We start from the raw sequence: 57671 nt of genomic DNA, 5'->3' as shown, positions 1-57671 counted from the left end.
ATCTCTTTCAATCCTACCTCCCATAGCCAGCTCCAGTGCAGCACTGGTAATCTCCCAATCCGAATAAGGCAAAGCAAAATCCATAGGTCTCATCGCAAGACTCGAATCTTCCAGACGTATAGTGAATCCGTATATATCTTCTAATGATTGTAATATTTCTTTGAAAGGCACATTCTTAAATACCAGTAAGCCTTCTACCCATTTTGCCTGATTTATATAGCGCTGATCTGTAGTTTTAACAACCTCTCTATTCTCTACATCGAAATAGGCAGATTCCCCTTCTACTAATAAGACACGGTTATTGGATTGGTGATTATTTTGAACATTGACGGAACCTGATTTTAAATAAACTTGACTCTCATTCCCTCTGCTATTGACATTGAATGTAGTTCCTAATACAGTAATTGTTACATCGGACAATCTAATATGAAAAGGACGGCTTTCATCGTGAAAAACCTCGCAATAGGCTTCACCTTCCAACATAACATCTCTACTATTCGACGTCTCATCTTCCAACCATATCAATTTGGAATTGGCGTTGAGAGTGATTTCACTATGATCAGGCAAAACCACTTTCTTGGTCTCCCCGTGTGCAGTCTGATAGATGATTTGATCAGGGGGAGACGACTGAAAATAATATAGGGTCAACCCTAGGAGTACTATACTTGCAGCAACCATTGACCACCGCTTAAAATTAAATCGACGAACCTTCTTCTCCGCGTTGAGGAAAGTCGACATTCTCTGTTTCATTATTTTATCTAGATAACCATCATAGGAGGGGTCTTGAACTAGAGCCATAAATTCTTTCAGCTCCTTTTCCGATATTGAATTATCTTCAAGTTTACTTACTAATTTCTCTATTCTAACTTTATTGTTAACGCCCACATTATAATTTTAATTGCTATTGTCTGATGTATTACATAGAGAAAGACAAAACAAAACGGATAGTAGGTCTAGGTCAATTCTTTTTTTTTTTCACATTTTTATTACTTAAATTTAAGTTTATCTTTTGTTAGCATTAACATAATACTAACTCACTAGCTAAAGGCCAAATAATTCCTACATTCAGAGGCGGAAATAAAAGGACGATAAAAAAACTTGAAATGCTTATGCAACGTAAAGAAATGCCTATCGACGCCATTGTGGAAAAATACGAAACCAGTATTACTGCTTACATTGTCAGTTATGTAAAAGATTGGGAAAAAGCCAAAGATCTATGTCAAGATTTATTTCTCCAACTAACCATAAAATTCAATCAGGGATATAAAATAGAAAATGCTGAGCACTACTTGTTTAGAGCTGCTAAAAATACTGTTATCAACTATTGGAAAAAAACAGCCTCTCAGCAAGCATTAATAGATGACTACTACAATCATATCCAACAACAAGCGCGCTATAATGAAACCATCTTAGAGCATGATAAACAACTTATTTTCAGTATTTTAGAAAAACAAATGTCAGATCAGCAGAGCAAAGTATTTAGACTTCATCGAATCGATGGACTAACTTATTCAGAAATTGCTGATTCCCTCAATATTTCAAGATCCACTGTAAAAAACCATATGATCATCGCCCTACAAAAGATAAGGTATTATATGAGTCTACACGCCGATGAATTGATCTCTATACTGTTGATTTTATCTTATTTCAAGAACCATTAATACTAGTCTCGGTATGATCATTAACTTGAAGAGCAGAATTATTGAGGCCCAAACATAAATAAATTCTAATCTTATTCATGTTCGATAGTTGTGTTATGGGACCATCGACAAGTGAATGAAAATTTAATAATTTGGAACATTACATTTTTCACAAACACTTGAATACCTAACCACTACCTCATAAGAAAGATTTGTTCGTCTAACATAAAAAATCCCAAGACTCTCTTCGAGTCTTGGGATTTTACTTTAGATGAAAAGACTGTTAAAACAGCTGTCTATTCTTTTTCATCCTTTTCTTTCTCTTTCTTCTTGCGTCTCTCTTTCACCTTCTCCCTAGCTTCACTGCGTTGGTCTTCTCTCATTTCATTCCACTTGGCCAACTGTTCTTCTGAAAGAATATCATTCATCTTAGCCCTTCTATCTTCTTGAAGGTCGCGCATTTGCGAACGCATGGCCTCTCGATCTTCTCTACTGCTTTCTCTGAGCTCTCTAAATTTGGCTTTTGATTCTTCATCCAAAGCTTTAAGGTCAGCGACTTGTTGTTCGGAAAGAGATAAATCTTCTGCCAACTTTACATAATCTATTTCTGCTCTTTGTTGTCCACGCTGTTGAGCCATAGCAGGCAATGCGACCCCAACAAAAAGTATTGCTAAAAGGAAATTTAAAATTTGTTTTTTCATGATAATTTATTTTCTATTTAGATGTTTCCAATAGCTATAAGTTTAAAAACGTTTGATCATTTTTTTTATTTTAACTTATTGAAAACACATATATAGCTTGATCCTAAAGGGTTTTTTCCACTTCTTCGAGCGTACTGTGCCCCCTCGTTCCATCGCCGCTAAACCACTGCCATGATTCATAAAGCTTAATTCTTCCATTGGGCATAATCTCTGGCTTAGACTCACAATATCCCGCTTGCAACTGACCATCGATCAATATATGGTGATAATAAAACTGCAACTGACCATTGGCCAAGACCTTGCCCAACAATTCACCTTTAGCTATATTCCCCCCTTCATAACTACCTCGTAATAATTGACCTTCTTGGTAATATTGAAACAAGGTTTTATCGGACACTTCTCCATTATCCGAATTTTCAGAGGCCTTAAACATTTTATTGTGATAATCTATCTTCACGGATAACCGATTTGACTTGAGATTAATCTACAATTGCTTAATCATCATGTTTTTGAACTCCACAGGATCACCGTGATCTTGAATACAGATATGACCTTTCTTATAAGTACCAAAACCCGGCCATTGACTAAACTTACTATCGGCTATCATTTGATTCCATTCGTCGTTAAACATTTGGGTTTCTACTATTTGAGTCCCATTGAGATAAAAAGTCAAATGACCATCCTTAATCATAATCTCTGCGGTATTCCATTCTCCCGCTGGCTTTACTGTTTCAGGCGTACCTGTAATCAAATCGTAGAGATCCCCTGCTCTATGGGTAATGATTTTGGCATCTTTGTGACATGTGTTATCCAAAACTTGCATTTCTGGACCGGAATGATAAGGCTTTTCTTTACCTTCCACTACATTAAACATAATACCTGAATTTCCACAAGGCGATATTTTCCAATCGATCTTTAAGTGAAAATTTTCATATTCTTCATCGGTAACAATATCACCTCCGGTACCTTCTCCTTTAGTAGGATTAAAAACCAATTTGCCGTCCATTGCAGTCCAATCAGACCCGATATCATCACGATTAAATCCATGCCAGCCATTGGTAGTCTTACCGTCAAACAACAATTTCCAGCCATCTGCTTTTTGTTCTGCAGTCAATGTATTATCGGTTGACATGCCAGCAGAAATTTCTGTTTTTTCTGTTGATTCATTTTCTTTTGCAGCATTACTGTCTGCAGACCCACAGGATTGGAGTGACAATACTACACATAATCCTAAAATTAATCCACCTATTTGTTTCATAATGATCTATGATTTATTTTTTATTAATATATTACTAGGGTACAAAATACAGTTAATTCGACGTTTTTTATAACTGAAATCCTTGAAATTCTTTAGCCAACAACAATTTAATATTGGCCAATACAATCTCACCCATCGTTTCGCATTGATCAAAGATCTTAGATTTGTGATGATAAGCCAATTCTTCTTTCAACTGGTTTACTTTATCGGGAAAGGATATTTGATCTCGTATCATGGTCTTTAACAACAAGTTGAGTTGGTGAGCCGACGACTTTGCCCGCACGGCTATCAAACTTCTCTCCTCTATCTGATACTGATGTACCGCTTCTGGAGCCATATTCTCTATACCCATAAATATGATGGGGTTATTTTCTTTAAAATATTGAGGTAAATAAAAACTTTTGCGACCCTCATAACTCTGTTGATCAAAATCAATGGCCCTTATGCGATATTGATTGCCCTCGATATCTGGGGTGATATCTACCACAAAATTATAAGACCTCATATCGCCCAATAATCGAATAAAACAGCGTTCATTGAATTTGACAAATTCCTTGGCTATCCTCGTTTTGTCAAACAAAGACACTTCCATATGATACTTTATAAAATCGTCACCGGGAATACCGGCAATGTGCTCCTCAATCAAAGTGTTGTCATCAAACAAATAAGTAATGCGATTGGGCGACAATATATGTTCCAATTCCAGACCGTACAATCGCGATGCATCGGCCTTTTTAATATAAAAGTGGTCGTAATTATCGTTGAGCTTGTTAATAATCCGTACCCTAAATGGTTTGGTGTTCCCAAAGGTGCAAAAATCAATTCTAGCAACCGATAAGTGTTCCATAACTGAAAAATCACCATCGGTTTTGAGTATGGCGTAAATCTTGGTCAATGCAGTATGTAAATATTCGGTATCGGATTCTGTAAAAAAAACTGTTTCCCAATAAGTATCCCTCTCGTGTCGATCGATAAGGGGAATGGCTGAAATAAAACGATGTAACTCTTCATATTGAATAGGTAATGGATGTTGACGGTTGAATTTTTTTAAATAGGACAGAAAGCCCTTGCTTATTTCAAAGGGTATTTTCTTTTTAGATGGAATATCGCCAATCATATCATTACATTTTATTCACCACACAGTGTCAGCCCTTTTAAAAGATATGTATGGTTCAATACTTTTATTGGGGTAAAGACAACTTATTACCAAAATCATACCATATTGTGATCAATGTTAAAAACTCTTACCATTCAATAAAATATTGCAGAATATAGACGGTTATATAGTACAAATCCAGCCACAAATATAGATTACCTGTCCTGCAAAATTTATGTAGTTTTGCGAAATAATTCTCAGATTAAAATATGAAAAATCCTCCAAATAGTTTTCTTCCTATCGCCAGATTTATCTGGCAACAGCGCAGACCTCTTTTTATTACCCTAGCACTTTCGGGAATATGTGGTGTTATTATTTCATTATTACTGCCGGTTTACTATCAATCTAGTGCCACATTATATCCGGCGGAGATCAACTATGTTGAATCCACCGACCTGCTGTATAGAAAGGGCAATCTCAATGATTTTGGAGACATTAGAGAAGCGGAACAACTCTTAGAACTACTTGAATCACAAGATTTTAAAATGAAGATCATTGATTCATTTAACTTGTACGACCACTATGATATTTCCCCTGAGGTCGCCAATCCGGTTTATCAAATTCTCGGAAAATACAATGATCTTATCCATGCAGAGCGGAGCAAGTTTAATGCCATCAACTTAACGGTCAAAGACAAAGATCCCGTTATGGCAGCTAATATGGTCAACGGAATTATTGAGGAATTAAATCGATTCATGAACGTAGTAATCTCTACCAGAATTGAGAGTCATTACAATAAATCTCAACATACCAGGGATAGCCTCAACCAATATTTCAACCTTCTTCAAGACAGCATGCAGATACTCCAATCCAAGGGTTTGGTAGGAGAATACGAAAGGGCAGCTCTATACGAGGCATCAGGTAATATTAAAGGTGATAATCCCACCGTAAAATCAATGATGGAACAAAATAAACAGTTCGGAAATCAATTCGATATATTGCAAAATGAACTTTATTTTGTCCAATCTCAAATCCATACTTTGGATAAAATACTTTTGCAATTAGGAACCAATATCTCCCAAAACACGGCACAATTATTTGTTTTCGACAAAGGTCATATACCCGATCACAAACACAGTCCCAAACGACTCATCGTCGTTATATTGACGATGTTTTTTGCTACCATGGCTATGTTGACCTATATTTTATTTAAAAAATACTGGCCGAGCATTCGAGAACAAATTAATTCATAATTAGGCTAGCATTTTTGGACATGGAAAACAAGATAAATATATCCAATACAGAGATTCTGTCCATCCTTGGATTATCTGGTTTATCTGTTTTTCTGGCCTTGTATATAGAAGCTGCTTATGTATTAAGCGTGGTATTTATACCGATCTTCATATACGCGATTTTTTTCAAAACAGAAACCTTGTGGTGGCTGACTATTTTCATGACTCCACTGTCCATTAATTTGGAATCATTTATGGATTCAGAGCTGGGAATATCTCTGCCTACTGAAATAATATTAGCCATATTTTTGATTCTGACCCCTATTCATTTCATCTTAAATCCACCTAAAAAGCAGTTTTTATTACATCCGATTTCTCTGCTTACTGCGGCCTATATTATATGGACTTTTATCACTGCCCTAACCTCAGTACAAATCGTGGTTAGTTTGAAAAACACCATTGCCCAATTGTGGTTTATTGTCCCTATTTACTATTTAGGTCATCAATGGTTGCAGCCCGTCCACAAAAGGAGACAATTTTTACATCTTTTTTCCCTCTCCTTTGCTCTGGTAGTAGCTTATACTTTTGTGAATCTATATATCAATGATTTTCCGGAAAAAGCTTCACAGTGGCTGATGAATCCTTTCTTTAAAGACCATACTATCCTAGGAGCAGCATTGGGCATTACCACTCCCTACATAACCTTAATGGCTTTTGAAAAAAATACTTCAAGGTTAAAACTAGTGACTAGATATATCCTTGTCGTCTTGTTCATTACCGTTCTCATATTTACCTATTCTAGGGCAGCCATTCTTTCACTTTTTGCCGCCTTTGTGGTCTACCTTTTTATTCGACTTAAAATATCTATTCAATCTATCATAAAAATGGCCTTGCTCGCTTGTATAATGATTGGTTTAAATTGGTCAACAGTCATCGATAAATTATCACAAAATCAAGCCGAATCAAGTGGAGAGGTTTTGGAAAATATAGAATCCATCAGCAATATTTCAACCGATGCTTCCAATGTGGAACGCATCAACCGTTGGAATTCTGCACTAAAAATGTGGCAAGCCAAACCCATTTTTGGTTGGGGACCAGGTACCTACCAATTTCAATATGCCCCTTTTCAAAATTCCAAGGACATGACCATTATCAGCACCAATGTCGGTGATGTGGGCAATGCCCATAGTGAATTTTTGGGCATGTTGGCAGAAAGTGGACTTCCCGGTGCTGTGATCAAACTCTGCTGGGTATTGGCTGTATTTTACTATGGTTATATTCATGCATTGCGTCTTCAGGGAGAACCAAAATTAATCTTACTTTCTGGCCTACTGGGGTTCGTCGCATATTTTACCCACGGCATCCTCAACAATTTTATGATATACGACAAGGCCGCTGTACCACTTTGGGCCATTGCGGCCATCATCGTCAGTTTTGATCTCCAGTCTACGCCAAAACAAAAAGAAATATAGAATCATATGTAGTCTGAATGAATTCATTATTAACGGCTATATTCAATTTTCTTAAAGTTATATTCCGCTTATAAAAGCAATTATTCAACCTAGAATTATGTAGTCTCCTCATGTGGAAAGGGTGAAAATTGCCGATTTTTATTGATGACTCGGAATCTTAACCATGGCTATAAAATTCATGTAAGTTGACTAACAACATCATTGCTTTAATATGCCAATAGAGAATGGTACATTTGCAACATAATATTAACATATACTAGACTATGAAAATTAAAAATCTCAGATTTTTACACCTTTTGGCAATCTTAATTTTACTGGCCTTACATACCAATACTTATGCACAAAGCCAAAGTCAACCAGGTATACCATATTTTACTTTTGGAAAAGGTTTGGGGATTACCTCTCCAGATAGTCTGTTTAAACTCAATATTAGATTTAGGATTCAAAATAGACTGGCTATGGAGACTGCCTCAACATCAGATCTCAATATAGATGAAATAGAAGCTCGTGTGCGTAGATTGCGATTGAGATACGATGGATTTTTTTACGATCCGAGATTGACCTATGTCATCCAATTATCGTTCTCGTCTGGAGATATAGGTGGTGTGGAACCTGGCAGAGCCCCCAATATTTTGAGAGATGCCATGATCTATTATCGATGGAATAAGTACCTAACGATTGGCTTGGGTCAAACCAAATTGCCAGGCAATAGGCAAAGGGTCAACTCTTCAGGAGACTTACAACTCGTTGATCGTTCTTTACTCAATGCGACCTTTAACATCGATAGAGATTTTGGCATTCAAGCGATATATCGAATCAATCCCAATAGTTCTAACCCTTGGATACTGAAGGGAGCTATTAGCTCAGGGGAAGGTAGAAACTGGGTGTCAACTTCCAATAATGGACTGTCTTACACCAGTCGTCTTGAATTTTTTCCATTGGGTGGGTTTACATCAGGGGGTGCATACTTCGAAGGAGATATATTATGGGAAGATGATCCTAAAATCATGTTGGGATTGGTAGGCAATTACAATTCCAAAATTCAACGTGCCGGTGGCCAACTAGGGAATGACTTATATGAGGAGAGAAGTTTGGGCCATGTCATGGCCGATTTAATGTTCAAATACATGGGATGGGCGGTACAGATGGAATACATTCACCGATACAGCAACGACCCGATTACTCTATCAGCAGATGGCAGTGATATAAGATATATATACGCTGGAGAGGGTATAAATCTCCAGACCAGTAAATATTTTCCTTCTACCTGGGAAGTCGTCGGTAGATTTACCATGGTTAATCCACAAGATATCATCCGACCGTATGAAGCTCTACAAAGACAGTATACCATAGGTTTAAATAAATACTTGAGAGGTCACCGATTAAAGCTACAATCCGACTTTTCTCTGTTGGACAGTGAATTGCAAGGTGGTGAATCGAATCGCAATTTTGCCCTTCGGTTCCAGATAGAATTGGGAATATAAATAGAGCATTTACTGTTTAATTAAAATCCTGCTTTGACAACAAAAGTGCTGGTGGTTACACCGAGTAACTATGGTATTATACGAATGGCTGTGAAAAAAGGGTAGAAAAGGCCAGAAAAATTATGGACAATTTTCTATGTAAACGAAAGTGATACAAATAACAAAGCCCTGTTTCTAAAAATTAGAAACAGGGCTTTGTTATTTGTAGGAATGTTTTTCCTCCCTAAATTCTTTATTTAATAATATAAGAAGATGACTGAATATAGCTTCTTCCCATAAAGTCAACCGCTTTAACATCAACCTTGTGTTCACCTACAGGCAATTTATTGGTAATTCTAGCCCTCCATATGTGAGTAGAAGGTACTGGAAAAGAAGGTCGCCTTCCCGATGGTAAGGTATAAGAATAGTCCCAATCAAAATGTGTTTTTGAAAGCGCAGGATCGCTCATCAATTTGTATTGCATCGGCTCCCACTCTCCACCATCAACTCGGAAAAATAATGAATCCTTAGAAGTTCCTTGGAAAAAATTAACCACTATATCTCCGCGATAAGATACATTATGTGGAACGATCTTAGGCAAATGAATATACATTTTATGATCCCAATCTTTACCCACAACTTTGTAGTCAAAGCTATATTGATTGCCTTTAATTTCTAATTCAGCATATCCCTTTGGTGTACCATCCCTCATCATAGCATTGGGGATACCTTCTTCATCCAATGTACCTGAATACCAGTCACCTGATGTAGTCCCAACATTGTAATGATGATGAATACCTTTGCCTTTCCAACCATCTTCCTCACCATAAAATTCATGACTTTGGAGATGACTATGAGCAGACATAGACAGGGTATTTGAAAAAGACTTCAACATATCGAACAAAGCAATTCGATCCTCATCCCTGAAATAATCCCCTCCATCGGGTTCTATTAACGGAATATGGAAATTAACGACAACCAAGTAATCCTTAGGTACATGCTTCAAATCATTTTTCATAAATTCTATCTGATCAGGTCTAAAACCTCCCCAATAGCCTTTTCCATCTCTTGGATCGGGATACAATACATCATCCATAATGAGATAGTGAACTTTACCATAGTTAAATGAATAATTCGCTGGGCCAAATACCGATTCAAATGTCTCATCAGCCAAATGATCTTCTTCAACATCGTAATTCATATCGTGATTGCCATATACGTGATACCAAGGTAATCCCACTTGAGCAATGGAATACAGATAAGGATAAAACAATCCCAATCGATCACCCACTAAATCCCCTAAACTAATTCCAAATTCATAATCTTTAGTTCCTGCCAATTCAGCCACTACTCCTCGTCTGAAATAATCAACCTGAGTTAAAGTATAAGGTTGGGGGTCACCAAACACCAAAATTTTATAATTATCTTTCTCCTCATGAGACATCATAGCAAAATCCAATGACTCAGGCATTTCAGGCGTGGGCTTCACTCCAGTATAAAACGTCTTTGGCGAACCCTTTGGTTTGTGGATATAATAACTTTGTGGCTGCTGATATTCATTGACCGGAAATGTATATCCAGTTGGTTTAATAACAAATATAATGTTGTCATCAGAGATCGGCAAACTATACTTACCTTTACTGTCGGTAAGAACTACGTCTACACCATTCGACACCGCAACCTTCGCTATACCTTTTTCATTGGCGTCTTTTATTGAATTTTGATTGAGGTCTTCATATACATAACCTTGAGCTGTCTGTCCACTTAGACTAATCGTCAATATGGAAAATAAAACGGTAAAAATAAAAACACCGTTTTTTGTATTTCTGTAAAAATTTTCTGGCATTAGAATTAAATTTTATATTAGTAAAATTCAAAAATAAGACTTGACTCCGTATTTCAAAGTTTTCAAATGATAAATAAAGATTAAATTATTTAATCATATTACACTATTAGCCTAGCTCTTAATCATTTTCAAATTAGGGATTTATCCTAAAACATTACAATATTTCGCAATTTTATTACGAGGACAATAGAGAATCAATTTTAAGTTGCATATTTGGGCAAAATTCAATTATAAATGGCTTTAAGATCTATCTTGTTTAATCGGAAAAAAGATATTCTGATTCTATGCGGCTTGTTATTTTTCGCATTGTTTATTCAAATGGTTACCTTAGATCCAGAACGCCCCATCCTAACCTACACAGCGGCCATTGGGATATTAATGGCTTTTTGGTGGGTAACCGAAGCCTTACCCATGGGGGTAACCGCTCTTTTGCCCTTGGTTCTTTTTCCCCTATTCGGCGTCATGAGCAGTGGGGAGACAGCTACCGCCTATATCAACAATATTATCTTCCTATATATCGGTGGTTTTATTATGGCCTTGGCCATGCAAAAATGGAATTTACACAAACGGATTGCCTTACTTATTATGATCAATATCGGGCAGAAACCAGTGAGCATTTTAATGGGTTTTATGTTGGGTGCATATTTCCTGTCCATGTGGATGAGTAATACCGCCACCGCCATGTTGATGGTCCCCATCAGTATTTCATTAATCAGCAATCTACGCGAATACTACGACAAAAATACCATTCAACAATATGCTAAAGCCATATTTATAGGTCTAGCCTATGCCTGTTCTATTGGTGGAATATCCACCCTTATCGGCACCCCACCGAATCTATCCTTTGCGCGAATATTTCATTTGACCTATCCAGAAGCACCGGAAATAAGTTTTGCACAATGGTTTATTTTTGCCTTTCCCCTAGGCCTCGTTATTCTCTTCACAGCTTTGGCTATTCTGTATATTTTATATGTACCGAAAAAGAATATGAAGAAAATTCCAAAACAAGTACTTCGTGAAAATTATAAACAATTGGGCAAAGTTTCACAGGAAGAAAGATGGGTATTTCTACTTTTCACATCCATGGCTCTACTTTGGATATTCAGATCACCCATCGTCATAGGTGAATTTGTCATTCCTGGTTGGTCTCAGATTTTTATCCAACCCCAGTTTTTACATGACGGCACCGTGGCCGTTACCATGGCAGTAATTTTATTTTTAATTCCGTCTAAATCGGGAGAACGCCTAATGGATTGGAAAACAGCAGTCAAACTCCCATGGGACATTGTCTTGCTTTTTGGGGGTGGATTTGCTCTAGCCCAAGCCGTTAAAACCTCAGGACTTGGATTGTGGTTGGGTCAAGCTGTCACTGAAAATAGCAATGCTAGCCCATTGGAATTGGTTGCTATACTCACAGCTGGAATGTCCCTCCTCACTGAATTTACATCCAATGCCGCCACCACCGAAATGGTTCTACCCATTATCGCCGGTATCGCTTCCTCGGCCGAAATCCATCCACTTTATTTAATGGTTCCGGTTACTCTCGCAGCATCATTGGCTTTTATGTTGCCCATTGCCACTCCTCCCAATGCCATAGTATTCGGTAGCAGTCCACTTAAAATAATAGATATGGTCAAAGCCGGTATATTTTTAGACACCATTGCAGTAATTCTCATAATTGCCTCCCTATATTTTTGGGGTCAAACCATCTTTGACATCGATCTCAGTCATTTTCCGGACTGGGCACGACATAAATAAACATGGTTTTTAATCAATGATAACAATGGCCTGAATTTTGAATAATTGATATAAGTATTTAACTTAGAACAATGAAGGACAAAACAAACTTTAAATCCCAGCGTAGACTTTTATGCCAATCTCTACCCATATTGGGGACCATGTCTGTTTTGCCTTTTTCTCTAATCCCGAACAACATGACACAGGAAATAACCCAAGCCATCAATTCCGATAAAAGCATCATAGGACAATATGGACCACAGCTAAATGCCTTGCGAGCCGACCAACAAGGAAAATGGTCATATCTCAATCATAAATCCAAAGATGTAGAACAGTGGAAAAACAAAGTTTTACCCATGGTCAAGGAATTACTATGTATGCCAGAAACCGACTTCCAACCCAAAGTGAGGATACTGCGAAAATTTACCTTTGACTGTCTCGATATGGAAGAGTTAGAATGGGAAATGGCTTATGGTCGCAAAACCAAAGCCATATTTATGAAACCCCAAAACGCAACTGGCCAACTTCCCGCCATCCTAGGTTTACACGATCACGGCGGCAATAAATATTTTGGTCATCGCAAGATTATTAAAACTTCAAATGAGGACCACCCTCTTATCGAACCACACCAAAACGAATACTACGAGGGAATAGCTTGGGCCAATGCCATTGCCAAAAGGGGTTATGCGGTATTGGTTCACGATGTATTCACCTTCGGAAGTCGAAGAGTAATGTATCAAGACATTTCAGATATCTCTTGGGGGGATTGTAAAATTACAAACCATACAGACGATCAGCCCGAAAATCCTGAACAAATAAAAATCTACAATCAATGGGCTGGTGAACACGAACATATAATGGCAAAATCATTGTTTAGTGGAGGCTATACTTGGCCTGGTGTCACTTTATATGAAGACCAATTGGCTCTGAGTATTTTGGCGGCCCGATCAGAAGTAGATGCAGAGCGATTGGGCTGTGCTGGACTTTCTGGCGGGGGGTTGCGCACCACTTATCTGGGTGGGATGGACGATCGAATCAAATGCGCTGTCTGTGTAGGCTTTATGTCTACTTGGCGGGATTTTATGGAAAATAAATCATATACCCACACTTGGATGACCTATACTCCCGGCCTCCCCAATAAATTAGAATTTCCCGAAATCCTCTCCCTGCGAATGCCTTTGCCTACCATGGTTTTGAACAGCGACCAAGATCAACTATTTACCCTAGAGGAAATGAAAAAAGCTATAGACTTATTACAATCCAATTTTGACAAGGCCGGATTTGGTGATCGATTTCAAGGCCATCATTTCCCTGGTTTACACAAATTCGATAAAGAAATGCAAGCTGTAGCATTCGATTGGATGGACAAATGGCTTCAATAGCTACTGGGCAGATTCAATGTTTTGGGAAGCCTTCCAATGCGAAATACTTTTATAATAACCGATAATTATTTATTTAAATCCTCCACTGCTCCAACAAAAGGACTAAATCCCACGTCTTAAATACCAATTACGTTTTATGATGTCGATTACAAACGTATTTACTATTATCACAATAAAACCAATCGCATGAGGAATATACTATTATTAGCAGCTATTATTTTTGCCATCGTTTCTTGTTCTAAAGATGATGACTCATTATCACAATTCGAGGACACCATCATTAAAACAGGTACCGTATGTGGTTGGTGTGGAGGTAACGACTCTCTCACCCTAACCATAGAAAATCAATTTTATAAACGAGTTAGTCCATGTGACGATAGCAGTTTTACTAAAGAAGAGACGATGGTGGAAAAAGATTTTGAATCTTTGTTAGAAAAACTCGACATCTCTGACTTTAAAGCAATAGATCTAAATACTTGCAATTCCTGTGCTGATGGCTGTGACACATGGATTTCCATACAATCAAAAGATGACAAACACTATATCCGGTATGGAAGTCAAGACTCCATGATTATAGAAACCATCCAACCCTTTCTCGATGCTGTGAACGATTGGCGATTATCTCTTAGGAATTAGGGAGACAAGACAATTCACGACATTGAAGTGTCTATAGATTAACCATTGATCAATCCATTAATATTGTCTACCTTTGTGGTATCATGAACAACAACGACATCTTACGACGCATTCGATTTACCTTTGATTACGGTGACGATAAAATGATTCAAATATTTGACCTTGCCGGAGTAACCGTTACCAGAGCAGAGGTTTGCGATTGGCTCAAACGCGAAGACGACGAAGCCCAAGTGTCTTTACACGACAAAAAACTGGCTGCTTTCCTTAATGGCTTCATTGTAGAACACAGAGGCCCAAAGAAGGATGCTGTTATGGTTCATGAAAAAACCTTAACCAACAATATTATTCTGAGAAAACTTAAGATTGCCCTCAATCTTAAAGACGATGATATATTAGGTCTGTTGATGATGGCCGATTTTACCATTAGCAAGCACGAATTAAGTGCATTCTTTAGGAAACCTGAACAACGACAATATCGATTGTGTAGAGATCAGGTCCTCAGAAATTTCCTAATGGGCATGCAGTTAAAATACCGGAAAAACCATCCTAAACCGACCTTGTCTGATAAAAAAAATACATAATACCACAGTGATAGAAATAGGAAAATATCAAACATTAAAAATCTTAAGAGACACCAGTATTGGTATTTATCTAGGTGATGAAGATGGGGAAGAAGTTCTCCTGCCCAACAAATATTGTCCCGAGGAATCGAATATAGGTGACGAGCTTCATGTGTTCGTATACCTCGATTATGCTGAACGCAAAATAGCGACCAATCTAGAGCCCAGGATCTTGCTTCACGAATTTGCCTATCTACAAGTTGCGGCAACATCTGATGTGGGAGCTTTTTTGGATTGGGGTCTCGAAAAAGATCTCTTTGTACCCTTTAGGGAACAGCAACAACGGATGGTAGAAAGAGAGTGGTATGTGGTGTATTTGGACCTCGACCAGACCAGCCAACGACTCTATGCCAGCAGTAAGATCGATAAATTTTTAAAAAATGTCGATCTCCCTTACAAAGAAGGCGAGGAGGTATCACTCCTTATTGCCAAAAAATCTGAACTTGGATATACGGTTATCATCAACCAACAGCATCAGGGTATTGTATATGACAATGAAGTGTTTAGCAATATCAATATTGGGGATGAAACTCATGGTTACATCAAAACCATAAGACCAGATCAAAAGATTGATGTATCCCTGTCTCCCATCGGTTATCGCCAATTCAATGACGTCAATAGTCAATTGATCTATGAATATTTAATCGAAAACAACGGATTTTTACCCTTAACCGATAAAAGTTCCCCTGTGGAAATCTATGCTATTTTTGGCATCAGTAAAAAAGCTTTTAAAAAAGCCGTAGGTTCATTGTACAAGGAACGCAAAATCACCATTGAGACCGATGGTATAAAAAAGACTTAGATCAGGGATTGTCCATATATGAGTAGAAACCAATAAAATTCAAATAAATTACATAATATTGGATTGGTCAACTTATCTTTATCCAAATTGAGTACATCGCATAACTAATAACAGTTAGCTGTTATACCAATTGCATTTGGTATTGAGTACTGAAGGACGGCATTGTGACTCGTGAAAAAAGTGATAAAGTCGACAGAGTTAAAATATTGATTTAACAACTAAAATATAGAATTTGTTGCCTGGACTATCTGAAATACTTTTTATCATTGTCGTCATCATTGTTTTTTTAACTGCCGTTCGATTATTTGGTAAAAAGCGACAACAATAATCTTTTACCCATCAAAAATCCAACTTGTGACCAGAAAAAAATATATGACAAATGAGGAATTGCTGAGAAGAAAGGTTGAGCGGAGAATTAAAAATCAAAGTGGATTTCTAAAGCATGGATCCATCTACGCCGTATTGTTTATATTTTACTTCTTTATCAGCATTATGACTCGATCCAACGATTTTAGGATGGGATTTGGAATCGTCTTTCTCCTTTGGGGTATTGGATTGACCATTCATTTTCTATCCGCTTTTGTATTTAATAGAATAAATTCTTGGAAGGAAACCAAATTTCAGCGAGAACTGAACAAACTTCAATTAAACAACCCTAGCCTCATTCCCGATCTACCCGAGGAAGATATGGATGACTGGGATGAAGAATTGGAATTAAGAGATTTTCAAACCATAAAACAAAAGGATACTGGTAAATCATACAGCGAGGGAGATTTTGTCTGAAAAATTCCAACACAGGTAATTTATTATACTATGGTATAACTTCTCAATTTATGCAATAAGGATTTTTTCACCGTTGGCCATTCTTGATCGATAATAGAATATACAACGGTATCTCTGAGGCATCCATCTCGATCTATGCGGTGGTTGCGCAACACCCCATCTTGTTTGGCCCCCAATCGCTCAATGGCCCGTCGCGAATCCCGATTATGCCAATGGGTTCTAAATTCAACCGCGATACAATCCAAATACTCAAACGCATATTGCAGGAGCAAAAATTTGCATTCGGTATTGACGATTGTTCTTTGAAACTGCTCTGCATACCAAGTATATCCGATCTCTAACCTTCGGTGACTCTGCTCGGCATTGCAAAATCGAGTACAACCAATTATTTCATCGCTGGATTTTTCGACCACAACCATTGGATAAGCTCTATTCATAGATTTTTGACGAAGTGCCTCTTCAATATAGGCCTCCATTTTATCCGGTGAAGGAACAGAGGTGTACCATAAATTCCACAACAAACCATCTGAAGCTGCATTGATCAATTCCTCTGAATGAGCCAACTCTAAAGGGATGAGTTGAACATGCTTACCAGATAATTCAAAATTTTTAAACCAAGTATCCATACGTATGAAGTTTTAAATATGGGTATGCATTTAATGAAATTAAGATAGATATAAAATTTGAATTTAAACCTATGGTTAATCCATTATAAGTAGGGGTTGTTCAAATATTCATTCAAGCAGAATAGTGGGTTATCTCAACCTTTGACCATGATAATATATGGACAAAAAATACCCTAATCATTATTATGATTTAAATTCATGCAAGAAACGAATCATGTAAATACGCAATAATTTGAAACGAGAAAGTCATAGAATTTATATTCTATGTTTGCCTACAATGATTATTCAGGGTAAACCAGTATTGGAAGTAGAAAAAACTAAGGTTATCGAAGCTTTCAGAACAATTTCATATAAATATCATTCAACAATCTCATCAATCCAACACATATAAAATACTCATATATATTAATTTGCAATACATCTATTAAACAATGACATTACGCAAAAAATATCCAATATTAGAAAATGACAATTCGCAATTGATCTCCCAAGATTAAGGTATAACACCTATTCACAGATAGTAAAATAAACTTTAACCTCAATCAGGCATTTTCACAAAGTCTATAACTTATTAAGAAATTAGAAAAATCACCAATAAGTGGATAAATAGTGGAACCATTTTGCCTATAAAAATTCTTTTATCCTATCTCTGATATTGAATTCCTATATAAACACCAACACTTAAATATGAACTAATTCATGAATCATTCATATTTAAATTACTCATATATAAAGATTAAAGATATGTTTATTCAACAATAACTTTACGCAAATATTCTATGGATTATTGACAAGAGTAGTAAATCATAACTGGCTTTCATCTAATTTACACTGACGGATACAAGTCTAACGACTTCAATGTATTCCAAATCTGAATTGAATCCCGTAATTAATATTCGATAAATCGGTATTAGATATATAGGTAAGGTCTTTCGCCTTGACCCAGCGATGTCCGAGATTGACACCAATGGTCAAAAATGAAGAAACATTATACGCCAGATTGATACCTGGATCAATGGTAATTATATTTGATTTTTCTAATCTATCACCTGTTTCTCCATCTTTTATGGACAGAGATCCAATTCCCAGATAAAGGGGTAATGAAAAATGGAGTTTTGACATAGGTCGATGTAGGTATTCTACAAATAATCCACCGAAGCCCATACTCAATGTTCTATCGCTCTCATCGACTGAAGAAATGACTAATTCCCCCGCCATTCCATTTCCAAAACCACCGACAGCCATTTGATGATGACTTTCTGTATTTCCCCAATTTAAAATCAAGCCCCCTTGACCCCCGATCAATATTCTGGTTTGACCATCAATAGAATTGGTTTTTATAAATGGTCCACCAAAGCTTTTAATAGTAGAGGTATTTCGATATTCAATTCCTTGGCCTATTGCCAATTGACCTACGATCATAATAGCGAGGACAAGCAGTAAATCTTTCATTCTATAGTTTTTCAGGAGTTATACAAATAACATTTATAATTTTATAGGTCATTCAACTCCTGCAAAATAATACAATCCCAAAATACCGTTACTAAATTTAAGACCAACCGTCTCTATTTAATGATAAATTAATGATAGAATGAGGATTTAATATCTCCTTATGATAATTCATCATCCCTATTTATTGAGATAAGGCAAAAAAGGAAATTGACATACCCTGGTAACGAGTAGTAGATTTTCTCTAAGCCTATTTCTTTGAATTTTTTTCAGACGCCATCCAAATGGGCTGAGTCGTCGACTGATGTTGTTTCCCAATTATGTCGCCATACAACTCTGGCCGTCTGGCATTGATATATCTATAACCACCAGCCAAAGTCAATTTATCCCTCGTCAGATTGGCCACGGCAATATGATTGTCGAAAGATCGTATTTCAGTTAAAACTTCTCCATAGGGATCTAAAATCATGGACTGTCCATTTTTTAAATGAATACCATCATAGCCAATGGGATTGGTAAAGGCGTAGTAAACTCCATTGTCGTAAGCACGAGCGGGCAACCACCTCATGATCCATTCTCTACCTTTGGGTCCATCAAATTGCTGTCGCAATGAAACTGGATCTGTTTCTCTATTTTCCCAGAAATGATGGTCGACGTAGCCTCTGCCTGGCATAGCGGACGGTGTACATCCCGTAACATGGGGTGCAAAAATCAATTCCGCTCCCAGCAAAGTGGTTGCTCTTACATTTTCTATAATATTGTTGTCATAACAGATCAATATACCACATTTCCATCCCAGCAAATCGAAGACTACATAGTCTGATCCGGCAGACAAGTAGGGATTAATAAAAGGGTGTAATTTCCTGTATTTAGCCAACAATCCAGATTTATCCACACATATGTATGTATTGTAGATTTGGTCATCTTCCCTTTCTACAAGACCAGCCAAAATAACGATGTTGTATTTTCTTGCCAATGCAATCAATGTCTGGCTACTCTTCCCTTCGGGGACAACTTCTGCCAAATTCCTTATTTCATCTATACTTAAGTCTTTGGTATAAGTATAAGCCGTTATACACATTTCGTGAAAACTGATTACTTGAGCATCTGCTTCTGCACCTTGTCGAATCAATGATTCCATCATGGAAAGATTGTACTCTTTATCTCCATCCACAGGCTGAAATTGGGCAACGGCTAGTCTCATTAGAATTGGTAATTATTATCCCACAAAAAACATTCCATAACAATATAATCATTTAACGGAAAAAAATTAAACCTCATTTGAATTGTCAGATAGAATTTCAATTTTTTTCCAACTTCTATTAACATCGTAATGCAACCACCTCATTGTCATAAATATAAACATGCATAAACACTTGATAAATAATTAATTGTTTCATCATATAGATTAAAAATAAAATTTTAGTTAGGTATTCATAAATCCTGGTAAATTAGATTGCGGAATCTATTTCTATTAATTTACCTTAAATTTCAATATTATGGAAGCGAGAGTCTCTATCATCGGTCTGGGCGTCAAAGACTTAAGATCGGCCAATAAATTTTACGAGGAATGTTTTGGATGGGAAAAATTGCCATCGAGCAACGACAACATTTCTTTCTTTCAATTAAATGGATGTTTACTATCCCTATATCCTGTGGACAAACTAGCTGAAGATGCAGGAATATCTGCCCAAGGCAGTGGTTTCAAAGGCTTTAGTTTAGCCTTCAACACAAGGAGTAAAGCCGAAGTCGATGACATCATCGAAGATTTGAACAGCAAAGGCGTAGAAATTGTCAAATGGCCAGAAGAAGTATTTTGGGGTGGTTACAGCAGTTATATCGCCGACATGGATGGTCATCTCTGGGAAATAGCCTACAATCCATTTATGAAAATTGATGCCAACGGCAATGTGTCTACTGATGTGTGATCAAAATCCATACCCAAGACCAATATTGATGAGGGTCTCTATACTAGATGGAGTCTCTCTATTGGTACCGAAATAATAGGCGGGACCGGCAAATAAATCAATGGCAAATTTCTCTTTAAAAGTATACTGAAATCCTGCTGTGGCTCCAAGTTGAATGGCTGAATACTTATAAGTAATATTGCCTACACCTCCTTGGGTGTTTTCATAACCGATAACTGGACGAACAAAAAACCCAATAGGAGCTGGCTTCCACTGTGGCAAAAGATAGCGTCTATATGCAGCTTGAATATTGACATCGACAAAAACCGCATTGGAAAAAGGTGAACTCCCAAAGCCCAATCGCAATGCAGCGTCCACACTATTGGACTCATTGATTACATATTCATAATATACATCGGGATCTCCAGATTCAATAAAACTGTATACATTGAGCTTGATGATGGAACGCTGTGCATTACTCAAGGTCAAAAACCCAACAAAGAGCATACAAGTAATGGCAATCTTTTTCATTATATCATGGTTTTGAACTATTCATACAAATCAACTTAGAAGCGCACAAAATAACACAATGATATTAATTAATCTCGGATTATCAACCAATACTTATTTATAGTAATTCAATGAGTCTATTTTCTCAATGAACGTCCAATTATCAATTTTTGAATTTCTGAAGTTCCTTCATATATTTGAGTGATTTTGGCATCTCGCATCATTCGTTCCACGTGATATTCTCTCACATAACCATATCCACCGTGAATTTGCACAGCTTCTGTGGTCACCTTCATAGCCGTTTCAGCCGCAAATAGTTTGGCCATAGACCCGCTAATATCGTAAGGTTTGCCCTTATCTTTATCCATAGCAGCTCGATAAACCATAAGTTTAGCCGCCTCTAAATTCGTAGACATATCGGCCAATTTAAAAGATACATCCTGATGTTGGTATAAAAATTTATTAAATGCTTTTCTCTCCTGAGCATAGGCCAAACTCCTTTCATATGCTCCCAAACCAATACCCAATGCTTGAGCCGCAATACCTATCCTTCCGCCGGCTAAGGTCTGCATAGCAAAGGAAAAACCAAATCCGTCCTCTCCAATCCTGTTCTCTTTGGGTACTTTGACATCGGAAAATGAAATACTACAAGTATCACTAGATCGAATACCCATTTTATCTTCCTTTGGACCTCTGGTAATTCCTGGACTAGAACCATCGACGATAAAAACATTAATGCCGCGATGACGTCGCTCCGGATGACTCTGCGCTATGACGAGTAGTACATCGGCGTATTTTCCATTGGTAATCCAGTTTTTAGTCCCATTGATTAGGTAATGATTCCCTTTATCTTCGGCTACCGTCCGCTGTTGACTGGCATCAGACCCCGCTTCAGGTTCAGACAAACAGAAAGCCCCCAAACTTTTCCCTGTAGCCAATGCTGGCAAATATTTTTGCTTTTGTTCTTCTGTTCCAAAATGCTCTAATCCCCAGCATACCAAGGAATTGTTTACCGACAAAATTACTGCAGCCGATGCATCAATTTTAGCGATTTCTTGAATCACCAAAACATAAGAAAGGCTATCCATGCCACCACCACGATATTTTGGATCGACCATCATGCCCATAAAACCCATTTCAGCCATTTGTTCTACTTCGGTTTTTGGGTATATTGCATTCTTGTCTCTTTCTATAACACTGGGCAAAAGAACATTGTGTGCAAAATCTCTTGCCGCATCACGGACTAGTTTATGATCCTCGTTTAAAACCATACCATTATTATTGAATTTTATAATGAAATTTTATAATCTTTGTGATTACTTAAGACAGATTTAATCATTAAATATAAATTCATGATTAGGATTTTACTTTTCTGTGCTCTAGTGTGGTCGATTAGCGATTTTGCCTATGGTCAGAGCGATACTTTAATATATTTACCCAATATACAAATTGGGGATCAACGCATATCGATACCATTTTCCAAAGCCAGTCGCACCATAACTCTATTGACAAAAGAGGAAATTACAAAAATATCTTCACAAAGTCTCAATGAAACCTTGGGTTATATTTCCGGTGTGGATATAAAAAATCAGGGAGTCAAGGGTGGACAAGCCGATCTATCAATTCGAGGTTCTACCTTTGAACAAGTCCTCGTCATGATTAACGGGATCAAAATGAGTGACCCCCAAACTGGTCATCATTCTCTGAATATTCCCGTGCCATTGGAAAGCATAGAACGCATTGAAGTATTAAAAGGACCAGGTGCTCGGAGATTTGGTCAAAATGCATTTGCAGGAGCTGTGAATATCATCACTAAAATACCAGAGCAAGACCTTGTCAATCTAGGGTTGGAAGTGGGCTCTTACGGCAATGTCAGTGGTCAGCTAGGCGGTTCATTTCACCATGGCGACTTTCATCAAAATGCTCAAATAAGCTATATAAGAAGCGATGGTTATCGACACAACACCGATTTCGACATCGCCAATATATTTTATCAAAACGAATGGAAACAAGGCAAGGGAACTTGGTCATCTATGGCGGGATTTTCTAAAAGAAAATTTGGAGCCAATGGATTTTATGGAAGCCCGAACTTTACCGATCAATACGAAGAGGTGGAGACCAGCATAGCTAGCCTTTCCTATAAATATATTGGAAATAAATTTCATATAAAACCCAATTTACAATGGCGTCGAAACCAAGATGAATACATCCTCTTTAAAGATCAGCCGGAAATATATCGAAATCTTCACTTTGGCAACAGCATTGGATTTGATGTACAATCGGGAATCTATTCCGATCTAGGTCTTACCGGCCTCGGTGCCGAATGGAGGAAAATTTATCTTAAGAGTAACAACCTAGGTAAGCACCAACGAGATGAATTATCGATTTATCTAGAACATCGGTTTGAACTATTTGATGCCAAGCTCACCTTGACTCCAGGCATTAGCTACAACTATTTTACCAACTTTGGAGATTTCTTTTACCCAGGCATCGATCTCGGTTACCAGTTCAATAAAACGTGGACGGCCTATGGCAATATCGGCGACACTTATCGCATACCTACCTATACCGACTTGTATTACGTCGGCCCAACCAATATTGGCAATGCGGATCTAATCCCCGAAAAGGCTACATCATTCGAAGTGGGAGTCAAATATATAAACAATCTTTGGTTTTGGAACATCGCCTTGTTTAGACGGAGTAGCAATGATCTTATCGACTGGGTAAAATATGAAGAAGATCAGCCATGGATGCCTCAAAATTATTACCAAGCTTTTTTCAATGGAATTGAAATCGATCAAAAATGGTCATTGCCCACTAATAATATCGGATTGGAAGATATTAACCTGACTTATAATTACATTTCAGCCAAAGTAGAAAATCAAGACGAAACCATAATATCGAGATATGCCCTAGATCATTTGAGGCATCAAGTTATATTGAGAACCTCGGGACAGTTTTTTAAAAAGTGGAGCTATTCTATCGGATTGCGATATTTAGACAGAGTCAATCTTGACGACTACTTTTTGGGAGATATAAAGATTAATTTTGAAGCATTAAGTGGTATTTGGTATGCTCAGGTAAACAACGTATTCAATACAGAGTATACGGAGACCAGTCTTATTCCCATGCCGGGAAGAACCTTTAACCTCGGATTTAAAAGAAACTTTTATTTAAATTAATAACTTTGCCACTGTCCCAATAAAATAGGAATGGCTTTAATATTACATAACCATCACAAAGATAGGATTGTAGCTGGATTGGATGAAGCGGGTAGAGGATGCCTAGCTGGGCCAGTCACTGCAGCTGCGGTAATCTTACCACCAAATTTTCAAAACAGCATCCTCGATGACTCCAAGAAGGTATCTGGTAAAAACCGTGAAATACTTAGAAAAATCATCGAAAAACAGGCCATAGCCTACGGTGTTGGATTTGTAAGCCCAAAGCGCATTGACGAAATAAATATCCTCAATGCCAGCTTTGAAGCTATGCACCTGGCTATTGAACAACTAACCATAAAACCGCAACTATTAATCATTGATGGTAATCGATTCAATCAATATAAAAACATTGATCACCAATGTATAGTCAAGGGTGACAGCATCTATTATTCTATTGCTGCCGCCTCAATTCTGGCGAAGACATACAGAGATGAATATATGACGAAGGAAGCTGAGAAATATCCAAATTACGACTGGAAACAAAACAAAGGCTACCCCACAAAGCGTCATAAATCCGCTATTGCCATCCATGGATCATCTCCTTTGCATCGATTGTCTTTTAAATGGTAGTCAATTACTCCAAAAGAGCTTCTAAATTATAATTATCCATTTTATCTGCCATAGGCCGAAAACTACCACATTTTACAATATGCAACCACTCCTTAAGTTGCTTCTTATCCTTCGTCTTTTGAGCGAGGGATAATCCCTGACCAAAATTGGCAAAATAAGGATGCTGAGATACCTTTTTTCTAATGAAATCACATAGATTGCTATCTATGTATTTTGGAGAATAATCGATCCATCGATCCTTGCCCAACTTATCTTTAAAATCAGCAAACCATTTTTCCAAATTTTCATACGGAGTACTCTTTACCAAATTGTAATGAAGGTTGTCTTCCTCATAGAGCAAATAACTATCATCAGATTTTTTGTAGAGTTCGAGGTCATTGTCTACTAAATTGTAGATCATCATTAATACATCCATGCTATAAATTCTAAGAGGTGAGTAATCAAAGGTTTATCTCTAAAATTAATAAAAAAAATTATTATTCAACAATTTCATAGCAATTAATCAGAGATTTAACAATATAAAATCTATATCAATTAACCATTCTTATTTTAAAATTGACATAGGCGCTTAACTACTTATAAATGAAATAATTAAACGCAAAATCACATGCCAGAATTGTCAGGATAGACGATAAATTTCCATCACATCCGCTAAGAGTTTTGGAAAATCAATTCCCAAATCAATCAACTTACCTGAATGTATGTCGAACACCCAACCGTAGACTTGAATATTGCGATCTAGATATGCTTTTTGGACTACTGCTGTTTTAATCACGTTAACACATTGTTCCTGAACATTGAGTTCTACCAATCGCTTATACTTAAGATCCTGATCTTTTATTTCATTGAGTTCATTCTTGTGAATTCTATATACATCTCTGATATTTCGCAACCAGGGATTGAGCAAGCCCAAATCGGAGGATTCCATGGCTGCTTTCACCCCACCACAATAATAGTGGCCACATACCACGATACGATCAACTTTCAAATGAGCTACCGCATACTCAATCACAGACATGGCATTTAGATCGGTATTGGGAACAAGATTGGCTATATTTCTGTGGACAAATATTTCTCCCGGAGCGGCTCCCATTAGCTCTTCTGCCGTAACTCTACTATCAGAACATCCGATATACAATATTTTGGGATTTTGCCCCTTGGATAAGTCCACAAAGTAATCGGGATTTAGATTGAGTTTTTCACGAACCCAATCTTCATTGTTTTTGAATATTAAATCAAGATCCATATCTATATAATTTTTTGATATTGCCAATATAATTTTATCCTTATTAAGCCACCCTAGACTACACTTGTGATTCTAAATAGATTAAAGTGATCAACAATCTCAAATTATTACTTTCTTCAAAATATTACAAATATAGCTACTCTAACACTACCAATTTTTACGGCAAAAAAATTCAAAAGCTCAAAACTGCATATTACCAAGAAAATTTAAAATTAAGCTTCACTTATATTTTTTTATGGCCATTGAAAATCACAAAAGACTACAAAAACCGTCAAAAATATACTTTCAATATAGTACATTATTGTAATAAAAAACCAATATAAAAACAAAATGTCAATATAAATATCCTGACTTGTAACATTAATCATACAAGATTGTAGTAAATTATAAATACAATTTAGTAATTGTTATAACAAAGACTGATGTCAACTCCAAAATCACCCATATATATAAATTTTATAATTTTACAATTATCCATACTTTATACCGCAAACATAGCATATGCCATCTTTTATTCTTCTTTATAAGTAATGTCTTATATTATATTGCTTGTAAAATATCTTTATAACATTAACAATACGACTTGATTAAAAATAATTATGTTAAATTTTTAACTATTAGCCGCGTTTGATGTTAACTTACCGTTATATATTCGTTAATAAATCTGATTATTATGCATTAAATTAACAAAAACACCTCAATTCTTAAAAATAGTTATTCACCATTTAAACTTAATACTATGTTTAAAAACTACTGTTATATTTTTATTCTGATGTTCATTTCATTTTCATCATATGGGCAGACGAAAATTACGGGAATAGTTGTCGACAACAATGACATCCCCCTAATTGGTGCCAACCTTTCCCTAACCACAAACTTAGGAGCTGGTACCATTACCGACTTTGATGGAAAATTTGAATTGGAAGTAGATGACTTACAACAATCCATCATTATTAGCTATACTGGATACCAAACCAAGACCATAGCCTTAGAAGGAAAGACAGAATGGCGCATTGTACTAGAAGAAGGCGTAGAACTCAACGAGATTGTAGTTACTGCCCTAGGTATATCTAGAAACAAAAAAGCCCTTACATATTCTGCTCAAAATTTCGATACCGATGAAATGACACAGGCCAGATCACTAAATATTACCGAATCACTTTCCGGTAAGATAGCAGGTATAGCCGTTACTTCTTCAGGGGAGGGAGTAGGTGGAGCTACCAAGGTTCTACTTAGAGGGAACCGATCTATATCCGGAAGTAGTCAACCACTATACGTGGTAGATGGAATCATCCTAAACGGAGATATCCGAAATCTAAGTCCAGATGACATCGAGGAAATGACCGTCCTTAAGGGAGCCAATGCAGCAGCGTTATACGGAAGTAGAGCCAATAACGGCGCTATAATCATAACCACAAAATCGGGTAAGGGCGGAGACAATGGAGTAACCTCCTCAGTCAATGTTTCTTTCCAAGCCAATGACCCCTTATTATTGACCAAATATCAAAATGAGTACGGCCAAGGTTCCGCTGGAATATATGCGCCAGCTGCACTAACATCTTGGGGCCCCAAATTAGATGGCAGTCAAGTAGAGCACTGGTCTAACGACCCATCATATATCGCAAATCAATTGGGAGGCAGCAACACCTATAGCTTTTCAGCCCAACCAGACAACGTGTCAGACATGTTGCGTACAGGCTACAGTCTATCGACCAACTTGTCCACCAGCATCAACCAAGATAAATCATCAACATTTCTCTCATACACCTATACCGATGCCAAAGGGGTAATCGAAGGCAATGATCTAGGTAGCCACAATCTCAATGCGAGAATATCTGCCGATTTATTCGAAGGAGTAGAAGTGGATGCAAAAGTAAATTACATACGCCAAAACTTTGCCAACGTACTAAGTCAAGGGGAAAACTATGACAACCCCTATCGATACCTCTATATTTTACCTAGAAATATCAGAACCGAAGATATCGCCTACTACCAATTTACCAATGATATTGGAGAGAACACTCAACATTATTGGAGTCCAGGCATCAACGGTGGTGGTAATCCATATTGGGTAATGAACAATGTCACTCAACCGAGCTTGAGAGAAAGAGTCATCGGTATGGTTTCATTAAAATACCAAATAACCGACAACCTATCCATTCTAGGTCGGTCTTCATTGGATAGAAACAATGACTTTAGTGAATTTTTGCGATACAACGATACTTACACCAGAGCCAATAACGGAAGTTATTCTAAGACCTTCAACAATGGTTATGACTGGAATTCCGATTTCTTAATTAATTACAAAGTAGATCTGGACTTACCCATCACTATCGACATCAGTGCTGGGGGAAACTTGCGTAAAAACAAGTTTGATCAAATCTTGGGATCAGGGGCTAATTTCAATATTGCCAATTTATTCTCATTGGCCAATACATTGGATCCTAGACCTACGGAAAGCTTCTATGAAAAAGAGGTACAATCCGTATACGCCTTTGGTCAATTTGGATTTTTTAACGGCATATATTTAGATATTACCGCTAGAAATGATTGGAGTTCAACTCTACCTGCAGACAATAGATCTTATTTTTATCCATCATTTGGACTTACCGCCGTCTTAAGTGATTTAATGAATTTACCTTCATATTTCACTTTCCTAAAATTGAGAGGATCATGGGCTGCTGTGGGTAATGATACCGATCCATACCAAATCGCTAGAGCGGCTATCGTACGCCGAGGAACCGTTCTCCTTGACCCTACCTTGCCAGCTACCAATCTAAAACCAGAACGAACCAATTCTTTTGAGTTGGGATTAGATGCTCGATTCTTAGACAATGCCCTGCGATTGGATCTTACTTATTATAATAGTTCTACTTATGACCAACTATTTGAAACACCAATACCTCCGGCATCAGGTGCGGGTTCGGTTTTCCAAAATGGAGCGGACGTCCTCAATAAAGGGATAGAATTTACATTGGGTGCAACTCCGGTAACAACAAATGATTTCTCATGGGATGTCAATTTTAACTTTGCCAAAAACACCAGTGAAATTTTAGAAATCGCTGAAGGCTTCGATGTATTAAACTTGGGATCTGATTTTATTCGCAGTTATCAACTGAAAGTTGGCGAACCATTTGGTAACGTAGTCACCAGGGGTTTCTTAAGAGACGATGCAGGTAGAGTTATCGTCAATAGTAGTGGATTGCCGGAAATTACACCAGGCCTCGACGTTGTAGTGGCCAACTACAATCCCGATTGGTTAGGAGGTTTCTCAAATTCATTTACTTATAAAGATTTCAATTTTAGTTTCCTTATCGATATTAGACAAGGTGGAACCATCGTCAGTTTCTCAGAGGCTATTCAAGCTGGTTTCGGTGTATTGGATTACACTGTTCCTGGTAGAGATGGAGATCTTGTATTTGGTGAAAATGTTTTCGCCGATGAAGTAGCTGTTAACGCTGATGGCAGTCCCAACACTATTCAGATTAGCTCAGAAGATCTATGGAACAATCTCGGTGGACGGAACACTCCAGTAGGAGAAGCTTTTGTACGGGATGCTTCCAATATCAGAATGCGAGAAATGATATTGGGATATACTTTCCCATCCAAGAAAGTAAGAGTTTCATTGGTGGGACGTAATTTATTCTTCATCACCAACAAAGCAGAAAATGTAGATCCTGAAATCGTTGCCGGAACGGGTAATAGTAGCGAAGGTAGAGAAGCTTTTGCCCCCCCTACAAACCGGACCTTTGGATTTTCTGTAAATATTCAACTATAAATCACCTGAAAATGGATCAAAAAATAAAAAATATGCAAATGAATATTCGATATATACTGCTTGGATCAATACTTTCACTGTCATTGCTGTCGTGCACCGATCACTTTGATGAGTTGAATACCGACCCCAAAAATTTGACCGTCGACAAATTGGATCAAACATCTTACCCACTTATAGTGGCCAATGCTATGTATGCTCCTATACATTTGGGTAGTGAAGCCAATGGACCTTTCCAATTAGCTCACTCTCTTTTTGCCGACGTCTATGCCAATTACTTTGCCAGTACCCACCCCAATTTCCCCTCAGATCAATTTACCTTAGTGGGAAGATGGTTGAATGGTGCCTATACTTGGTTTTATGAAAATGCCGCACCTCAAATAAAGTACGCCGAAGATTTTGCCATAGAAAATGGCTACGATGTAGAAAACGCCATTATGAAAACATGGAGAGTATATGCCTACCATCGCATCACAGATTTTTGGGGACCGATTCCCTACAAAAATTTTGGAAACGGAGAAAAATCTGTGCCCTACAACTCTCAAGAGGAAATATATGATGACTTCTTTACTACTTTGGATGCGGCCGTAGCTATTCTCAAATCCAATGCCGGCGAGACCTCATTCCTTGGAAGCAAGGATATAATCTATGGTGGCAATGTCGATCAATGGCTAAAACTCGCCAATTCATTGAGACTTCGCCTCGCTATGAGAATTAAATATGCAGATCCTGCAAGATCAAAAACAGAAGCTGAGAAAGCCTACCAAGATGGGGTAATTGAACACAATATTGACAATGCCTTTGCCACCACTAGCACAGATTGGGGCAACTCTTACAACGTCATCTCTCAATGGGGTGAATATAGAATGAGTGCCGATATGGAAAGTATACTCAAAGGATACAAAGATCCTAGAGCTCAGAAGTATTTTTCAGAAGCTTCTTCACCTGATCCTTCAGATGATCCTGCTGGATTGACCTTTAATTATGAAGGAATGAGAAATGGTCAAAGCAAATCCGATCGTCAAGCCATAGCCTTCAACTCTCTTGCCTCCGATATGGCAGGTCCTTATATTGAAGCAGGAGGTGCAGGTCCTGACTGGCCAATCATGAGAGCCGCGGAAACCTATTTCCTTCGAGCAGAAGGAGCTCTTGAAGGTTGGAACATGGGGGGAAGCGCTGCAGAACTCTACGAAGGTGGAATAGCCGCTTCTATGGACGAAAATGGATATACCGATCAAAATCTTCTCAATGAGGACTATTTATCTGCGACTTCTATTCCAGTGAGCATTGATGCCGACAATCCTCCTGTATCTACTGTACCTACCATGTGGGAATCCAGTGCAGATCCAGAGAGACAATTGGAACAGATAATTACTCAGAAGTGGATTGCTCTGTACCCAGATAGCTGGGAAGCATGGGCCGAAAGAAGAAGGACCAGCTACCCGGTATTATACCCTCGATTAACAACAGAAAACGAGTTAATTGATGTCAATAGCATTCCCAGAAGAGTACCTTATGTAAGTACAGAATACGATACCAACAGAGATGCCGTCGACGATGCCATTCAAAATATGTTGGGCGGAGCAGACAACGGAACCACTAAACTATGGTGGGATAAAAAATAAAGCAAGATAACCTGTAGTATTAAAACACAAAATTTGCTTTATATTTAGTGCAATTGAAAATTATATGTTGAAAGTTAAATATTCTGGCTGGTTAGTTTTACTAATATTGTTGACGAGTTGTCAAAAACGCGAAACCCTATTTGTAAAACTTCCCGCCAGAACTACAGGAATTAATTTTCAAAACACCCTCAAAGAATCTCCAGATTTCAATGTATTGAAATACACCTACTTCTACAATGGCGGAGGGGTATCTGCTGGAGATGTAAATAACGATGGCCTCATCGATCTTTATTTTATCGGCAATTTAGTAGCTAGTCAATTATACATCAATCAGGGAGATCTACACTTTGAAGAAGTGGCCCAAAGTGCTGGCGTCAGAGCCGAAGGTTGGTGGAATACTGGAACGACTATGGCCGATGTCAATGGAGATGGCTGGCTCGATATCTATGTTTGTCGATCCGCAGCAGAAAATCCAGACGGCAGAAAAAATCTTCTATTTATCAACAATGGATTAGATGAGAGTGGAAATGTGTCCTTTACCGAAGAAGCAGCCACATATGGTATTGACGATGAAGCTTACTCAACCCAAGCTAGTTTTTTTGACTACGATAGAGACGGGGATTTAGATCTCTATCTCCTCAATCATTCCACACCGAAATATGCCAATTTCAACAATAATCTACAATCTCTTAAGAATAAAAACCACCCCCATTACGGAGACAAACTATATCAAAACATAGACAATCACTTCGTCGATGTTACCGATTCCGCTGGCATTAAAACCAATGTTTTGGGTTTTGGTTTGGGCCTATCTATCACGGACTTTGACAACGATGGCTGGCTTGACATTTACGTCAGCAATGACTTCAATGAAGAAGACTACCTGTATATCAATCAAGGCAATGGTCGTTTTGTAGAAAGCCTCGCTCAACAAATGGACTACACCTCATTGTTTTCAATGGGATCAGATGCCGGTGATATCAACAATGACGGACTGATGGATTTGATCACTTTAGATATGTTGCCCAGTGATGCCTATAGAAATAAAATAACTTCTGGTCCTGACAACTACAACAAATACCAACAATTACTGCAACAAAATTTTTACCAACAGCATATGCGCAATATGCTTCATGTGAACCAAGGCAATGGTCGATTCAAAGAAGTAGGACAACTAAAAGGAATATCAAATACCGATTGGTCGTGGGCAGCCCTATTGGCCGATTTTGATTTAGACGGTTATCAAGACCTATTTATAAGTAATGGCTACCTCAGAGACTATACCAATATGGATTTTCTATCCTATGCAGTAGATTACAAAATAGAACATCCCGGAATTAAAGAACAAGATATTCCATTGGAAGACATGGTTAGCCATATGCCAACCATAGATGTGGTCAATCCAATTTATAAAAACAACAATGGCCAGGATTTCTCTTTGAAATCCGATGAATGGGGATTCCTCGAAACAGAAATGTCAAATGGAGCTACCTATGCCGATCTCGACAACGATGGAGACTTAGAACTAATCATAAACAATGTCAATGCCAAGGCCAGCATTTACAAAAACATGGCTATTGAAATGCAAAAAGGCCATTTTCTAAAAGTAAAATTGGTGGAAGAAGGGAACAACAATCACCAAAGCATAGGGTCAAGAGCAACATTATATATGGGGGATGAAATTCTCAGCAGAGAAATAATATCGAGCAGAGGTTATCAATCTTCGGTACCAACTGAAGTCCATTTCGGACTAGGAGAAAATACAAAAGTGGATTCACTTCAAGTAATCTGGTCCAATGGCTCAATCGAAACTTTCAATGTTTCTGTTATAGACCAACTCATTACCGTAACCAAAGGTCAAGGCAAAAGAAAAAATTTACTCAATAATAAGAATACATTATTCCAACCCCTATCAAATCCTTTATTCAGTCACAGGGAGAATGCTTTTAACGACTTCGATATTCAACCATTACTTCCACGGATGTATTCTAGACAGGGTCCAGCTATGGCTCAAGGGCATTTGAACGATGACATCTACCCAGACCTCGTCGTCACTGGGGCTTCTGGTGATTCCACGAAAATATGGATGGGAAATGCTGATGGAGATTTTAAATTTCACTCTTCCTTGCCCAACGTCGAACGTGAAGACATCGATGTCACCATTAGCGATATTGACCAAGATGGGGACATGGATATCACTTTACTTGCAGGTGGCAATGGTTTCCCTTCTGGTGATGAACACTATACTGTACACAGCTATCTGAACAATGGTCAAGGTCAGTTTACCTTAAACCCTAATTTCCCCAAAATTGTAGTCAATGGCAACACCATAGTCTCTGGTGACTTAAATGGTGATGACAAAGTGGATTTATTTATTGGATCGTGTTATAAGGCCCAACAATATCCACTATCCGATGCCAATTACGTAGTTATCAACCAAGGACAGGGAAATTTTGAAGTTTTATCCCAGCTTCCTTTTTCTGATTATCACTGCAGTGATGCTCAGATAGCCAATGTGGACCATGATTCCGAAATTGAATTGGTCCTGGTAGGTGAATGGGAAAGAGTTGAAATATGGAATTACGATGAAAACAAAGGTTGGAAACGCAAATACCAATCTCCTCATACTGGATGGTTTCAATCTGTACTCTGTGAAAACATCGATAATGACGATGCTTCAGAAATCATTGTAGGGAATTGGGGCAACAATAGTCAATTTACAACCAATGCAGAAGAAGCCATGGTGTTATACTACGGTGATTTTGATCAAAATGGAAAAATAGACCCCATTCTTACCATGTATAATCGCGGCATATCATACCCTTTTGTGTCTAGAGATGATTTAGTTGCACAGTGGCCAATAATAAAAAAGCAGTTTAATTCTTATCACGAATACGCCCTGACCACTACAGAAGACATCCTTCCCTTTATGGTTTCATATAAAACAGACACGGTGGAATCATTTGAAAGTATGATTATCGATATTCAAGAGGGTCAACTGACCACTATTTCACTGCCTCAAGAAGCTCAAGAAGCTCCGATCTATGATATACTTTCTCTGGACATCGACAATGACGGCGACAATGACATCATTATGACAGGGAATCACGAAAAAAATCGAAATAAAATAGGTGAAATAAGCAGTAACCATGGAGTGGTTTTAGAAAATAAAGGCCAATTGAAATTTAACTCCATCCCCAACCGCATCAGCGGCATCTATACTTCTGGCGACGTGCGCAGTAGTGTAGTCACAGAAAATCCTAGCGGTAGGCATTTAATTTTTGGCATCAACGATGGATGGTCTCAACACTACATCCTACCTTAAACAGATAAAGATCTTCCCAATGTTTTAACCATAGATACTTCAATGATCAATATTTTTAAATGACAGAAGTATTTCATACTACAATGTTAAAACCATCTCAAAAGTTAAGAGGTCAATAAGATCTCACTCCACCTAGTTTCTACAATTGCACCAAAAGTATATGGTATTCAATCTAGTACTGATTCAATAAACAGTTATGTTAATTTCATAATAATACATCCCTGCGTACTTATATTGACAAAAACCCCTGTCAATGTCATTAAAACACTTACTCTTTTTCTTGAATTATTGAATTTACTGTTCACAAATTCTTGTTAACATACGTTTAATAAACAGTTATTTAATATATTGCTAAGAATAATCTTTATTTCAAAACTTTGTAAATAGTTACATAACCATATATTATCTAACAAATCAAAACTTATGTAAAAATATTAGTAAACAGGGAAAATTAAAAAGGGAAATTTTTATTAAATCAAATGATTATGAATTATGAATAGAAGGTTACTACTACTATTAACGATGATATTTTCGTCGGCAATAGGATTTAGTCAGGTTTCCATATCTGGAATTGTTGTCGATATAGATAACAAACCATTGATAGGAGCCAATGTTACGTTACAGAGCGATGGAAATAGTGGAACTGTCACTGATTTTGACGGTCTATTTGAACTAAGCGTACCCAATCTCAATGAAATATTAGTAATTAGTTACACGGGTTACCAAACAAAAACCATGGCCATTGATGGTCAAACCAACCTAAGAATCGTTTTAGATGAAGGGGTTGAATTGGGAGAAGTTGTGGTCACGGCCTTAGGGGTAACTAAAGATCAACGCAAAGTGGGTTATTCCGTTACCACCGTAGATGGTGGCGATATGAGTGAGGCTAGAGAAACCAACGTGGCCAACTCACTTACGGGAAGAGTAGCCGGACTTTCCGTTAAATCCACTTCCGGTGGACCGGGGGGAACGGCCAACATTCTACTTCGAGGTATGCCTAGCATGAACTCTGCGGGCTCTCCTTTAATCGTCATCAATGGGGTTCCCATGGACAACACTCAGCGCGGAAGTGCTGGTCAATGGGGAGGATCGGATAATGGTGACGGAATCGGCAATCTAAATCCGGAAGACATCGACAAAATGACGGTTTTAAAAGGACAGTCTGCTTCAGCACTTTATGGAGCTCGTGCTTCCAATGGCGTTATCCTAATTACCACCAAAAAAGGTAAAAAAGGAGAATTTTCAGTGGATTACAACTTCAATTTCATGGCAGACCAAGCTTTAGATTTTACCGACTTTCAATACGAATACGGTCAGGGAACAGGGGGCAGTCGCCCAATAACAGCTGCCGATGCCCTATCGAGTACTCGATTGGCTTGGGGAGAAAAACTAGATGGACAATCCACCATTCAATTCGATGGCAATAGTTACCCATATAGTGCCCAAGAAGGCAACATAGACAGATTTTATCGTACTGGAACTTCCATTACCAACAGTTTGGCCATATCTAAAGGTGGAGAGGATGGTGCTTTTAGATTATCATTTTCCAACTTGGACAATGCCTCGATTGTGGATAATAGTGGCCTAGATCGGATATCGATCAACCTTAATGTTGATCAAAATATAGGCGAAAAATTTTCAGTTTCTGTATTGGCCAATTACATAGATCAAGACTACAATAATCGACCTAAATTGAGCGATGGGCCTCTAAATCCCAACAATGGTATATTCTTGGCGCCCAATATCGACCAAACCATCCTCGATCCAGGATTTAATCCAGACAATGGATATGAGATAAGATGGTCTGATGATGAGTATGTAACCAATCCATATTTTGTCACCAATCAATTTAAAAGCGAAATCGGCAGAAAACGGTTGTTGTCAGCGGTATCTGCAAAGTATGATTTTGCTGATTGGATATATGCGCAAGCTCGTGCAGGATATGACTTGATCAATGATCGTCAGTTTGAAGTAACCCCTTGGGGAACAGCTTATCCTACTGGAGGTTCGACCTTTACAGGTCAATTAAATACCTTGGCACGTCAACAGCGATCTGAATTGAATATCGATGGTTTAATAGGAGTAAGTAAGCCCATTACTTCCACCTTGGAATTGGATGCATTTGTCGGAGCCAACCTTCGAAAAAATTTCTATGAAACCGTCAGTATCAATGGTGGTCCTTGGGTATTGCCCTATTTATATAGCTTCAACAATGTAGGTTCTTTTGGTAGAGGATATGATATAGAAGAATCAGAAGTTCAGTCCATGTATTACTCTATTGACTTTAGTTATAATTATTTATTGACATTGAGTACTACAGGTAGATATGATACTTACTCCAATTTACCATCAGACAACAGAAGTATTTTTACCCCTTCGGTATCGGCAAGTTTCACCTTTGGTGATTTAATCAATATGCCTTCATTGACTTACGGGAAATTGCGCGCCTCTTATGCAGTGACCAGTGGACAACCCGACAATCCCTATAGTACTTCTATTTACTATGGTGTAGGCAACTCTATCAATGGTATCCCTACCGGTAACTTTGGTACGGGATTACCCAACTTGTTTCTAAAACCATTCACGCTTACGGAAATAGAAGTTGGCGCTGATTTAAAATTCCTAAACAATAGATTAGGAGTCGATATATCCTACTTTCAACGAAAGAGTAAAAACGAAATCATGAATGCGCAATACAGTATTACCACAGGTTATACCAGTGGTGTTATTGCCAATGGTTCTACTCAAAACACTGGTCTAGAACTTTTATTATCTGGCCGCCCAGTGGAAACAGAGAAATTTTCATGGGATGTTACCTTAAACCTTACCAGTGTAGCCAACGAAATTCTAAAGACAGACGAAAATGGCAATCCTATTAACCTAGGTCAAAATAGAGGAACCTTGGGCAATGCGGTTACTGCATTTGTAGAAGGTCTTCCCGGGCCTCAGATTAGAGCCTATGATTATAAATACGATGCCAGTGGCAATATAATAGTCAATGAATTTGGTTATCCAGTTAGAGGAGAATTAGAAAATTGGGGTAGTGTGTTGCCTAAATTATACGGAGGATTGAACAACCAATTCTCATTTGGCAACTTCAATCTATCGTTTTTAGTGGATTACAATTTTGGCAACAAAATCTTAGCAGCCACCGAATACTACAGTATATTTAGAGGCCTACATCAACTCACTTTAGACGGTCGAGAAAATGGAATCACAGTAGGCGTCTTGGAAAATGGAAGTGTAAACACAACAGCGGCTGATCCTCAAGGATATTATGCAGCCTTAGCCCAAAATGTAACGAGCACCAGCATAGAAGATGGAGACTTTATCAAATTGCGTCAATTTACTGCTGGGTACAACATACCCAAATCCATTATGAATCAGATTCCATACCTGAGCAATATTCAAATTTCATTGGTGGGTAGAAATCTTTTGACTCTGATGAAAAAAACAGACAATATCGATCCAGAAGCCAGCTTTGGATCCAATATTAACTATTTGGGTATCGAAGGGACCAGTCTTCCAACGACGCGGTCTTATGGTTTGAATGCACGAATTACATTTAAATAAAAAAGGAATATACACTATGAAAAATATATTAATCATCATTTTGATTGCTAGTCTAGGTATAATATCCTGTACCAAAGATTTAGATAAATTAAATACCGACCCCACAAGGGCTTCGGCAGACATATTTGACGCCAATTTATTGTTACCTACCATACAAGTGGATTATGTGTCCGGAAATAGGGGGTATAATGGCGCCATTCTATTTCAAAGTATGTGGGTCAAAATTTTGGCTTCCACCTCTACCGATGGTGCCAACTACTATACTGGTGGCGACAAATACGTACAATCGACCAATACCAACAACTATATCAATGGGATGTGGTCCAATATGTATAGATCGGCAGGAAGGGCCTACGAGATGGCTCAATTGGTAGCAGATAAACCAGAGCAGGCCAATTTAACTCATATTGCTAAAATCATGGAAATATTAGCCATTGCTCAAATGACGGACACCTATGGAGACCTTCCCTATTCGGAAGCATTGAAAGGAAAAACTGAGAACATAACCCTTCCAACTTACGATACTCAAGAAAGTCTTTATCCACAGTTACTAGCCGACTTGGAGGCCGCAGTCAATGGCCTGTCCACCTCTGGTGCAGGTCCAACATACGATGCCTTCTATGGCGGCAATATCAGTGCATGGAAAAAATTTGGCAATTCTCTAATGCTTCGAATGGCCATGAAGTTGGTAAAAGCAGCACCAAGCGTTGCACAACAATATGCCGAAAAAGCGGCTAGTGGTGGAGTTTTCGAAAATGTATCAGAAGAATGTTACATCAATTTGGACAATGCCAATGGATATTCCAACGGAAACGCTAGTTCTTTGCGAACCGGTGGTGACCTTTATGAAGTTCGATGGAGTGAACGAATGATCAACATGCTTAAATCCACTAACGATCCAAGATTGTCAGTGGTAGCTGAAGTTCCACCACCTGGACTTCAAGCCAATCAAGATCTCAATATAGTTGGCAACTCGGATCCAAGTGTACAATTGGGACTGCCCAATGGATGGGACCTTAAGGGAGGAAGTACCGATATCACCAATGCACCCAACTTCCCTGGCCCAACAGGCAGTGGAGATAATGCCACACCACTGGGAGCCTACAGTCGTCCTACAGCTATTTATAGAAATCTAAGTGCTCCAGCTTACATATTATCATATGCAGAAGTACAGTTTTTATTGGCTGAAGCAGCTGCACGAGGATGGAACGTAGGCGGAAGTGCTGCCGATTACTTTAAGAATGGTATGGAAGGAGGCGTCTTATCTCTAGCCAAAATGGGCGAAGCTGCCAGCATAAGTCAAGAAGCAGCAACGGCCTTTGCCAATACCAATGTGCTCGACGAATCTTCTTTGGCCAATTCATTGAAAATGATCAATGAACAATATTGGGTAGCTACAGGTCTGCAAATGAATTTTGTGGAAGCATGGAACAATTGGAAAAGATCGGGATATCCAATATTGACTCCTGTTAATTATGTGGGTAATTTCTCTGGTGGTGAAATCCCCAGAAGACAACCCTACCCCACGGGAGAAACTACTCTGAATACCGAAAATTACGAAACAGCAGTCGGCCGATTGTCTGGTGGCGACAACTGGGTCTCTAGAATATATTGGGATCAATAGTTATACAAAATGAAACATAGGTTATGATTATATTTATGCAGAAGGGTGGATCCACCCTTCTGCTTTTTTTTATCATTTATCACCCGATTTACAAAATCTAATTGGGCTACATTCTCCCCAATCCATCAAAAGATGATTATCTTGCAATAATGCTAAATTATAATCATGAAACACCTTCTTAAGATCTGCACATGGCTATTTTTATGCTTTGTTCTACTACCTCAAGTTAGTGGACAGTCCAATTCCTTATTTCAAGCATTAAAACCTCGAACTACTGGAATAAAATTTAAAAACACCATCACCGAAACCAAAGAGCACAATGCCCTCACCTATGAAAATCTATACAATGGCGGTGGGGTTGCCATTGGTGATATCAACAACGATGGATTAGACGACATCTACTTTGTATCCAATATGGAATCAGATGCCCTCTACCTTAATACCTCTAATCTCAAATTTAAAGATATAACCAAAAAAGCCAACCTCGATCAAAGCAAAGGCTGGAAAACAGGGGTAGCTATGGTAGATATCAATGGTGATGATTATTTAGATATATATGTATGTTATTCTGGCAAAAACAGTCCAGAACTTAGACGAAACAAATTATATATCAATCAAGGCGATTTAACTTTTGTTGAAAGTGCTGCTGAATATGGATTGGACGACGACTCCTATTCTACTCAAGCCGCTTTTTTTGATTACGACAACGATGGCGACCTCGACCTCTTCCTCCTAACCACCAATGTAAATGTGATTAAATCCTTCGAATTTGGCAAAGCCAGAAAAGAAATTCATCCCTATGCCGGTGACAAATTGTTTCGCAACGACGATGGACATTTTACCGAAGTCACTCAGGAAGCTGGGATACTTTCCAATGCATTGGGCTTTGGTCTCGGGGTTTCTGTAGCCGATATCAATAAAGATGGTTGGCTAGACCTTTATGTATCCAACGATTATGTAGAACCCGACTACTTATATATCAACAATGGAGATGGCAGTTTTACCGATCGACTATCTGAATATTTATTGCACATCTCTCATTTCTCTATGGGTTCTGATATCAACGATTACAACAACGATGGTTGGCCAGATATCTTAACCTTGGATATGTTGCCCGAAGACAACAAACGACAAAAACTCTTGTACGGACCAGAAAATTACGAAGTTTTTGCCCTGCAAATTGAAGAGGGATTCTACTATCAAAACATGAGAAACATGCTCCACCTAAACAACGCCCAAGGTGGATTTAGTGAAATTGGTCAATTGGCCGGACTGTCCAATACCGATTGGAGTTGGGCCCCATTGATTAAGGATTTTGACAATGATGGCTGGAAAGATGTATTTATAACCAATGGCTATTTTAAAGATTATACCAACCGCGACTTTCTTAAATACAAAGGAGATTATTTCTTTCAGAAAGCCATTGAAAAAGAAACACCTGATACCTTTGAATTGGTTCAATCCATGACGTCAACTCCCCTGCACAACTACATTTTTCAGAACAATAAAGATTTGACTTTTACAGATCGTAGTCAGTCATGGGGTATCGCAGAGTTGGGCTTTTCCAATGGTGCAGCTTACGGAGATTTAGACAATGACGGCGACATAGATTTGGTAGTCAATAATCAAAATGATTTTGCTAGCATTTACGAAAATAAAACTTCTCAAAAAAAACAATCTCCTCATTACATATCCATACAACTGCGTGCAAAGGGTATGAATACACGAGGTTGGGGCAGTAAAATCAATATCTACGTCGGAGATGAAATATTGAGTACAGAACAAATGCCTACTAGGGGTTATCAATCCACGGTATCTGATGTTGTCCATTTTGGATTGGGTGAAAACAGTTTAATAGATTCTATCTCCGTGGAATGGATTGGCGGTGAGAAATCTACATTATACCAGGTAATGGCCGATCAAATAATAACTATACATCCACCAGAATACGGCTCTCCCAAGACGAACCATGGAGACCTTACACCACATCATGAAAATAAAATCACCCTATATCAAGAAATTCAAGCCATGATACCCTACCAATATCAAGCCACGAATTTCAATGATTTTAAGCGACAACCTTTGTTGACATTTATGCTATCGGCCAATGGTCCCGTTTTGGTCTCGGAAGATGTCAATGGCGATGGGTTAAATGATGTATTGGTAGGTGGAGGTAAGGGACAAGCTACCTCATTGTATTTTCAAAACAGATTGGGCAAATTTATTCCCTCTCCACCCAATGGATTTGATAATGACGCAGATTTTCACGACAGCGATATAGCACTTTTAGATGTGGATAATGATGGAGATCTAGATTTGTATATCGCCAGCGGAGGCTACCACGATTATTTGGAAGACGATGTGAGATTGGGAGATCGACTCTATCTCAACAACGGCAAAGGCAAGTTTGAACTCGATAGTATTTGGCTGGTAAAATCTCTTACTGCTTCAGCTTTTGTCAGACCGATAGATTACAACAACGATGGCAAAATGGACTTGCTAATTGGCGGAGACATTATTCCGGGTCGATATCCCCTTCGATATAATTCTAGACTGCTGGAAAATACTGGACTAAACTATGTCGATGTGTCAGAAAAGATAAATGATCTAAATCAATTATCCGGTTGGATAAAAGATGCCCTATGGGTGGATATCAATGCAGATGGCAGGATGGATTTGATTACGGCTGGTCCATTTAGCCCTATTTCCGTACTTATCCAAAACAGAGAAGGGAAGCTCGAAAATCAAACTGATAAATATTTTCCAAAACCTATATATGGGTGGTGGAATACCGTAAAGGTAGACGATTTTGATAATGATGGGGATATGGATATCATTGCTGGCAATTTGGGTTTAAATTCTCAGTTGTGTGCTTCTCTAGATGAACCTCTTGAAATGATCTTTAAAGATTTTGATCAAAATGGATCCATTGATCCTATACTAACCTGCTATAATCAAGGAAGATCATTTCCATTCGCTTCAAGAGACGAATTACAAAATCAAATTTATGGACTGCGATCTCATTTTACATCCTACGAACAATACAGTGAAATGACCATTGAGGATATATTTACTCCCAATGAACTCTCCGACGCCACCTCGTGGAAGATTGATGAACTTAGAACCTCTTACTTTGAAAATGTAAATGGAAAATTTATCGAGAGAGAACTCCCTATTCAAGCTCAATTCGCTCCTATAGAAACCATACATATTCTTGATTATGATGCCGATGGAATTGATGACTTAATACTAGCTGGCAATCAAAATGCCATCAGATTGCGACTAGGGGTGATGGATGCCAATAGAGGTCAATTGTTTAAGGGTCTTGGGAATTCGAAATTCAAGTACATTCCACAAACCGAATCGGGCCTACAAATATTGGGAGATGCCAAATCCATCCTCCCCATCAATGTCAATGGTCAAGAACATCTATGGTTTGGAATTTACAACTACGGATTAGTTTATTACAAAAGGCAATAACCAAATGAAATACATTTTTATCCTCATCACTACACTGTACTTAATACCTCATCACACCAGAGCCCAAAACCGTATTGAAGCGAGTGAATTATTTATTGAAGAAGTGTTTCACCTAACCGAAATCATGGTGCGAGATGTAGCCAATCCTCCAGTAGCCAGTCGATTTTATGCCTATCCTCTATTAGCTTCCTATTTGGTCCTACTTCAAGACAGTGGGGAAATGGAAGATATTACCAAGGAATTTTCAAGTCCTCCCAATTTTCAAAAAGTATCCATTCCCAAGGGATTTTCAAGTGAATTTTCTGCGGTATATGCCATGTTGGAAGTGGGAAAAAAGATAATGCCTTCCGGTCATTTATTGAACGAGAAACAAGAAGAGTTAAAAACTATATTTAGGAAAAAACGAAAACTATCCAAAAAGGCCATTGGGGCCAACATTGAATTTTCGACTCAAATAGCCAACCAAGTCCTCGACTATGTCAAAACCGATGGATACAATAAATTAAGTACCTATATACAGTATTCTCCCAAAAAAACAGATAGCACTTGGTTTCCTACCCCTCCTTCCTATATGCATGCCATTGAACCGCATTGGAATACTATTCGACCTTTCTTTATTCAGCGAGCCGACCAGTTTACCCCTCAACCACCAGTGCCCTTCGACACTTCGAAAACGAGTGAGTTTTATGAAATAATGAATGAAGTATATACGGTGACCAACCACTTAAGTGCTGAGCAAAAAGAAATTGCTGGATTCTGGGATTGTAATCCATTTGCTGTAGAATATACTGGTCATATGGCCATAGGCATTAAAAAAATCTCTCCTGGTGGTCATTGGATTGGCATAACCGGCATTGCTTGTTCACAAGCCAATTTTGACTTAAAACAAACCGTTAGAGCCCATACTATATTGGCATTGACTTTACACGATGCTTTTATCAGTTGTTGGAATGAAAAATACAGAAGTGATCGAATTCGACCGGAAACTGTAATCAACCAATATATAGACAATGATTGGAGACCAATTTTACAGACTCCGCCCTTTCCAGAATTTACCAGTGGACACAGTGTAGTATCGGCAAGTGCAGGTGAAATATTAACGGCTATATTTGGTGAGCCCTTTGAATATGTAGATACCTCGGAAGAGTATTTTGGATTGCCGGCTAGGAAATTCACCTCATTCCGTGCTGCTGCCGAGGAAGCTGCAATCTCTAGACTATACGGGGGTATTCACTATAGAGATGCCATTGAATACGGAGTAGCTCAAGGTCAAAAACTAGGTCAATATATTCGATCAAAAGTCCTAGTAGACCAATGATAGATTTAGTGATATTTTTGAATTTATACGAAATACATTTATAGACACACTTTCAGATTAATTTCAACGTCGAAGATATCATCTATCTGTAAATAGGACTGAGATCCAAAAATTTCCAAACGGGATCTGGAACCAGATATTGAATGGATTTTCCATCCCTTAATGCTTGACGAATAAAGGTTGCTGAAATCTGCATTAAAGGTGCATCTACTATTTGGATAGAGGGATGGTTGTCGTAAGCTTCTGTCACATAATTGGGTCGTTTATAGACCAATATCCTATAGTGTTCTAGAATGGCTTCATAGTTTTTCCACTTGTGAAAATGCACAAGGTTATCCCCTCCCATAATCAAGGAGAAATCATTGTTGGGATATTTTTCTTTAAGATACACTAGGGTGTCTATGGTATATGAGGGCTTGGGCAATGCAAACTCAATATTGGATGCGCGCAAGCGATCATTGCCATTGGTGGCCAACTCTACCATTTGCAATCTATCGTAATCGTTTGCCAAATTCGACGATTTCTTAAACGGATTTTGTGGAGACACCACCATCCATACCTGATCTAAATCGGTATATTCAACCATATGATTGGCAATAATCATATGCCCCACGTGTACGGGATTAAAAGAACCAAAAAAAAGACCGACCTTCATCTATTATCTATTCACCATTACCGGCATAACCAACATCAACAAATCTTCATCATCAGCTGAGGAAGAGGGCAAAATTAGAGACGCTCTATTGGGAGTTGAAAATTCCATAATCACATCGTCGGTATCCAAAACCGTCAACATTTCAACCAAAAATTTGGAATTAAAGGCTACTTCCATGGGATCGCCTGAATATTGACAAGACAGCTTCTCTTCGGCTTCATTGTGATAATCGAGATCTTGGGCCTTGATCAATATACCATCATTGTCCAAGGTAAGTACCAATTGATTGGTAGTCTTATTGGCGTATATCGATATACGTTTCAAAGACTGAATAAAACTTACCCGATCGATGGTCAGTAGATTGGGATTTTCAGTGGGTATTACCGCATTGTAATTGGGGAATTGAGCGTCTATCAATCGACATCCAATTTCGGTATCTTCCATTTCCATAAAGACGTGGGAGTTACTATAATTCAACTTAACATTGCCACTTCCTTTCAGAGCTTGTCTTACCAAGTTCAAGGATTTTTTAGGGATAATCATACTCCCTTCTTGGGATGTGTTGAAATCAAGGTAAGTGTACTTAACCAACTTATGAGCATCGGTTGCCACAAAAATAAGCTTGTCTTTTTGTATATGAAGATAGACCCCCATCATGGCTTGACGCATTTCGTCGTTGCTGGTGGCGAACAAGGTTCGGCTAATCGCACTTTCCAAAATAGGTACTGGTATTTCTACCCCTTCTGAAGTGACGGCATCGGGGATTTGTGGAAACTCCTCAAAATTATCACTGGCCAACTTATACTCTCCATTACTGGTTTTAATCACCAAGATCGACTCATTTTCTTCTTTGGCAAACTCAATGGGTTGTTCGGGCAATGCTTTAATGGTATCATTTAATATTTTACCTCTAACGGCCATGGTACCATCTTCCACACCATTCACCGTAATCACGGTTCTCAGTGTGGTTTCCAGATCCGAGGCTATCAATGTTAATTGATCGCCTTTTAGTTCCATTAAAAAATCATCTAAAATAGGCATGATGGCATTAGTAGGCAAAACCCCAGTAGCCACCTGAATTTTTTTTAATAGATCTGAAGACGAAACTGAAAATTTCATATGTAATTATTTATAAATATTTATATCGCTCAATTAAAAATAGGCCTAAAAATAAGCAAATTAATTGAACTCCACCTAGGGTTTTGCAATTAGTCTTGAATAGGGAGTTCTAAAAAATTGAAACTGAAATTACAATTTAAATTTTCTATTCATCCTAAAATTAAATGTAATACCTTGTACTCTGTTTTCTTCGATAAATACAATAAAAAATCTAGTAAAAATTTGATACACATACCTGCCATAAAAGATATCGACAAGCCTCAACCATTTGAGTATCACGGCCAAAAATTAAGAACCGGGACGGATTTTTACACCATCCCTTCGGCCCATTCCCTAGAATTGGTAAAAATAGAAGTAGTCTTAGATCGCGGTAGATTTCAAGAGGAAAAAAGGTTGAGTTCACGGTTTTGTGCACGAATGTTAAAAGAGGGCACCATACATTACAACAGCGACGCCATCAATGACAAATTTGATTTTTTCGGCGCCGACTTTCAAGTCCGCTATCATTTGGATTATGCCAGTTTCACACTAGTCAGTTTGAAAAAACATTTTCCCGAAGTTTTGCCCTTGTTTTTTGAAATTATACAATGGCCCAAGTTTGATCGCGAAGAATTGGCTCTGTTAAAGAAAAGAGCTAAATCCAAGCTCAAGTTAGCAGAGGCAGACAATGATGCCATGTCATTTCGCATACTTACGGAAAAAATCTTTGGCAGTCAACACGCCTATGGTTACAATTCCAATTATGACGATATCGACAATATTGAGATTGAAGATTTATACCGATATCACGAAAAAAACTATTGTGCACCCAATTTCAAAGTTTATTTATCCGGTAGTGTGGAAAACGATATCGTAGATATCATCACTGAATATTTATATAAAATTCCCACAGGAAGTACTAATGGAAGCAGTTTAAAATTGGTGAATCTAGAAGGAGAGACCAATCAACCAGGTGAATTTTTTATTAAGAACAATTATTCCTTCGATGCTCAGAGTTCTGTCAAGCTAGGCAAGCGAATGCTTAAGCGTGATCATCCCGATTACATAGGCATGCATTTTCTCAATACAATAATGGGTGGATTTTTCGGTTCTAGACTAATGCAAAATATTCGTGAGAAGAAAGGCTTAACTTATAATATCTATTCAGATTTGGAACCGATGAAATACGATGGGTACTTTATCATCGGTACAGATATAAAAACTGAAAATATTAAACAAGTAATAGGTTTAATTTACGATGAAATTGATATCTTACAAAACGAGTTAATCCCGGTAAAAGAAATGAACACTGTTAGCAATTATATTAAGGGCTATTTAGTGAGTGCTCTAGATGGTGTTTTTTCCAAAGCTGAAATAGTCAAGTTATTGACACTCGAGAATATGGAAGTCGAATGGATTTATGACTTTTTTGACCACATAGACAATATTAAAGCTGAAAAAGTAAGACAGTTAGCAAAAAATTATTTGAAAAAGGATCAATTATTTACTGTAGTGGTAAATTGATGCTAAATTGTGGTCGCAAATATTTGTCAAATAAATTAATGAGTTAAATTTTAGTTTAGCTTAGTGTAATTACGCATGTTTATAAAAATATGAAATTATTTAGTTTCTTTACACAAGAACTTGCAATAGATCTAGGTACGGCCAACACGTTGATTATTCAGAATGGTGAAATTGTAGTAGATGAACCATCTATAGTAGCCATCGACAGAAGGACGGGCGAGGTTATTGCAGTGGGTACCAAGGCAATGCAAATGCATGAAAAAACCCACGAGAACATTAAGACCATCCGACCCCTTAAGGACGGAGTTATTGCAGATTTTCAAGCTGCTGAGAGTTTGATCGAGGGATTGATCAATATGATCGATAGCCGGAAAAGCTTTTTCACCCATTTGAGAATGGTCATCTGTATTCCTTCAGGCATTACCGAGGTTGAAAAACGAGCCGTCTTTGACAGTGCCGATCACGTGGATTCAAAAGAGACCTATTTAATTCATGAACCCCTAGCTGCAGCCTTGGGTATTGGACTCAATGTTGAAGAACCCGAAGGGAATATGATTATCGATATCGGTGGAGGAACTACAGAAATTGCGGTAATTGCCCTATCTGGTATAGTAGCCGATCAGTCCATCCGCACTGCAGGGGATGAATTTACTTCAGATATCGTCAACTATATGAGACGTGAACACAATCTTCTTATTGGAGAGAGAACGGCTGAAATTATAAAAATAAAAGTGGGATCTGCTTTATCGGAGTTGGATAATCCACCTGATGATATCCCAGTTAATGGTCGAGATTTGATGACAGGTATCCCCAAACAAAAAATAATATCCTACCAAGAAATAGCCCAAGCTATCGACAAGTCGGTAGCCAAAATAGAAGAAGCGATATTAAAGGCATTGGAAGCCACTCCCCCGGAATTGGCTGCTGATATCTTTAGAAAAGGACTTTATTTAACCGGTGGTGGTGCAGCCTTGCGCGGTCTAGACAAAAGAATTTCTGCCAAGACCAAATTGGATGTACACGTCCCCAACGATCCTTTAAGAGCTGTAGTTATCGGTACTGGCATTGCCCTAGATAACATCGGTAAATTTACTTTTTTAATCGATCGTAAGAATGTATGAGAACGGTAATTAAACATGGGAAATTACATACGATTTATTTTACAAAATTTGCCATTTATCCTATTTGTTATTCTTGAACTGATTAGCATTAATCTGGCTGTAAACTACAACGATCGAAGAAAGAATCTTTTCCTGAGTACCTCCAACGAAATAACTGGATTCTTTCAATCCAAGCTGGGAAATGCTACTGCCTATTTAAACCTAAAAACGGAAAATACCACACTTTCCCAAGAAAATGCCGAATTAAAAAAACAGCTGATCAATTTAAAACTTTCGCCCATTGTCGAAAAGAAAATCGACTCAACTTCAATTATCGTTAGAGATACCATAGAAAGATACCAAATTATATCGGCTGAAATAATATCGAATTCTTTCTCTTCACTACACAATTATATCACCATCAATGCCGGCAAAAGACAAGGAGTCAAACCAGGTATGGGGGTTATGAGTAGCAATGGTCCAATAGGAATCGTAGTCAATGCTGCCACCAATTACTCAAAAGTTATTTCACTATACAATATAGAAACATCGATAAGTGCAAAAATAAAGCACAATAATGCCTTGGGCGTAATTAAATGGGATCCCTATGACTTGCGATTTGTAACCATGAGAGAAATCCCCCGCCACGTGGAATTGGCCAAAGGCGATACCGTAGTCACCAGTGGTTATTCTTTTTCATTTCCAAAGGATATCCCCATTGGAGTAGTTGAAGACTTTAACGTAGAAAGTGGAGAAAATGATTTTACTGTAAGAGTACGATTAATCGAAAACAATTATCAATTACAAAATTGTTTTATCGTCAAGGATACATGGGGAGAAAGTCATCAAATACTTAAAAATATGAATCCTAGCGAATGAACGTATATCGAATAAATATTATCCGATTCTTACTTCTTATATTAACTCAGATTCTAATTTTTAACTTTTTTAGTATCGAGTGGTTTACTATACCGTTTATAGAAATCTATATTTACCCCTTGGTTATTTTACTTCTGCCTCTTAAAACGCCTAGAAGTGCCCTAATAATCAGTGGATTTATTATTGGCATTATCGTCGACATATTTAACAATACACCTGGGATACATTCTGGAGCGGGAACTCTGATCGGTTATATTAGACCATTTATTATACAATTTATACAACCTAGAGGTGGGTATAAAGTAAATATTTCACCGACCATAGTCAGTATAAATTTTAAATGGTTTGCAATTTATGCAGGAATCATGACATTTTTCCACAGTTTAACCGTTTCAATTTTTGATATTTTTCAATTAAAATTTTTACACTACATCCTTTTAAGAACCTTTTTGTCCGGATTAGCGTCTTATCTTATAGTGATGGTAATAATGATTATTTTTAATCCTAAAGAATAAGGAAAAATGGCTTTGGATCAAAGTTATAGATATAAGTTAATACTTGCACTGGTATTATTTAGTTTCACCTTCCTACTGGCAAAGGTAGCCAAGATTCAATTATTGGACAAGCAGTCCCAAGACAAGGCCAATACGACTTCCCTTGTAGAAACTGTTCAAAAACCTTCGAGAGGTTTAGTTTACGACCGCAATGGAGAACTGGTGGTTTTCAACAAATTTGTCTACGATGTCAATGTGGTATACAACGACATGGATGCCAATATGGACACAACATTGCTCTGCGATTTGCTCAATATCGATCTTGAGTTTTTTGAAAAAAACATTGAAAAAAATTGGTCGGACGTCAGGTATTCAAAATTTGTGCCCTTTACCTTTATGTCCAGAATACCGGATACCATTGCCTTTAGACTAAAGGAAAATTTATATTCATTCCCCGGATTTTCTTTAACCAAAGAAGTGGTACGAGGATATAAATACCCCACTGCATCTCATGTACTTGGGTATATATCAGAGGTAGACAAAGACTTGGTAGACAATCCAGATCTCAACTACGTAGCTGGAGATTATATAGGTAAAAGCGGTGTAGAGGTGTTTTATGAAGAAGTACTCAAGGGAGAAAAAGGACATCGCTATGAATTAAAGGACAACTTGGGAAGGAGAGTAGGTGATTATTTAAATGGAACAAAAAATAAGGAAGCCATTTCAGGGTCAGATCTCAAACTGGGTCTAGATATCGAACTTCAACGCTATGCGGAAAAATTAATGGCCAATAAAAAAGGAGGGATTGTAGCTCTTGAACCCAGTTCTGGAGAAGTCTTAGTTATGTTGAGTAATCCGGGCTTCAACCTCGAAGATCTATCCATCGGTCAAAATCGCGGAGAAAAATTTAAAGAACTTTACGCCGATACCCTTAAGCCGTTTTACGATAGGTCCATTATGGCTCATTATCCGCCGGGAAGTATATTCAAACCCATACTCGGACTTATAGCCCTTCAAGAAGGAGTCATTAAAACCACCGATCGCATCGGATGTAGCGGTGGATATCATTATGGGAATAATATTTGGCGATGTCATGCCGGTGGGGGAAACAACAACCTGAATACTGCAATATCGAGATCTTGTAATACCTATTTTTTTACTGTATATAGAGATTTGATTAACAAGTACGGATTCAATAAACCGGAAAATGGATTGTTTGACCTACACCGTAGGTTGGATGAATTCGGCTTGGGCAAAAAACTAGAAATTGACCTGCCTTTAGAAAGTACTGGTTTTAACCCAACCCCTGCCTACTACGACGACTTGTATCGCAATAAGGGAGATTGGCGATTTACTTATATAATATCCAATGCCATAGGTCAAGGGGAAACCGAACTGACTACCTTGCAAATGGCTCATGCCGTATCTATAATAGCCAATAGAGGCAAATACAAGATGCCCCACGTCATTAAGACCATCGACAATTCCACAGAAAGCTTACCTAAAAAATATACTGAATTCCAGAAAGTAAGTATTGAGGAGGAGTATTTTGAGCCCATAATCGAAGGGATGAGAAGTGCTATAGTAGCGGGTACAGCAGGTGCTGCCAACATTCCCGATATAGAAATATGTGGCAAGACCGGAACCTCGGAAAACAGCGGAAAAGACCATTCCGTCTTTTTTGCATTCGCACCAAAAGACAACCCCAAAATTGCCATTGCTGTGTTTATAGAAAATGGAGGCTGGGGTGGAAGTTATGCCGCTCCCATAGCGAGTTTTATTGTAGAAAAATATATAAACGGAGAAATCAATTCAAGCAGAAAATGGCTTGAAGATCGCATGATGAAATCCGACTTAATTAATAACGTAATGTTGCCATGATAATATCCGCCATTGTAGCGATCTCTACAAACAATGTAATCGGTCACAATAACCAACTTCCTTGGTATTTACCTGCCGATTTAAAGTATTTTAAAAAAACTACTATAAATCACCCCGTAATCATGGGGAGAAAAAGTTTTGAGTCTATTGGTCGTCCCTTACCCAAACGTCAAAATATAGTCATCACCAAAAATCCATTTTACATAGCCAACGGAATTTCAGTAGCTCACTCATTGGAAGAATCCATAGATATAGCAAGAGAAAGCGACTCCGATGAAGTTTTTGTAATTGGTGGTGCAGAAATTTTTAATTTAGCGCTTCCTTTTTGCCAGCGTATATACCTAACAAGGGTACATGGCGAAATAGAGGGCAATATATATTTTCCTGAATGGGACGAAAACGAATGGCGTTTAATAGCCAACGACGCTCACCCACCAGACGAAAAAAATGAATACGGATATACATTTATGATTTATGAAAGAATATAGTCCAAGCATAAAAGAGGATTTTATCCAATACATTTGGCGTACACAAAAATTCGACAAAGACAACTTATGTACTGCGGCTGGCGAGCCCTTGGAAATATTAAAAACCGGCTTGGTTAACAAAGAGCAAGGACCTGATTTTTTTGATGCAAGAATTAGAATATCCGGTCAACTTTGGGCGGGAAAAGTAGAAATTCATACGAATTCTTCGGACTGGGCTAAACATGGCCACAGTGATAATCCCGATTATTTCAATGTTATACTTCACGTAGTTTACGAAGATGACGAACCAGTTAAAGATCAATATGGAGATCCGATCCCTACATTGGTATTGAAGGATCGCATTGATCTAAAAATATTGGAGACCTATACCTATCTCAATTCCTATGAATACGAATCCATTCCCTGTGAAAAATTGATCTCAAAAGTATCCAAACTCAATATCACGGCTTGGAAGGAACGCATGGCCGTATCGAGACTGGAACAAAAATTTGAATCCATTGAAGAAGTCTTTGTTTTTAGCAACAAAAACTATCAAGAAACCCTCTTTAAACTATTATGTAGAGCTTTTGGATTCTCCAAAAATAGTACCGCTTTTGAATGGATGGCCAATACTATTCAATTTAAGATATTATCCAAACACCTACAAGACCGGGAACAATTAGAAGCCCTACTATTTGGGCAGGCAGGCATGTTGGACGGCGAATTTGAAGACGAATACCCCAATACTTTAAAGAAAGAATACACGGTACTGGCCGAAAAGTACAATCTAACTTCCATTGACCCAGCAGTATGGAATTTTGGTCGTATTAGACCGCAAAATTTTCCAACCATTAGGATAGCTCAACTCGCAGACTTTCTGTATAAATACGGACAAAAATTCATGTATACCTTGCAGTGGAATCAGCTTTCCAATGGCATCGACTGCCAAGCAAGTGAATACTGGAACAACCATTATAGATTTGATGTAGTAACCGAATCATCAAAACCCAAAAATTTGGGTAAAACCAGCCTTCATTTAATTCTAATTAATGTATTAGCACCATTTATGTTTTTTAGCGGTCATCAAAAAAGAGATCAACAACTAAAAAATAATGCCCTTGCCATCCTTGAAAATACGACGGCAGAGAAGAATGCTATCATCAAAAAATGGGAGAAACTCAATATTAAAATTGATCATGCCCTCGATTCTCAAGCTTTGTTATATCTTCATAATGAATATTGTATGAATCGAAAATGTGCTCAGTGTAACATTGGCCAAGCTATATTATTGAAATCATGATAAATACCTGGATTGCTCGTATTATTTTATCACCATTTGCCCTGCTTTATTGGATTATCATTCAAATAAGGAATTTTTTATACGAGGTAGGTCTTTTGAAATCTATTAAATTTGACATTCCCATTGTATCGGTAGGCAATCTCAACACTGGTGGCAGTGGAAAAACACCAATGATTGAATATTTGATAAGACATTTGAATAATTATATCGATGTAGGCGTCTTGAGTAGAGGATATAAACGCAATACCAAAGGATACTTAGAAGTGCTTCCCGATAGCCCCTATAAATCCGTAGGTGATGAACCGTTATTCCTAAAAAAAAAATATCCACATATACCAGTTACTGTAGGTGAAGAAAGAGCATTGGCCATTCCACAAATGTTGCAAAATCACGAAGAGCTAAAAGCCATTCTCCTAGACGATGCCTATCAACACAGAGGGGTCAATCCATATATCAATATCTTGTTGACCGATTACAATTCAAGATTTACCAAGGATTATATTTTACCCATGGGTAGATTGCGGGAACCACGATCGAGTAAGTCTAGGGCCGATGCAATTGTCGTGACCAAATGTCCACCTGATCTCTCGCTTGCTGAGCAGGAAAAGATTAAAAATGAGATTGCTCCACTTGACCATCAAGTCCTTATGTTTTCCAGTCTGGTCTATCACACCGCATATAATATTTTCAATAATACCGAGCGCATCCTTCTCAATGATCAGGCTGTATTTTTGATGACAGGTATCGCCAATCCACAACCTATAATCGATTATTTATCAGAAAAAAATGTCACGTTCTTTCATCGCAAATTTGCCGATCATCATGCCTTTACCAAACACGATATAGCAACCGTGGTTGATTCGTATCAAAAAATGGAAGGCCAGAAAAAAATATTTTTAACTACAGAAAAAGACTTGATCAGAATAGAACCCCACTTTGATTATTTTCTTAAACATAAAATTGTCATCTTTGCACTGCCCATCGAAGTTCGCTTTCTAAATAATCCAGATGTTTTTTTGGATTGGGTGAAAGAAAAAATGACGAATTTTAAAGTATGATCATAAGAACACTTATACTATTCTGTTTATTTTCAACTGCATTGTGGTCCCAGGACAGTCCAATGAGACTGGATCGTCAACAGTATCAACAACTCGAAAGACTGTGGACCAAATACGATGGTGGGTACAAAATCTTTCCTTCAAACCGGTCGATAAGTCGCAAAAAAATATCCCAATTTATTGCCAACCTACCCATCAATGAAATGTCAGGTCACGACTTGAATATTGTCGATTACTGGGTTAAGGAGAATCCCGAATGGTTTCAAGACAGTAGTTTTTTGGCCGAAAACATGAGTTCTTTAGGAAGTAGTATTGACTACAATACATCGGATTATGGGTTTTGGCAATCTATCTATCGAATGCCTTCCAACTTTTTATTTATTAATAAAAAAGATTTTTTCCTCGCAGTTAATCCCATCATCCATTGGAAATATGGTCAGCAGTCCGATGGTTATGCCCACATATTTGAGAACAAAAAAGGTCTGGATTTAAGAGCGGGAGTCGACCGCAAAATATTCATCTATACCAAGATCGAAGATTTGCAATTTTCACGTCCTGGGTATATTGAAAACTATATCAATACTTATCGTTCCATTCCGGGATACAATTTTTACAGCAATTATAACAGTTCATTAATTCCAGAAATCAAAGGTCGTGATGTACTCAATTCGGAAGCTTATATGACCATCCCTATAGGTAAATATGTATCGACACAGTTTGGATATGGTCGTCAATTTATTGGCAGTGGAGTCCAGTCATTATTGCTGTCCGATTTTGGACCCAACTACCTCCACCTCAATTTTGACATTGAGATATGGAAATTGAAGTATCGATTTACCATAGCTGAGATGACGGCTATTAGTCCTCAACAGGATATTGGAGATCAATTGCTACCCAAAAAATTTGTGGCCACTCATATGTTACAGTTTATGTTGGGACAAAAAGCACACCTAGGATTATTTGAATCCATAGTATTCGGTCGAGATCAACAGTTGGAATGGCATTACTTGCTACCAGTGATATTGTTTAGATCAGTCGAACGATCAATTGGCAGTCCAGATAATGTTTTACTGGGATTGGACTTTAGTTGGTCGATTTTTCATCGCAGCAAACTCTATAGCCAGTTTATAATGGATGAATTTAAACTAAAAGAAATAAAGGACAACAACGGTTGGTGGGCCAATAAATTTGGAGTCCAAATAGGACTAAAGACCTTTGACATTTTCAATGTTCAAGACCTAAATTGGACGATAGAATTCAATACGGTACGGCCTTATACCTATGCACATCGAGACTCTATAACCACCTATACCCATAACAATTCACCATTGGCACATCCACTAGGAGCCAATTTTAAGGAAGTAATTACTACCCTTGATTACAATCCCTTTCGCCGATGGTATATGAGTGGGGCTGCTTACTGGATCAGACAAGGATTGAGTACTGATGATATCAATTATGGCAATGATGTCAGAACCAGCACCTCTTACAACAGAGCTTCGGATTATGGGAATAAGACTTTGCAAGGTATGGAAAGTGAAATTTTTGGCCTCCAAGGTAGGATATCCTATCAGTTATGGCATCAAGGGTACTTAGATCTCAATATTGGGATAAGATCACAGGATAAGAACAATAATCTATGGGGTAGTGTTGCGTTTAGATTAAATGCTCAAACCTCAGGAAATTCAATATTTTAAATGAAGGAAATCAAAAACATATTAGACCATCAAATTTTGGTATTAGATGGTGCCATGGGAACCATGATTCAACAGTACCGCCTTAGCGAAGAAGATTTTCGAGGCGATATTCTGAAAGATCACCATTTAGATGTCATGGGCAATAATGATTTACTCAACCTTACTCGCCCAGATATTATAGGAGCCATCCATATGGAATACCTAATGGCAGGGGCCGATATTGTAGAAACCAATACTTTCAATGCCAACTTGCTCTCTCAGGCGGATTATGACACTGTAGATCTTGTAGAGGCCATCAACCTCTCTGGTGCTCAAATGGCGAGAAAGGCCGTCGATAAATACATGGCCGAACATCCGGGTCAGAAGAAATATGTGGCCGGTGCTTTAGGTCCGACGAACAGGACGGCATCATTGTCACCAGATGTCAACAATCCCGGTTATAGAGCCGTGAAATACGATGATCTACATCAGTTGTATTACGATCAAGCCAAAGCCTTGATGGAAGGGGGATCTGATATCCTGTTATTGGAAACTATATTCGATACATTAAATGCCAAGGCTGGAATTCACGCCATCTTGGATTTGGAAGAAGAATTAGGAG

44 protein-coding genes (2 of these 44 running past the window's edge) are annotated in these 57671 nt (G+C 38.0%); 29 read left to right on the top strand and 15 right to left on the bottom strand.

Annotated elements, in window-relative coordinates; translation table 11 throughout:
• A protein-coding gene (locus tag LVD51_RS00630; RefSeq protein ID WP_236969230.1) for a FecR family protein crosses the window boundary here: on the bottom strand, positions 1-885 show its 5' portion. It extends 30 nt beyond the left edge of the window; the window shows 885 of its 915 coding nt (coding positions 1-885); the start codon lies at positions 883-885; its stop codon lies off the left edge, out of view.
• A gap of 224 nt (positions 886-1109) precedes the next feature.
• Between LVD51_RS00630 and LVD51_RS00625 the strand changes: the two genes are divergently transcribed.
• The gene (locus tag LVD51_RS00625; RefSeq protein ID WP_236969229.1) at positions 1110-1661 is read left to right on the top strand and encodes an RNA polymerase sigma factor; all 552 of its coding nucleotides are present in this window, start codon (positions 1110-1112) and stop codon (positions 1659-1661) included.
• A 275-nt stretch (positions 1662-1936) separates the two neighbouring features.
• Here LVD51_RS00625 and LVD51_RS00620 read toward each other — a convergent pair whose 3' ends face one another.
• The 4 genes from LVD51_RS00620 to LVD51_RS00605 all read right to left on the bottom strand — a co-directional run bounded on the left by LVD51_RS00620 (position 1937) and on the right by LVD51_RS00605 (position 4716).
• Positions 1937-2341: a Spy/CpxP family protein refolding chaperone gene (locus tag LVD51_RS00620; protein WP_236969228.1), complete on the bottom strand. Its 405-nt coding sequence runs from the start codon at positions 2339-2341 to the stop codon at positions 1937-1939.
• A 103-nt stretch (positions 2342-2444) separates the two neighbouring features.
• The gene (locus LVD51_RS00615; protein WP_236969227.1) at positions 2445-2798 is read right to left on the bottom strand and encodes a hypothetical protein; all 354 of its coding nucleotides are present in this window, start codon (positions 2796-2798) and stop codon (positions 2445-2447) included.
• A 27-nt stretch (positions 2799-2825) separates the two neighbouring features.
• Positions 2826-3599 carry a 3-keto-disaccharide hydrolase gene (locus tag LVD51_RS00610; protein WP_236969226.1) on the bottom strand — a complete coding sequence of 258 codons (774 nt, stop codon included), beginning with the start codon at positions 3597-3599 and terminating at the stop codon, positions 2826-2828.
• Between the two features lie 67 nt (positions 3600-3666).
• A complete protein-coding gene (locus LVD51_RS00605) occupies positions 3667-4716 on the bottom strand; it encodes a hypothetical protein (RefSeq protein ID WP_236969225.1) in 1050 nt (349 codons plus the stop codon).
• A gap of 248 nt (positions 4717-4964) precedes the next feature.
• On the opposite strand from LVD51_RS00605, the gene LVD51_RS00600 reads away from it, so the two are divergent.
• From LVD51_RS00600 to LVD51_RS00590, 3 genes are all read left to right on the top strand, one after another.
• Complete coding sequence (locus LVD51_RS00600) at positions 4965-5948, top strand: GumC domain-containing protein (protein WP_236969224.1); 984 nt, start codon at positions 4965-4967, stop codon at positions 5946-5948.
• A gap of 20 nt (positions 5949-5968) precedes the next feature.
• The gene (locus LVD51_RS00595; protein ID WP_236969223.1) at positions 5969-7399 is read left to right on the top strand and encodes an O-antigen ligase family protein; all 1431 of its coding nucleotides are present in this window, start codon (positions 5969-5971) and stop codon (positions 7397-7399) included.
• Between the two features lie 263 nt (positions 7400-7662).
• Positions 7663-8883 (top strand): porin, encoded by a 1221-nt coding sequence (locus LVD51_RS00590; protein ID WP_236969222.1) that lies wholly within the window; start codon positions 7663-7665, stop codon positions 8881-8883.
• A 232-nt stretch (positions 8884-9115) separates the two neighbouring features.
• Here LVD51_RS00590 and LVD51_RS00585 read toward each other — a convergent pair whose 3' ends face one another.
• Complete coding sequence (locus LVD51_RS00585; RefSeq protein ID WP_236969221.1) at positions 9116-10708, bottom strand: calcineurin-like phosphoesterase C-terminal domain-containing protein; 1593 nt, start codon at positions 10706-10708, stop codon at positions 9116-9118.
• Between the two features lie 234 nt (positions 10709-10942).
• On the opposite strand from LVD51_RS00585, the gene LVD51_RS00580 reads away from it, so the two are divergent.
• From LVD51_RS00580 to LVD51_RS00555, 6 genes are all read left to right on the top strand, one after another.
• Positions 10943-12466 carry an SLC13 family permease gene (locus LVD51_RS00580; RefSeq protein WP_236969220.1) on the top strand — a complete coding sequence of 508 codons (1524 nt, stop codon included), beginning with the start codon at positions 10943-10945 and terminating at the stop codon, positions 12464-12466.
• Positions 12467-12537: 71 nt separating this feature from the next.
• A complete protein-coding gene (locus tag LVD51_RS00575) occupies positions 12538-13827 on the top strand; it encodes an alpha/beta hydrolase family protein (protein WP_236969219.1) in 1290 nt (429 codons plus the stop codon).
• Between the two features lie 186 nt (positions 13828-14013).
• Entirely contained in the window at positions 14014-14463 is a 450-nt protein-coding gene (locus LVD51_RS00570; protein WP_236969218.1) for a hypothetical protein, read from the top strand.
• An 83-nt stretch (positions 14464-14546) separates the two neighbouring features.
• A complete protein-coding gene (locus LVD51_RS00565) occupies positions 14547-15044 on the top strand; it encodes a YehS family protein (protein ID WP_236969217.1) in 498 nt (165 codons plus the stop codon).
• A 7-nt stretch (positions 15045-15051) separates the two neighbouring features.
• Positions 15052-15885, top strand: a complete 834-nt coding sequence (locus LVD51_RS00560) for a CvfB family protein (RefSeq protein ID WP_236969216.1) — start codon at positions 15052-15054, stop codon at positions 15883-15885.
• Between the two features lie 354 nt (positions 15886-16239).
• Entirely contained in the window at positions 16240-16668 is a 429-nt protein-coding gene (locus LVD51_RS00555; protein WP_236969215.1) for a 2TM domain-containing protein, read from the top strand.
• Between the two features lie 23 nt (positions 16669-16691).
• Here the strand turns inward: LVD51_RS00555 and LVD51_RS00550 are convergent, their stop codons facing one another.
• From LVD51_RS00550 to LVD51_RS00540, 3 genes are all read right to left on the bottom strand, one after another.
• Positions 16692-17294 (bottom strand): GNAT family N-acetyltransferase, encoded by a 603-nt coding sequence (locus LVD51_RS00550; protein ID WP_236969214.1) that lies wholly within the window; start codon positions 17292-17294, stop codon positions 16692-16694.
• An 855-nt stretch (positions 17295-18149) separates the two neighbouring features.
• Positions 18150-18746, bottom strand: coding sequence for a hypothetical protein (locus LVD51_RS00545; RefSeq protein WP_236969213.1), 597 nt, complete (start codon positions 18744-18746; stop codon positions 18150-18152).
• 247 nt (positions 18747-18993) lie between these two features.
• Positions 18994-19947, bottom strand: coding sequence for a nitrilase family protein (locus LVD51_RS00540; RefSeq protein ID WP_236969212.1), 954 nt, complete (start codon positions 19945-19947; stop codon positions 18994-18996).
• A 295-nt stretch (positions 19948-20242) separates the two neighbouring features.
• Here LVD51_RS00540 and LVD51_RS00535 point away from each other — a divergent pair, with 295 nt between their 5' ends.
• On the top strand, positions 20243-20671 hold the full coding sequence (locus tag LVD51_RS00535) for a VOC family protein (RefSeq protein WP_236969211.1): 429 nt from the start codon (positions 20243-20245) through the stop codon (positions 20669-20671).
• On the opposite strand, the gene LVD51_RS00530 is transcribed toward LVD51_RS00535, so the two are convergent.
• Entirely contained in the window at positions 20672-21181 is a 510-nt protein-coding gene (locus LVD51_RS00530) for a DUF3575 domain-containing protein (RefSeq protein WP_236969210.1), read from the bottom strand.
• Between the two features lie 116 nt (positions 21182-21297).
• Entirely contained in the window at positions 21298-22431 is a 1134-nt protein-coding gene (locus tag LVD51_RS00525) for an acyl-CoA dehydrogenase family protein (RefSeq protein WP_236969209.1), read from the bottom strand.
• An 81-nt stretch (positions 22432-22512) separates the two neighbouring features.
• On the opposite strand from LVD51_RS00525, the gene LVD51_RS00520 reads away from it, so the two are divergent.
• Positions 22513-24342 carry a TonB-dependent receptor gene (locus tag LVD51_RS00520; protein ID WP_236969208.1) on the top strand — a complete coding sequence of 610 codons (1830 nt, stop codon included), beginning with the start codon at positions 22513-22515 and terminating at the stop codon, positions 24340-24342.
• Between the two features lie 30 nt (positions 24343-24372).
• Positions 24373-24951, top strand: coding sequence for a ribonuclease HII (locus LVD51_RS00515; RefSeq protein WP_236969207.1), 579 nt, complete (start codon positions 24373-24375; stop codon positions 24949-24951).
• A 4-nt stretch (positions 24952-24955) separates the two neighbouring features.
• Here the strand turns inward: LVD51_RS00515 and LVD51_RS00510 are convergent, their stop codons facing one another.
• Both LVD51_RS00510 and LVD51_RS00505 read right to left on the bottom strand, forming a co-directional pair.
• A complete protein-coding gene (locus tag LVD51_RS00510) occupies positions 24956-25366 on the bottom strand; it encodes a hypothetical protein (RefSeq protein ID WP_236969206.1) in 411 nt (136 codons plus the stop codon).
• Positions 25367-25570: 204 nt separating this feature from the next.
• Complete coding sequence (locus LVD51_RS00505) at positions 25571-26197, bottom strand: carbonic anhydrase (protein ID WP_236969205.1); 627 nt, start codon at positions 26195-26197, stop codon at positions 25571-25573.
• A 772-nt stretch (positions 26198-26969) separates the two neighbouring features.
• Between LVD51_RS00505 and LVD51_RS00500 the strand changes: the two genes are divergently transcribed.
• From LVD51_RS00500 to LVD51_RS00470, 7 genes are all read left to right on the top strand, one after another.
• Positions 26970-29975 (top strand): SusC/RagA family TonB-linked outer membrane protein, encoded by a 3006-nt coding sequence (locus tag LVD51_RS00500; protein ID WP_236969204.1) that lies wholly within the window; start codon positions 26970-26972, stop codon positions 29973-29975.
• 38 nt (positions 29976-30013) lie between these two features.
• Positions 30014-31597, top strand: a complete 1584-nt coding sequence (locus LVD51_RS00495; RefSeq protein WP_236969203.1) for a SusD/RagB family nutrient-binding outer membrane lipoprotein — start codon at positions 30014-30016, stop codon at positions 31595-31597.
• Between the two features lie 64 nt (positions 31598-31661).
• Positions 31662-34922: a VCBS repeat-containing protein gene (locus tag LVD51_RS00490; RefSeq protein ID WP_236969202.1), complete on the top strand. Its 3261-nt coding sequence runs from the start codon at positions 31662-31664 to the stop codon at positions 34920-34922.
• 492 nt (positions 34923-35414) lie between these two features.
• On the top strand, positions 35415-38495 hold the full coding sequence (locus tag LVD51_RS00485) for a SusC/RagA family TonB-linked outer membrane protein (protein WP_236969201.1): 3081 nt from the start codon (positions 35415-35417) through the stop codon (positions 38493-38495).
• A gap of 16 nt (positions 38496-38511) precedes the next feature.
• Positions 38512-40119 carry a SusD/RagB family nutrient-binding outer membrane lipoprotein gene (locus LVD51_RS00480; RefSeq protein WP_236969200.1) on the top strand — a complete coding sequence of 536 codons (1608 nt, stop codon included), beginning with the start codon at positions 38512-38514 and terminating at the stop codon, positions 40117-40119.
• A gap of 165 nt (positions 40120-40284) precedes the next feature.
• Positions 40285-43599, top strand: coding sequence for a VCBS repeat-containing protein (locus tag LVD51_RS00475; RefSeq protein WP_236969199.1), 3315 nt, complete (start codon positions 40285-40287; stop codon positions 43597-43599).
• A 4-nt stretch (positions 43600-43603) separates the two neighbouring features.
• A complete protein-coding gene (locus LVD51_RS00470) occupies positions 43604-44917 on the top strand; it encodes a vanadium-dependent haloperoxidase (RefSeq protein ID WP_236969198.1) in 1314 nt (437 codons plus the stop codon).
• Between the two features lie 82 nt (positions 44918-44999).
• Here the strand turns inward: LVD51_RS00470 and nadD are convergent, their stop codons facing one another.
• Both nadD and dnaN read right to left on the bottom strand, forming a co-directional pair.
• Complete coding sequence (gene nadD / locus LVD51_RS00465) at positions 45000-45572, bottom strand: nicotinate (nicotinamide) nucleotide adenylyltransferase (RefSeq protein ID WP_236969197.1); 573 nt, start codon at positions 45570-45572, stop codon at positions 45000-45002.
• Between the two features lie 3 nt (positions 45573-45575).
• A complete protein-coding gene (dnaN, locus tag LVD51_RS00460) occupies positions 45576-46691 on the bottom strand; it encodes a DNA polymerase III subunit beta (protein ID WP_236969196.1) in 1116 nt (371 codons plus the stop codon).
• A gap of 222 nt (positions 46692-46913) precedes the next feature.
• On the opposite strand from dnaN, the gene LVD51_RS00455 reads away from it, so the two are divergent.
• From LVD51_RS00455 to metH, 9 genes are all read left to right on the top strand, one after another.
• Entirely contained in the window at positions 46914-48194 is a 1281-nt protein-coding gene (locus LVD51_RS00455) for a M16 family metallopeptidase (protein WP_236969195.1), read from the top strand.
• An 89-nt stretch (positions 48195-48283) separates the two neighbouring features.
• Positions 48284-49315: a rod shape-determining protein gene (locus LVD51_RS00450; protein WP_236969194.1), complete on the top strand. Its 1032-nt coding sequence runs from the start codon at positions 48284-48286 to the stop codon at positions 49313-49315.
• A 15-nt stretch (positions 49316-49330) separates the two neighbouring features.
• Complete coding sequence (gene mreC, locus LVD51_RS00445; RefSeq protein WP_236969193.1) at positions 49331-50173, top strand: rod shape-determining protein MreC; 843 nt, start codon at positions 49331-49333, stop codon at positions 50171-50173.
• Between the two features lie 521 nt (positions 50174-50694).
• Positions 50695-52548, top strand: coding sequence for a penicillin-binding protein 2 (gene mrdA, locus LVD51_RS00440; RefSeq protein WP_236969192.1), 1854 nt, complete (start codon positions 50695-50697; stop codon positions 52546-52548).
• Positions 52545-53036, top strand: a complete 492-nt coding sequence (locus LVD51_RS00435) for a dihydrofolate reductase (RefSeq protein WP_236969191.1) — start codon at positions 52545-52547, stop codon at positions 53034-53036. Before mrdA ends, LVD51_RS00435 begins: the two co-directional genes overlap by 4 nt.
• A complete protein-coding gene (locus LVD51_RS00430) occupies positions 53023-54315 on the top strand; it encodes a DUF2851 family protein (protein WP_236969190.1) in 1293 nt (430 codons plus the stop codon). Before LVD51_RS00435 ends, LVD51_RS00430 begins: the two co-directional genes overlap by 14 nt.
• Positions 54312-55373: a tetraacyldisaccharide 4'-kinase gene (lpxK, locus tag LVD51_RS00425; RefSeq protein WP_236969189.1), complete on the top strand. Its 1062-nt coding sequence runs from the start codon at positions 54312-54314 to the stop codon at positions 55371-55373. Before LVD51_RS00430 ends, lpxK begins: the two co-directional genes overlap by 4 nt.
• A complete protein-coding gene (locus tag LVD51_RS00420) occupies positions 55370-57070 on the top strand; it encodes a hypothetical protein (RefSeq protein ID WP_236969188.1) in 1701 nt (566 codons plus the stop codon). Before lpxK ends, LVD51_RS00420 begins: the two co-directional genes overlap by 4 nt.
• A protein-coding gene (gene metH / locus LVD51_RS00415) for a methionine synthase (RefSeq protein ID WP_236969187.1) crosses the window boundary here: on the top strand, positions 57071-57671 show its 5' end (the start). Its footprint extends 3068 nt past the window's final position; only the first 601 of its 3669 coding nucleotides appear in the window; its start codon is at positions 57071-57073; its stop codon lies beyond the right edge, outside the window. It abuts the gene before it with no gap.

It is taken from the genome of Membranihabitans marinus, assembly GCF_021729155.1.
In the GTDB taxonomy this organism is placed as follows: domain Bacteria; phylum Bacteroidota; class Bacteroidia; order Chitinophagales; family Saprospiraceae; genus Membranihabitans; species Membranihabitans marinus.
This window is presented reverse-complemented; position numbering and strand designations above follow the sequence as displayed.

Coding starts and splice junctions, on each gene's coding strand:
- LVD51_RS00535 (WP_236969211.1), top strand. CDS start 20,243: ATGGAAGCGAGAGTCTCTATCATCGGTCTGGGCGTCAAAGACTTAAGA.
- LVD51_RS00565 (WP_236969217.1), top strand. CDS start 14,547: ATGAACAACAACGACATCTTACGACGCATTCGATTTACCTTTGATTAC.
- LVD51_RS00450 (WP_236969194.1), top strand. CDS start 48,284: ATGAAATTATTTAGTTTCTTTACACAAGAACTTGCAATAGATCTAGGT.
- LVD51_RS00435 (WP_236969191.1), top strand. CDS start 52,545: ATGATAATATCCGCCATTGTAGCGATCTCTACAAACAATGTAATCGGT.
- LVD51_RS00495 (WP_236969203.1), top strand. CDS start 30,014: ATGAATATTCGATATATACTGCTTGGATCAATACTTTCACTGTCATTG.
- mreC (WP_236969193.1), top strand. CDS start 49,331: ATGGGAAATTACATACGATTTATTTTACAAAATTTGCCATTTATCCTA.
- LVD51_RS00625 (WP_236969229.1), top strand. CDS start 1,110: ATGCAACGTAAAGAAATGCCTATCGACGCCATTGTGGAAAAATACGAA.
- lpxK (WP_236969189.1), top strand. CDS start 54,312: ATGATAAATACCTGGATTGCTCGTATTATTTTATCACCATTTGCCCTG.
- LVD51_RS00505 (WP_236969205.1), bottom strand. CDS start 26,197: ATGGATCTTGATTTAATATTCAAAAACAATGAAGATTGGGTTCGTGAA.
- LVD51_RS00605 (WP_236969225.1), bottom strand. CDS start 4,716: ATGATTGGCGATATTCCATCTAAAAAGAAAATACCCTTTGAAATAAGC.
- LVD51_RS00550 (WP_236969214.1), bottom strand. CDS start 17,294: ATGGATACTTGGTTTAAAAATTTTGAATTATCTGGTAAGCATGTTCAA.
- LVD51_RS00575 (WP_236969219.1), top strand. CDS start 12,538: ATGAAGGACAAAACAAACTTTAAATCCCAGCGTAGACTTTTATGCCAA.
- mrdA (WP_236969192.1), top strand. CDS start 50,695: ATGGCTTTGGATCAAAGTTATAGATATAAGTTAATACTTGCACTGGTA.
- LVD51_RS00545 (WP_236969213.1), bottom strand. CDS start 18,746: ATGAAAGATTTACTGCTTGTCCTCGCTATTATGATCGTAGGTCAATTG.
- nadD (WP_236969197.1), bottom strand. CDS start 45,572: ATGAAGGTCGGTCTTTTTTTTGGTTCTTTTAATCCCGTACACGTGGGG.
- LVD51_RS00600 (WP_236969224.1), top strand. CDS start 4,965: ATGAAAAATCCTCCAAATAGTTTTCTTCCTATCGCCAGATTTATCTGG.
- LVD51_RS00540 (WP_236969212.1), bottom strand. CDS start 19,947: ATGAGACTAGCCGTTGCCCAATTTCAGCCTGTGGATGGAGATAAAGAG.
- LVD51_RS00490 (WP_236969202.1), top strand. CDS start 31,662: ATGTTGAAAGTTAAATATTCTGGCTGGTTAGTTTTACTAATATTGTTG.
- LVD51_RS00510 (WP_236969206.1), bottom strand. CDS start 25,366: ATGGATGTATTAATGATGATCTACAATTTAGTAGACAATGACCTCGAA.
- LVD51_RS00595 (WP_236969223.1), top strand. CDS start 5,969: ATGGAAAACAAGATAAATATATCCAATACAGAGATTCTGTCCATCCTT.
- dnaN (WP_236969196.1), bottom strand. CDS start 46,691: ATGAAATTTTCAGTTTCGTCTTCAGATCTATTAAAAAAAATTCAGGTG.
- LVD51_RS00475 (WP_236969199.1), top strand. CDS start 40,285: ATGAAACACCTTCTTAAGATCTGCACATGGCTATTTTTATGCTTTGTT.
- LVD51_RS00500 (WP_236969204.1), top strand. CDS start 26,970: ATGTTCATTTCATTTTCATCATATGGGCAGACGAAAATTACGGGAATA.
- LVD51_RS00470 (WP_236969198.1), top strand. CDS start 43,604: ATGAAATACATTTTTATCCTCATCACTACACTGTACTTAATACCTCAT.
- LVD51_RS00570 (WP_236969218.1), top strand. CDS start 14,014: ATGAGGAATATACTATTATTAGCAGCTATTATTTTTGCCATCGTTTCT.
- LVD51_RS00515 (WP_236969207.1), top strand. CDS start 24,373: ATGGCTTTAATATTACATAACCATCACAAAGATAGGATTGTAGCTGGA.
- LVD51_RS00485 (WP_236969201.1), top strand. CDS start 35,415: ATGAATAGAAGGTTACTACTACTATTAACGATGATATTTTCGTCGGCA.
- LVD51_RS00420 (WP_236969188.1), top strand. CDS start 55,370: ATGATCATAAGAACACTTATACTATTCTGTTTATTTTCAACTGCATTG.
- LVD51_RS00525 (WP_236969209.1), bottom strand. CDS start 22,431: ATGGTTTTAAACGAGGATCATAAACTAGTCCGTGATGCGGCAAGAGAT.
- LVD51_RS00590 (WP_236969222.1), top strand. CDS start 7,663: ATGAAAATTAAAAATCTCAGATTTTTACACCTTTTGGCAATCTTAATT.
- LVD51_RS00530 (WP_236969210.1), bottom strand. CDS start 21,181: ATGAAAAAGATTGCCATTACTTGTATGCTCTTTGTTGGGTTTTTGACC.
- LVD51_RS00585 (WP_236969221.1), bottom strand. CDS start 10,708: ATGCCAGAAAATTTTTACAGAAATACAAAAAACGGTGTTTTTATTTTT.
- LVD51_RS00430 (WP_236969190.1), top strand. CDS start 53,023: ATGAAAGAATATAGTCCAAGCATAAAAGAGGATTTTATCCAATACATT.
- LVD51_RS00620 (WP_236969228.1), bottom strand. CDS start 2,341: ATGAAAAAACAAATTTTAAATTTCCTTTTAGCAATACTTTTTGTTGGG.
- LVD51_RS00610 (WP_236969226.1), bottom strand. CDS start 3,599: ATGAAACAAATAGGTGGATTAATTTTAGGATTATGTGTAGTATTGTCA.
- LVD51_RS00520 (WP_236969208.1), top strand. CDS start 22,513: ATGATTAGGATTTTACTTTTCTGTGCTCTAGTGTGGTCGATTAGCGAT.
- LVD51_RS00580 (WP_236969220.1), top strand. CDS start 10,943: ATGGCTTTAAGATCTATCTTGTTTAATCGGAAAAAAGATATTCTGATT.
- LVD51_RS00480 (WP_236969200.1), top strand. CDS start 38,512: ATGAAAAATATATTAATCATCATTTTGATTGCTAGTCTAGGTATAATA.